This window comes from Collinsella aerofaciens (assembly GCF_015558785.1).
In the GTDB taxonomy this organism is placed as follows: Bacteria; Actinomycetota; Coriobacteriia; order Coriobacteriales; family Coriobacteriaceae; genus Collinsella; species Collinsella aerofaciens_P.
The window spans coordinates 1-57,671 of the sequence record NZ_JADMOP010000008.1 but is presented as its reverse complement, the minus strand read 5'-3'; the positions used below and the strand labels follow the sequence as shown (position 1 = coordinate 57,671).

Here is a 57,671-nt window from a genome sequence, read left to right as displayed (position 1 = left end):
CCAAGCCTACAGAGCTCTTGATGGTGCCCTGGAGCTTGGTCCCCGCCTCCGTCACGCCCAGGTGAAGCGGAACGTGGGGAATCTCACGCGACAGGGCTCGATAGGTATCAAGCGTCGTTTGCACGCTATGGGCCTTGGCCGAAAGCACAATGTTCGTAAAACCGCGGTCCTCAAAGTGCTTGACGAAGCGCTCGCTCGACATCACGAGCTTTTCGGGCTGCATGAGGTCGTCGCGCTCGGCGATATCCTGTTCGAGCGAACCGGCATTGACACCGATACGAATCGCGCACCCAGCGGCGCCCGCGGCATCGATCACGGCATCGACCTTAGCCCAATCGCCGATATTGCCGGGATTGATGCGAAGCTTGGCGGCACCAGCCTCGACGGCGCCGATGGCGAGCTTATGGTTAAAGTGAATATCGGCGACGATCGGCACCGGAGACTCGGCACAGATGGTGCGGAAACCCTCAAGCGCGGCCTCGGTGGGCACGCTCACACGCACGATATCGCAGCCAGCCTGCGCCAACGCGCACACTTGCGCAAGCGTTGCCTGGGCGTCAGCGGTATCGGTGCAGGTCATGGATTGGACCACCACCGGCGCGCCGCCACCGATCTGCACACCGCCCACATGCACGGGGCGCGTCAACTCGCGAGGCAAAGGATGGGATAAAGACAATCCAAACACTCCCCTACAGGATAAATCGAAGGACGTCGGAACGAAGCATATAGACAAACAGCAGCGCAAAGAGCGCGATGCCCACATAGCTCACAATCGTCTGGACCTTGAGCGGAAGCTCGCGGCCAGCAATCTTTTGAATGATCTCGATGACCAGCTTGCCGCCATCGAGTGGTGGGATGGGCAGCAGGTTCATAAAGCCAAGCGAGAACGAAATGAGGGCGGCAAACGAAAGGAACGTGGCAGGGCCGGCAGCAGCAGCCTGTGAGGACATAACGCTAATGCCCACGATCGAAGAAGACTGATCGAGGATCTCCATCGTATGCTGCGGCTGGAGCAGGCGCATCACGCCCTCCGCTGTCTGCACGACACAGGAGAACGAAAGGCGAGCCGACGTGATGGGGTCTAAACGGACCACCTGCGTAGAGGCATACACACCTAGGCGCTCGTCCTCTTTGAGCGCAACCGAGGTCGAATGCTGCTTGCCGTCGCGCTCATACTCAATGGCGATATCGTCCTTACCGGCGGCCTTGCCGATGGCATCGTAAACGTCCATCCAGGTAGAGCACGATACTCCGTCAACCGAAAGGATCGCGTCGCCGCCCTCGATACCCGCCTTGGCGGCAATAGACCCCTCGTCAACCTGACCGATCACGTTGGTATCCATCGGCACGGTGACACCCGCAATAGAGTAGATGCTCATAAGCAGCAAAAAGCCCGTCAGGATATTGACGAGAATGCCCGCGAGCAGCATAAAGGCGCGCTTGAGAAAACCCTGGCCCAGATAGGTATGCGAACGCTCTTGCGCAAGGAACTCGGCTTCGCCGCACGGCAGCTCCCACACATCGCCCTCGGTAGTCGCATGCTCTCGATCGAAACGGCGGCCGTCAAAGGTGGTGTAACCCGCCGCGTCTCGCGGCAGCGTCTGATACTTGGTGGGATAGTAGCTCGGCGAGGGCTTCTCCCCTTCCTCATACCAAGGCGCGATAGAGCCCCAACCCAAGAGCAAGGCGCATGCCTCGAGCACAACCTCCTCGGATAGCTCGAGCTCGACAGCAAGGTCGGCCACGGTCACGCGACCATGACGATAGATAGCCGCGAGCACGCGATCGGCACACGAGACGTCGGTCGGATCCATACCGCAGATGGCAGCGTAGCCACCCAGCAGCAGCGGGGTCACGCCAAACTTGGTTCCAATGCGACGCGACGTGTAATGGATGTCAAAGCGGCAAGGCAGGCCCAAAAAGAACTCGGTCACACGGACGCCGCAGGCACGAGCCGCCAAAAAGTGGCCGCCCTCGTGCAAAAACACGAGGACGGAAAGCATCAGCAGGCCCCAAAAGACCGATGAGAGAACGCTCAGAACAGTATCCATAAAACGAAAAAGCAATCCTTATGGGTTAGGAACGGGTTGCGGCGAGCACCTGCGCAGCCTTTTCACGCGCCCATGCATCGATGTCGTGAAGCTGCTCAAACGAATCGACCGCCTGCATATCGTGGGAATCCATGCAGGATTCCACAATGCGATCGATATCGGTAAAGCTGCAGCCATCGTGCAGGAAGGCATCGACGGCGACCTCGTTGGCGGCATTGAGCACGCACGGCATGGTGCCACCCGTCTTGCCGGCACGTTCGGCCAGTGCCAGACAGCGGAAGGTATCCATGTCGGCAGCATCAAACGTGAGCTGCCCCAGCTCGCGGAAATCGATACGAGGCGCCGGGGTATCCCAACGCTCGGGATACGAGAACGCGAACTGGATGGGAATACGCATGTCGGAAGCACCGAGATGCGCCATCACGGAGCCGTCGGCGAACTCGACCATAGAGTGAATCTTGGACTGACGCTGCACGACCACGTTAATGAAATCGAGGTCGCAGTTACACAGATGCATGGCCTCAATGCGCTCCAGGCCCTTGTTCATGAGGGTGGCGGAGTCGATGGTGATCTTGGCACCCATGGCCCACGTGGGATGTGCGAGGGCATCGGCACGCGTCACGCGGTCGAGCTCGTCGCGGGTGCGGCCAAAGAACGGACCGCCCGAGCAGGTGAGCCAAATACAATGAGCCTCGCGTGGGTTCTCCCCCAGATAGCACTGGTAGATGGCGGAGTGCTCAGAGTCGACTGGAATAAGCTGGCCCGGTTGCGCCAACGGCATAAGCAAGTCGCCGCCGACGACGAGGGACTCCTTGTTGGCAAGGGCAAGACGCTTATTTGAGGTCAAGGCCGCATGGCTCGCCTCGAGACCAGCGGCGCCCACAATAGCAACGAGCACGCAGTCGACATCGTCGCGACGCGCGAGCTCGCAAACCGCCTGCGCGCCAAGGCCAAGCTTCGTTCCCTCGGGCAACTCCTGCAGCACGGCGTCATCGCCATGAGCGACATCGGCCACGGCAACCGCCGGAACCGAGAACTCGCGGGCAGCGGCAACAAGCTCGGAGGTGCTGGAGTTAATGGACAGCGCCGTCACCTGCAGGCGATCGGCATGCTGGCGGCACACATCGAGCGCCTGGGTGCCGATGGAGCCGGTACAACCCAGGATGGCAACACGGAGGCGTCCATCGGGGCCATACGTCGTCTGGAATGACATTACAGCACGCCTCCGATCATCAGCATCAGCTGCGCGGTGATGCAGCCGAAGATAAGCGAATCGCTACGATCGAGCATGCCGCCGTGGCCCGGGATAAGGTTGCCGGAATCCTTGACGCCCACACCGCGCTTGATGCGCGACTCGATAAGGTCGCCGATAACGCCCAGAATGGACACGACCACGCCGCACAGCAGCGCATAGGGCAGGCTGAGCTTGAAGAAATGCGTCGCCCACAGGATGAGCCAAATCAAAACCGAGCCCAGGATGCCGCCAACAAACCCCTCCCAGCTCTTTTTGGGAGAGATCTTGGGAACCATCTTGTGTTTGCCGATACGGCTACCCACGATATAGGCAAACGAATCGGAGACCCAGAGAGACGCGCAAACACCCACCGAAAGCAGGGCGCCGGCAAAACCGGGCACGGCATCGCGCAGCAGCACGATAGCCGACAGCATAAAACCGGTGTAGATGGGACCCATGAGTGTCACGGCAACATCGGATATGCGGGTACGCGGCGACCAGACATACCAAATGCCCACAGCGAGCATCAGGGCAAAAAGCAGGGCATTCAGCAGCATCGAATCGCCCAACGCCGACAGTGGAAAGAGCACGGCGGCAGCGATACCCATGCGCTCGTTAGCCATCTTGCCATCGAGCCTTGTCATACGGAAAAACTCATAGCAGCACAGACCGCTCATGACGGAAACAAAGATGGCCGTGGGCACGATACCCAAAACCAGGCACAGGATAAAGACAACGGCGTAGACGATACCGGCGGCGGCACGGGTAATAAAGCCCGCCAGCCACGAACCGGAACCGCTCTTCGCTGCAGGCGCTCCCGCAGTGGCAGCTTTACGCGCAGGCGTCTTGGGAGCAGATGCCTTGGGACGATCGGACACGATTAAGCCTCCTCGGTCTTGCTCAGTCCACCAAACCTACGGTCACGGCCCTGATAGGCCAAAATGGCGTCGACAAGGCCCCAACGATCAAAGTCGGGCCAATAGGTATCGGTGACGTAGAACTCGGAATAAGCTACCTGCCACAGCAGATAGTTCGAAAGGCGCAGCTCACCAGAGGTGCGAATCACAAGCTCAGGATCGGGAAGACCGGCGGTATAGAGGTGGGAAGCCACCATGTCGTCATCAATTGCGGCAGGATCGATCTTACCGGCGGCAACGTCGAGTGCGATCTGACGGACAGCGCGGGTAATCTCGGCACGCGCGCCGTAGTTGACGGCAAGCGCCAGCGTCATACCGGTGTGATCGGCGCACTCGGCAAGACCGCGTTCAAAAACGTCGCGGGTCTTCTTGGGCAGCGCGGAAATATCACCCAAAAAGACAACGCGCACGTTTTCGCGCTTCAGAAGCGGCAACTCGTCGATGAACGTCTTGGCAAACAGGTGCATCAAGACGTTGACCTCATGCTGCGGGCGGTTCCAGTTTTCGGTAGAAAACGCATAGGCCGAAAGCACGTCGACGCCCAGGCGCACGCAGGCGGTAATGATCTCGCGCAGCGAGACGATACCCGCCTTGTGGCCCTCAGTGCGTGCAAGACCGCGCGACGTGGCCCAACGACCGTTGCCGTCCATGATGCACGAGATATGGTGCGGAATGTTATTGAGGTCAAGGTCGGAAAAACCGACGCCCGCAGGGGCGTCGGCAAAGTACTCGACCAGTTTATGCTCGTCGTATTGCACCTTAGATCTCCATGACCTCGGCTTCTTTTTCCTTCAGAAGCTCCTCGACCTTGGCGACATACTCATCGGTGTGCTTCTGGACCTTAGCCTGCTCGCGACGGACATCGTCCTCGGTGAGCTCCTCATCGCGCTCGAGCTTGTTGTTGAAGTCGCGACGGATGTTACGGATAGACACCTTGGCCTGCTCGGCGTACTCGCGGCACTCCTTGACGAGCTCGCGACGGCGCTCCTCGGTGGGAGCCGGGAACGGCAGACGAACCACGGTGCCATCGGAGTTGGGGGTAATACCCAGATCGGAAGCGCCGATGGCCTTGACGATAGCGTTGATGAGTGCCTTGTCCCACGGCTCGATGAGCAGCATGTGGGCCTCGGGGGTCTTGACGGCGGCAACCTGCGTGACCGGCGTGGGAACACCGTAATAATCGACGGTGATGTCGGACAGAATGTTGGCATTGGCGCGGCCGGTACGGACCTTGGAGAAGTTATGCTTGAGGGACTCGAGCGACTTGTCCATGTGGGCGGTGATGTTCTCTGCCATGCTTAATCCTCCTGATAGACGAGCGTGCCGACGGGCTCACCCGAAAGCGCGCGCTTGACGGTGTCCTCGCCATCGATGTTGAGGACCAAAATCGGCATACGGTTGTCCTGGCACAGTGCCGTAGCCGTGGAATCCATAACCTGCAGACCGCGGACGAGAACCTCGTGATAGGTAATCTTGTCAAAACGGACGGCATCAGCGCACTTGACGGGATCCTTATCGTAGATGCCGTCAACCTTGGTGGCTTTAATCAGAATCTCGGCGCCGATCTCGCACGCACGAAGAGCCGCGGCGGTGTCGGTCGTAAAGTACGGATTGCCCGAACCGGCGGCAAAAATAACGACGTTGCCCTTGGAAAGGTGGTTGATGGCGCGACGGCGAATATAGGGCTCGCAGATCTCGTTCATCTGGATAGCGCTCATCACGCGGCAGGGAACATCGTTATGCTCGAAGGCATCCTGCAGGGCGAGCGCGTTCATAACGGTAGCCAGCATGCCCATGTAGTCGGCCTGAGCACGCTCCATGCCACCGGCAGCGCCGGCCATGCCGCGGAAAATATTGCCGCCGCCGACAACGACGCCGACCTCATGGCCAACGGCTAGCAGCTCCTTGACCTGCTTGGCAAGATGGTCGGTAACCTTGGGGTCGATGCCATATTGGCCGTCGCCCATCAGCGCTTCGCCGGAAAGCTTAAGAAGCACGCGTTTATATCGGATGTCGGACAAAGCGATCCTCCTTTAATTAGACTCTCAATATGATATCAAAGGCTCTGATAAGAGCCATGAAAAAGCAGGCTGTGAGTAAAACCCACAGCCTGCTCATTACCAGCTACAAGAGCTTATTTACTCGCCACGGACCAGACGGTCAAAGGCAACGACGGTAATGGTGTCGCTGAGCTCCTTGGAGACCTGCTCAGCGTACTTCTTGATGGTGAGGGAGCTGTCCTTGATGAACTCCTGCTCGGTGAGCACGGACTGCTTGTAGAACTTCTCCAGACGGCCGACAGCCATCTTCTCCTGAATAGCCTCGGGCTTGCCGGACTCGGCAGCCTGGGCCATGTAGATCTGCTTCTCGTGCTCGACGGTCTCGGCCGGAACCTGATCGCGGGTAGCGCAGATCGGGGCGACGGCGGCAACCTGAAGGGCAACGTCGTGAGCGAAGGTCTTGAAGGACTCAGCCTGAGCGGTCTCGGCCTTCTCGAAGGCGAACTCGACGAGGACGCCGATCTTACCACCCATGTGGATGTAAGAAGCGAGCGCGCCGTTCTCGGCCTTGCGGGCAGCGAAGCGGGAGATCTTCATGTTCTCGCCCATGATGTGAATCATCTCGGTGAGCTCGGAGGAAACGGTCTCCTCACCCATCGGCTTCTCGAGCAGAGCGTCGACGTCAGCAGGCTCGGTGGTAGCGACAACCTCAGCGACCTTGGAAGCAAAGCCAGTGAACTTGGCGTTGGAGCCAACGAAGTCGGTCTCGCAGGAGAGCTCGAGCAGAGCGCCGGTCTTGCCATCCTCGGAGACGAACGCGGCGACAGCGCCCTCGTTGGTCTCACGGCCAGCCTTCTTGGCAGCCTTGGCAAGGCCGTTCTTACGCAGAACGTCGACAGCGGCGTCCATGTCGCCGTCAGCCTCGACGAGAGCCTTCTTGCACTCCATCATCGGGGAGTCGGTCATCTCGCGGAGCTGCTTGACCATAGCGGCGGTAATCTGGGCCATTGTGGTTCCTTTCAAAGAGATGAAAAAGAATTAACTAAGACTGATTTACTCGGCCTTGGGCTCAGCGGCCATCTCGGCCTCGGAGACCTGCTCCTTGCCGGAGCCAGCGAGGCAGGCGTCAGCCATGAGCTCGCACATAAGGGTGACAGCGGAGATAGCGTCATCGTTGCAGGGGATGCCGTACTCGACCTCGTCGGGATCGGAGTTGGTGTCGATCAGAGCGACGACGGGGATGTTCAGGCGCTGGGCCTCCTTGATGGCGTTCTCCTCGCGCTTGGTGTCGATGACGAAGAGAGCCTGGGGCAGACCCTTCATGTCGCGGGCGCCACCGAGGTTGGTCTGGAGCTTGGTGAGCTCCTTGCCGAGAACAGCCTGCTCCTTCTTGGGCAGAACAGCCATGCGTCCGTCCTCGACCATGGCCTCGAGCTCCTCCATGCGGTTGATGCGGGAGCGGATGGTGACGAAGTTGGTCAGCATGCCGCCGAGCCAACGCTGGTTGATGTAAGGCATGTTGGCGCGCTCAGCAGCGTTCTTGACGGCCTCCTGAGCCTGCTTCTTGGTGCCGACGAACAGCACGTTGCCGCCCTTGGCGACGTTCTTGACGAAGGTGTAGGCCTGGTCGGCGTCGAGGATGGTCTGCTTGAGGTCGAGGATGTAGATGCCGTTGCGCTCACCGAAGATGAACGGCTTCATCTTGGGGTTCCAGCGACGGGTCTGGTGACCGAAGTGGCAGCCGGCCTCGAGCAGGGTGCGGATATTAATCTTGGTAGCCATGTTAAACCTCCTGTGGTTTGCCTCCGCGCGGGGTCATCCTCCAAAACCAACCCGGACATGTGCTACCAAAGCCCGGGCACCACGGTATGAAGTAGCCGCGCGTGCGTGATAAAAACATGTTGCCGTGAAGCAACCCGATGAATGATAGCAGGAATGCATCTTCCTGCCAACCCGCAATCAAAACCACACACCTGAGTGCGGCGCGGGACGTCCCAGCCACTATTCGCCGCGGGGATGGGCTTGAGCCACGGCACGTTTGAGCCGATCGGGCGTGAGATGCGTGTAGATCTGCGTCGTGGACAGGCTCGCATGACCTAGCAGCTCTTGAACCGAGCGCAGGTCCGCACCGCCCTCGAGCAAATCGGTCGCAAAGGTATGGCGCATCGCATGCGGGGCAATGTCGGCCGGAATGCCGGCGAGCGTCGCCAGCGTATGGAACCGCCGCCTGAGCATGGCGGCACTCATGCGATTGCCGCGCGCCGATATAAGCAGCGGATGCGGCCCGGTAGCGGGGTCACGGCGCTTTGCCTGAGCGAGCAACTCCGGCCTCCCCTCCTCAATATAGAGACGCGTCGCCTCGAGTGCGCGACGATACAGAGGGACGATACGCTCCTTGCTCCCCTTGCCCCAAAGTCGCAGCGTTCGCTCGGACCAACCAATAGACTCCACGTTGAGCGCCGCGAGCTCCGAGATTCGCGCGCCGGAGGCATAGAGCAACTCAAGCATCGCCGCATCGCGCAGTCCCGCGGGCGTCGAGGTATCAGGCGTCTTGAGCAGCGCCTCAACCTGCTGGGTCGTAAGGACGCCCGGCAGGTCACGTGGCAGCTTGGGCGATGCGATCGCCGAGACCGCATCGCCCTCGACAATCCCCTCGGCAGCCATCCAGCGATAGAGAGATCGAATAGCCGACAGGTGCGCCGCAAGCGTTCGGGGAGCCACCTGCTCACGCGAAAGCTCGGCAAGATAGCGACGAATGGTGCGCACGTCGGCAGCGAAAGCATCAATATTCTCGCGCTCGCACCAGACAGCAAAGCGCTCTAGCCTCGAGCCATAGGCCGTCACCGTGTTGGGAGAAAGTCCCTCAACACGTGCGATATAGGCGATAAACGAGTCGACGGTGTCGTACAGGTCAAAGGCTATGACCGGTCGCCTCCAAACAAGTCGGAGCGCGTGGCCAAGTAGGCATCAAGGGCCTCGAGGGCGCGATCCGCATAAGCCTGATAGCGGTCGCGTTTGCTGCGGCGCTTACCATCCTCGAGTGGCGGCACCAGGCCAAAGTTGACATGCATAGGCTGATAGCCCACGGTGGCAGGATCGGTCGCATAGCCCACGAGCGCACCCAGGGCGCCCACACGCGGCAACTCGACGCCCGCGGCACCGATAGCCTCGGCATAGGTGTTGAGCGCCGCGAGCAGACCTGTCGCCACGGCTTCCATGTACCCCTCGGTGCCGGTGATCTGACCGGCCAGGCGCACGCCGGTACCGGGCACGGCAAAGGTGCTATCGAGCACGTGAGGGGCGTCGACAAAGGTATTGCGGTGCATGACACCGTAGCGGAAGAACTCAGCGTTCTCCAGGCCCGGCACCATATGGAAGACGCGCTTCTGCTCGCCAAAGGTCAAGTTGGTCTGGAAGCCCACCAGGTTATAGGCGGTCTTCTCCTTGTTCTCGGCACGCAGCTGAATCGCCGCCCAGGGGCGACGTCCGGTACGCGGGTCGGTGAGGCCGACGGGCTTCATGGCGCCAAAGCGAATGGCGTCCTTGCCGGTGCGCGCAACTTCCTCGGCAGGCTGGCAGGCTTGGAACAGATCGCCGCCCTCAAAGTCTTTGAGCACCACGCGGTCGGCCGTGGTAAGCGCCTCGATAAAGGCCTCGTACTCCTCCTTGTTGAGCGGAGCGTTGAGATAGTCGCCGCTCCCCTGCTCCTCGTAGCGCGACTGCGAGAACAGCACGTCCATATCGAGCGTGGAGGCATCGACGATCGGCGCCGCCGCATCAAAGAATGCCAGGGCATCGCCACCGACGAGCTTCATAACCTCTTCGCTCAGCGCCGGTGAACACAGCGGGCCCGCGGCAATGACCACGTGACCCTCGGGAATCTGTGTGACCTCACCGTGCACGACCTCGATATTGGGACGAGCGGCAACCTCGGCCTCGACAAGCTCGGAAAACTTGACGCGGTCGACCGCCAAGGCGCCACCGGCGGGAACAGCCGCGCGATGGGCGCAATCGAGCAGGACTGAACCCATGCGCTCAAGCTCGGCCTTCAGCAAACCAGCCGCGGAATCCGGACGGGTCGACTTAAACGAATTCGAGCAGACGAGCTCTGCCAGGTGATCGGTATGGTGAGCCGGGGAGCTCACCTGGGGGCGCATCTCGCACAGCTTTACGGCAAAACCGCGATCTGCCAGCTGGATCGCGCACTCCGAACCCGCCAGACCGCCACCGATAACTGTCACCTGATCGAACTGCATCTGCAAACACCTTTCTAATTGACACGTTTTCCATTGTGACCGAAGGGTGTCTGGGCGTGAAGGGCAAACTTGGAGGGCGCATACCTTCCATCCATCATGCGCTCGATAAGACCCTCGAGTTCAAGCGAACCCAAGAGTTTGAGTACGCCGACAGCATCGAGCGAGACGAGCGCCGCGATGTCGTCGACCTTGAGCGGAGAGGCGATGAGCGCATGCATCACGGTCTGCTGCGTTGGATCCAGGTCGGCAATGCCGGGAGCATCGGGGCGCGAGTAGCGCAGGGTTCCGTAGATGCGTGAGATAGCCATCTCGATAGATTCCTCGTCGACGATGCAGCAGGCACCGTTCGCAATGAGGTAATTCGTGCCACGCGACTCGGGCGATAGGATCGACCCCGGCACGGCAAGAAGTTCGCGCCCCAAATCCATAGCAGCCTCGGCTGTGGAAAACGTCCCAGAAGGCATACCCGCCTCGGATACAAAGAGGGCTTGCGACAGGGCCGCGATTACGCGATTGCGGCGCGGAAAGGCGAACTTGCGCGGACCCATGCCCCACGGAGAGATCGACACGACCGCGCCACCCGTATCAAGCGTGCGCGTAATCAGCCCCGCGCTCGAACGCGGGTAGACCACGTCGGCGCCCGTCCCCAGCACCACAACGTGTTTGCCGCCGGCGTTGACCGCAGCCCAACCCGAGGCCTGGTCACAACCGACCGCACCGCCCGAAACTACCGTCACTCCCGCCTCAACCGCCACCTTCGCCGCAAGCTCTGCCACGGCAAGACCATACGGCGAGGCCTTTCGCGCACCGATGATGGAGAGCGCGGGCGTCGAAAGCGCCTCGGGGTTGCCGCGCACATAGAGCGTCTGAGGTACATCAGAAAGCTCCAAAACGGTCTCGGGATACAACGCGTCACCTGGATGCAGCTCGAAGGTCCCCTCAGCCATCATTGGTCCCTCCTTCCCTGGTACATCGCCGCCTCGAGCACGTGGTCCTGCGTCACCTGCTCGCTCTCGGCGACATCTGCGATCGTGCGCGCAATGCGAACAAGGCGCACGATGCCACGCCCTGTGAGATGCGTGCGCTTCGACAGGCCGAGCACACACTTCTCCGCCGCATCATCGAGCTCAAAGGTCGAAACGACGCCGTCAATGGACCGTGTCTCGTCATCCTCGGCCTCGGCATCCGCATCGTCCATGCGGGATTCGCGCCAAGCGCGAAAGGCGCGACAGCGCACAACGTAGTCACGTAACTCGGCCGACGACATGCCCTCCGCACCCTCGATAATCACTTGAGGGTCGGGACGGGTCACATCGATCATCATGTCGATACGGTCGGCCAAAGGACCGCGCAGTTTAGACCGATAGCGCTCGACCATCGCCGCCGAGCAGCGACACGGCACCTCGCGATCGCCCAAAAAGCCGCAGGGGCAGGGATTGCTCGCAGCCAGCAGCTGAAAGCGCGACGGGAAGGTAAAAGCCCCGTCGACGCGTACGATCCTCACGTAGCCGCGCTCGATGGGCTGACGCAGCGTCTGCAGCACGCCAGTGGGAAACTCGGCAAGCTCGTCCAAAAAGAGCACGCCGCCATGAGCAAGGCTGATCTCACCCGGGTGCACCGGGCGCCCGCCGCCGATAAGGCCTGCGGTCGAAATACTGTGGTGGGGACTGCGGAAGGGGCGGTGCCCCGCCAACAAGCCATCAATGTTCTCACCCAAAACCGAATGGATGCACAGTGCCTCCTGCTGATCCTCAACGGAAAGCTCGGGCAGGATGCCGGTCATACGGCGTGCGAGCATCGTCTTGCCCGATCCCGGAGACCCGATCATGAGCAAGCCGAGTTCTCCTGCCGCCGCAAGCGCCATGCCGCGTTTAGCGACTTCCTGCCCCAGCACGTCGGCATAGTCGAGCTCAGGCTCAAAGGTCGCCTCGACGCCCTCGGAATCCAAGTAGTGCCGCGCGGCATCGCCCATACCATGAGCAAGCTGAGACAAATGATCGATGAATCCGCAATCCACGCCCGCGAGTGGCACATGCTGGTCTGACCTGCCGGCGATAAAGGACAGCCCCAAATCACGCGCCAATAACTGAAACGCCACCTCGCCCTTGACAGGAAGCACCGTACCGTCCAAGCCAAGCTCACCAGCGATAAGACAACGATCGAGGTTGTCGCGGGGAATCTGCCCATCGGCCGCCAATACCGCGATGGCGATGGGCAGATCAAAGCCGCTACCGGTCTTGCGGATATCGCCGGGCGCCAGATTGACCGTAATGCCCGAGCGCGGGATCTCGAACCCGGCGGAGCGCATCGCGCAGCGAATACGACCGCGCGACTCCATCACCTCCATACTCGGTATGCCGAGCATCTGGATGCCCGGAACGCCGCCGGCAAGCGAGACCTCGACCGTGACGGGAATCGCCTCGACGCCGCGGATGCAGGCCGCGTGAACGGCAAACGTCTCGAACGCCATCACGACACCTGCCAATCGAACGCGTTGTACTGGTGCTCGATCTCGGCGATATGCCCGCCGCGAATGGTAACGCCCACGGCATCGAAGCGAATCGCCTTGAGCGGATAATGCTCCATGAGATAGCAACTTGCGATGCGGCGGTAGCGACGTTGCTTTTGGGCGTCCACGGCCTCCTCGGGAAAGACCCGCGTGCTGCAATCCAGCGCAACGCGTCTGGTCTTGACCTCGGCCATCACCACGACATCGTCGAGCTCATCGAGCAGCACCAGGTCGGCCTCGCCCTCGGTGCAACGATAACCCTGCTCCAGCAAGGTGTAGCCGCGCTCGTTAAAGTAGTCGATGGTGATCAGCTCGCCCAGCATGCCCAGCTCGCGAGGACTGAGTCCCTTGATAAACTCGGGCGTCATCGCCCCGCAGTCGAGCTTGCCGTTTTCCCAACACTCCTTGAGCTGCTGCGTCTTACTCTTTTTGCTTGCGGCACTCATGGGGTCTCCTTTCCCGCACACTGCATTGCCCCGATGATGAGAGCACCTTTCATGCGGGTAAGTACCGGAAGCAAACCAAAAGCTGACCAAATGCCGTCAAAAAACGGGCCGTACGCAGCAATGGTGTTGCATACGGCCCGCTACCAGCAGGTTTATAAAACCCCAGAGGTCCCTGTCTCCACAATTGACCTAGAAAAGGCGCTCAGTCTGCAGAAAGTTTCCGCAAAAGCTCACGCGGTGCAGCGGACAAAGTCCATGTTTGCGAATGGCCTCGATGTGCTCGGGGCTCGCATAGCCCTTCGACTCGGCCAGATGGTACTCGGGGTACTCGGCGTCGTACTCGACCATCATCTCGTCACGCGTGACCTTGGCCATGATGGACGCCGCGGCGATACAGGCGATCTTGGCATCGCCCTTCACCACGTCGCGCTCATTGGGAACGGCGCCCAAGGGGTTGCCATCCATGAGGACGCAGTCGGGTTCAAGTCCCGTATCGGCCACGGCGCCCGCGACGGCAACGCGGATGGCGCGGGCCATACCCATCTCATCGATATCCTTAGGCGCGATATGGCAAAAACCAATCGCCGTCGCCACCTCGGCAATCTTCACAGAGAGCAGCTCGCGGCGCGCCGGCGTGAGCTTTTTGGAATCGTTGATGCCCCAGACGCGCGGCTCCATGGGAAGGCACACGGCACACACGGTTAAGGGACCCGCTACCGAGCCACGGCCCACCTCGTCGACACCAACGACCACCCCATCGCCGCCAAGCTCATGCATAAGCTCGTACATGCCATTGACGCGCTCGCGCTCGGCAACCTCTTTGGAATGGCGTTTGAGGGCGCGTTCACAAGCCTTGATCACCTGCTGGCGCGGGTCCTCGCGATAATGCTCCACGAGGGCGGGGATCTCCTCAAACGTTGCGCTCGCCAGCTCTCCGGCAACCTGCGATGCCGAAACCGAGCTCGTCATATTGGCCATACCAGGCCCTCCTTGCATGCAAATCAGATAAAAAGAAGGGCCACCCGAAGGTGACCCTTACGTCCAAACGAGTGGACAGACGCTGCGATCTTCTTAGCGCTTCTCGGGGATGCGAGCAGCCTTGCCCACCTTGTCGCGGAGGTAGTACAGCTTGGCGCGACGGACGCGACCATGACGAACGACCTCGAGCTTGGCGATCTTGGGGCTGTGAAGCGGGAAGGTACGCTCAACACCGACACCGAAGGACATCTTGCGGACGGTGAAGGTCTCGCGGGCACCGGCGCCGGCCATGCGGATGACGTCGCCCTGGAAGACCTGGATGCGCTCGCGGTCGCCTTCCTTAATGCGGTAGTGAACCTTGACGTTGTCGGCGACGCGAACCTGAGGAATGTCCTCGCGGATCTGCTGACGCTCGATTGCGCGGATGTAATCCATGTGCAATTCCTTACTCTTCTAGAGGTGCCGTACCACTCTGGCCGGCACGTAGTTGAACAAACGTATTCGAGTATACACGCGCGGGTTTCTGCTGCAAGAACAATTTTTTACGCAGACAAAAAGACAAAACCCGCACATGATAACCGTCCGCCTCACGAATGAGACGGACGGCATGAAGGGGGGCTACGTTAGGCGTCTGAACCCAAAACGTTAGGCGGAGCGCTTCGCCTCGAGCTTGGCCTGGGCGGCAGCCAGGCGTGCGAGGGGCACGCGGTAAGGCGAGCAGGACACGTAGTCCACGTCGGCCACATTAAACAGACCCTTGATGGACTTGGGGTCGCCGCCGTGCTCGCCGCACACGCCAAAGTGCATGTCGGGGTTGGTGGCGCGGCCCTTCTCGACGGCCATGCGCACCAGCTCGAGCACCGCCGTGTCAATGGTCTCGAAGGGGTTGTCCTTCAAGATCTTCTTGTGCATGTACAGCGGGATGAACTTAGCCTCGGCATCGTCACGAGAGAAGCCGAAGGTGGTCTGGGTGAGGTCGTTGGTGCCAAAGCAGAAGAAGTCGGCATGATGCGCGATCTCGTCAGCGACCATGCAGGCGCGTGGCAGCTCGAGCATCGTGCCCACGGGAATATTGAGCTCGACGCCCTCCTCGGCAGAAACCTCGGCGATTACCCGCTCGATGACCTCGCGGGTCTGGACATGCTCCGCCGTGATGGAGACGAGCGGAACCATGATCTCGGGTCGCGGGTCGACGCCCTCCTTGATAAGGCGGGCAGCAGCCGTGGCGACGGCGCGAACCTGCATGAGTGGCAGATCGCTAAAGACGACGGACAGGCGAACGCCGCGCAGGCCGAGCATGGGGTTCGACTCGACCATGCCGTCGATACGACGCAGGCGGGCGCGCAGGGCTGCAAGCTCTTCCTCGCTGGCGCCGGCGGCTTCCTTCTTGGTGATGGCGACCTCGAGCTCGCGAGGATTATCCAGGAACTCATGAAGCGGCGGATCGAGCAGGCGGACGACCACATCGCGACCGGACATGGTCTTGAACATCGCCAGGAAGTCCTCGGTCTGAACCTTGAGCAGGTCGGTCAGGGCCTGCTGCTTCACGGCCTCATCGTCAGACAGGATAAAGCTCTGGATGATGTTCTTGCGGTCGCCCAGGAACATGTGCTCGGTGCGGCACAGGCCGATGGCCTCGGCGCCAAACTCGAGCGCAAGCTCGGCATCCTCGGGATTGTCGGCGTTGACGCGCACATGGTTGGCATGGCCACAGGTCTCGTCCAGGCGAATCTCGTCGGCCCAGGACAGGATGGTGTCCAGATCGCCGGTAAGCTCGGCGGAGACCAGGTCGACGGCGCCGTCGACGACGATGCCCTGGGTGCCGTCGATGGAGATGACATCGCCCTCGCGCAGCACGCGGTCGCTGCCCTCGATGCGCACGACCTTCTCGGCGGCGTCGATATGGAAGCGCTCAACGCCACAGACGCAGGGCGTACCCATGCCGCGGGCGATAACGGCGGCATGACTCGTCTTGCCACCGTGGCTGGTCAGGATGCCCTCGGCGGCGACCATGCCCTTCAGGTCGTCGGGGTTGGTCTCCCAACGAACCAGAATGACCTTGTGGCCCTCGGCGGAACGCGTGACGGCGTCGTCGCTCGAGAACACGACCTCGCCCACGGCGGCACCGGGGCTGGCGTTAAGACCGCTGGCCAGCGCCTCGTACTTCTTGGAGGCGTCAAACTGCGGGTGCAGGAGTTGGTCGAGCTGCGCGGGATCGATGCGGCTCACGGCCTCCTCGCGGGTGATCAGGCCCTCCTCGACCATTTCGATAGCGATGCGCAGGGCGGCGGTGGCGGTGCGCTTGCCCACGCGGGTCTGGAGCATCCAGAGCTTGCCCTGCTCGATGGTGAACTCGATATCGCACATATCGCGATAATGATCCTCGAGCGTCAGGAACACGCGCTCAAGCTCCTCACCTGCGGACTCGAGGCCCGGGGTGGTCTTGAGGTCGGCAATGGGCTCGGTGTTGCGGATGCCGGCGACGACGTCCTCGCCCTGGGCGTTAACCAGAAAATCGCCGTAGAACTCCTTGGTGCCGTCGGCCGGATTACGCGTAAAGGCGACGCCCGTCGCAGAGGTCTCGCCCTTGTTGCCAAAGGCCATGGCCTGCACGTTGACGGCGGTGCCGAGGTCGTCGGAAATGCCATGCTGCTTGCGGTAGATGCAGGCACGCTCGTTCATCCAGCTGCCAAAGACGGCCTGGATGGCAAGGCGTAGCTGAAGCTCCGGGTCGTGCGGGAAGACGGGCTTGCCGTCAGCGACCTCGAGCTCGGGATACAGGGAGGCATCGACGTTCTCGGAGAAGATGCCCTTAAAGGTCTCGACGAGTTCCTGCAGGTCCTCAGCCGAAAGCTCGGAATCGACGCGAACGCCGGCGACCAGACGGGCCTGGGTCAGGGCGTTCTCGAACAGGTCGGCGTCAACGCCCATAACGACGTTGGAGAACATCTGAATAAAGCGGCGGTAGCTATCCCAAGCAAAACGCGGATTTTGCGTCTGGGCGATGAGCCCCTGAACGGAGTCGTCGTTGAGGCCTAAGTTGAGGACCGTGTCCATCATGCCGGGCATGGAGAACGGAGCGCCCGAACGAACCGACACGAGCAGCGGATCGGAGGCGTCGCCGAGCTTCTTGCCGCAGCGGGCCTCGAGGTCCGCCTCGGCAGCAACGATCTCATCGAGTGCGCCCTCGGGCCACACGTTGCCGGCACCGGAGTACTCGACGCAAGTCTGGCAGGTAATGGTAAAGCCACCGGGAACCGGCAGGCCGATGCGGCTCATCTCGGCAAGGTTTGCGCCCTTGCCGCCAAGCACGAAGTTCATGGACTTGTCGCCCTCAGTGACACAGGTGCCCTGGGCGTCGGTTCCAAAACGGTAAACCCTCTTGCAATCGCTCACGATACTTCCCCTTTCATGCACTTACGCGCACGACCGTGGTAACGAATCGACCCGCCAAATGCGGGCCGTGAGGGAACTATACGGCGGGTTTTGAGCGGGCTTAAGCAGAGGATGCGCGGTTTGGTAAACGTGCTAAAACTGGCGGTAAACGGTAGGTAAAGGTGGTTACCTTATGAATATACCACTGTAAGAAAGTGCAGGTCAGATGCGATATTTTTGCTAAATCGCTTTATCAAAATGCTGCTACTATTAGGCTCGACGGGCGGCGCGGCGGGCACGGGCTTCTTGGATTTCCTCCAAGTGGCTAATGATCTCGGCTGCGCTTTCCTCGATGGCCTTGCCGTCGGTACGCACCACAAAGCAGCCTAGGCGCTTCATGAGCGCACGGGCTTCCTCGAGCTCGCTGTGCACGCTCTCAGGCTCGGCATAGGAGCCGGCAACGGCACGAGCGTAGTCATCGCACAAGCGGCTATCGCGAATTTCGGAAATCACATCGACGGTCGAAATCAGGCCGAACAGGCGCATCGGGTCGACCTCGTAAATCGACTTGGGCGGCTCCATGCCATGCGCCAGTGGGACATTGGCGACCTTGTAGCCCTGATAGGCCAAATACATCGACAGCGGCGTCTTGGACGTACGCGATACGCCCAGCAGCACGATATCGGCACCCGACAGATCGTCGCAGCCGCGCCCGTCATCGTGCTCAACGAAATACTCCATGGCCTCGATACGATGGAAATAGCGGTCATCGGTCTTGTGAATCACGCCCGCAACGCCCTTGGGCGGCACACCGATGAGCGACGACAGCACGGCGAGCGTCGGGCCGATCAGGTCGACCGAACGGATATGCAGCATGCCCAGGTAATCGAGCACACGGGCGCGAAGCGCCGGATCGACAATGGTGTGGAACACGGCAATATCGCGATGATCGGCATCGACGCGCGGACCCACAAACGACTTGACCTGCTCCACCGAGTTCACCTTGGGCAGGCGCAAGAGACGAAAAGCCCCTTCATCAAATTGCCCGGACGCCGCAAGCACCACCTCACAAGCGGTATCACCGAGCGAGTCGGAGATAACGATAACGGTGGGACGAGCGGTGACCGGGCAATCCATGCGGGGCTCCTTTTGCGCTTATGCGCAGGCTGGCTTACTTTTTGCGAGCAAGCTCACCGATGTTTGCGATGCCGGAGAAAACGGCCTCGAAGCGGTTGAGCAGCTTAAGGCGATTATCGCGAAGCTGCTCGTCCTTATCCATGACCATGACCTCGTCGAAGAAGCGGTCGATGGGGGCGCGCAGGGCGGCAAGGGCGGCAAATGCGGCCGGGTAATCCTCGGCAGCAAGGGCGGCGTCGACAGCGGTCTGAGCAGCCTCGGAGGCATCGGCAAGCGCGAGCTCGACCTCGCCCATCAGGGCGCGGTCGTACTCCGCGCCCAGCTCGGGCTTGGAGATGTGCGCGGCGCGGGCATAGGCGGTCGCCAGGTTATCGAACGTCTCAGCGTCGTTCTTGCGGGCCTCGTCGAGGGCGGCGCAGCGGGCGAAGAAGACGGACGGGGCGATGATGTGCACCGCGGAGACGGCGGCAACGGTATCGGCCGGGATCTTTTCGTCGCGGGCCATGCTCACCAGACGGCCGTGGAAGAAGTCGCGAACCTGCTGAGCGACCTCGGCGGCGTCGAACTCGATACCCTGCTCGCTATAGAGCTCAAGGGCAAAGTCGATAAGCGACGTGGGATCGATCGGCAGACGGTCGCGCAGGATGTTGATGATGCCGATAGCGGCACGACGCAGCGCGTAGGGATCGGAGGAGCCGGTCGGGAGCTCGCCAATGGCAAAGATACCGGCGATGGTATCGAGCTTGTCGGCGCAGGCCACGATGCAGCCAGCGGTGCCCTCGGGCAGCTCGTCACCGGCAAAGCGGGGACGATAATGATCGCGAATGGCGTGGGCGACCTCATCGTTCTCCCCCATCGCGGTGGCGTAGTAACCGCCCATCACGCCCTGCTGGCTCGTGAACTCGACGACGGCGTTGGATACCAAGTCGGCCTTGCACAGGTGCGCGGCGCGAGCGGCATCGGCTGCCAGGTGAGCACCCAGGTGTGCCTCACGGGCAATAGCGAGCGCGAGCTGCTCGATGCGCTCGGACTTGGCGAGCACGCTACCGAGCTTCTCCTGGAAGGCGACCTTGGCCAGACGCTCGCGGAACTCGTCGAGGGAGATCTTCAGGTCCTCCTCGTAGAAGAACTTGGCATCGTCCAGACGGGCACGCACAACGCGCTCGTTGCCGTCGATCACGCGCTCGGCGTTCTCGGGCTTGCTGTTGGAGACGACCACGAACTCACGCGTGAGCTTGCCCTCGCCGTCATAGATCGGGAAGTAGCGCTGGTTGGTGAGCATGGACTCGCAGATGATCTCGTGCGGGACCTTGAGGAACTCCTCATCGAAGGTCCCGACGAGCACCGTCGGCCACTCGCAGAGGTTGATGACCTCCTCAAAGACCTTCTTGGGCGTATCGACATGGCAGCCGGGACGGGCAGCCTCGACCTCGGCGATACCGGCAAGGATGGCCTCGCGACGGCGCTCGGCAGAAAGCACGCCGGCGTCCTCGAGCACCTGCTCGTAGACGGCGGGGCTGGCGACCACATGGTCACCGGGGCCAAGCACGCGATGACCACGCGTGGTGTTGCCACTCGTCACGTCGGCAAACGACACGGGCACAACGTCCTCGCCCAGAAGGCAGCAGATCCAGCGGACCGGACGAACAAAGGTCGCATGCTCGTGACCCCAGCGCTGAGAGCGGTAGTTGGGCCACTGCAGGCCAGCGATAGTCTTCTCGCACAGGGCCGTCAGGATCGGGGTGGCCGGGGCGGAAGGGATGTTCTTCTCGGCAAAGACGTACTCACGGCCGTCGGTGTCCTCGCGACGAACCAGATCCTCGGCAGCCACACCGCACTTGCGGGCGAAGCCCTGGGCGGCCTTGGTGGCGTTACCATCGGCATCGAAGGCGATGTTGGCCGCGGGGCCGCGCTTGACCTCGTGAACCTCGTCGGTCGCGGTGGCGACGTCGGCAACGAGCGCAGCCAGGCGGCGCGGGCTCGAGATCACACGGACCTCGCCGTGGGCCAGACCGGCCTCGTCGAGACCCTTGGCGATCATGGTGCCAAGCTGCTTGACGGCATTGTTCAGCGGTGCGGAGGGCATTTCTTCCGTACCGATCTCAAACAGGAAATCCTTAGCGTCTGCCATGGCTTACGCCACCTCGCCTTCCTGATCGGCATTCTCGTTGACTCCGGCGACCTCGGCCATGTAGGCCTCGCAGCACGCCTTGGCGACGGCGCGGACGCGCAGGATGTAGTTGGCACGCTCGACCGCGGACAGGGCGCCGCGAGCATCGAGCAGGTTGAAAGCGTGGCTGCACTTCATGACGCAGTCATATGCCGGCAGCGGCAGCTTGCGCTCCAGGCAGGAATGGCACTCGGCCTCGTAGTCGTCAAACTTCTGACGCATCATCTCGACGTTTGCGACCTCAAAGTTATAGGCACTGAACTCGCGCTCGTTCTCGAGGAACACGTCGCCATAGGTCATGGGCGTGCCGTCGGGCAGGTAGCTCCACACCAAGTCGTAGACCGAGTTAACGCCCTGCGCATACATGGCAATGCGCTCTAGGCCATAGGTGATCTCGACGGGCACGGGGTCGACCTCGATGCCGCCTACCTGCTGGAAGTACGTAAACTGCGTGACCTCCATGCCGTTGAGCCAGACCTCCCAGCCAAGGCCCCAGGCGCCGAGCGTCGGGCTCTCCCAGTCGTCCTCGACAAAGCGGACGTCATGGTCGTTGGGGTCCAGACCGATAGCGGCAAGAGACCCCAGGTAAAGCTCCTGGGCGTTGACCGGTGAGGGCTTGATGAGCACCTGGAACTGATAGTAGTGCTGCATGCGGTTGGGGTTCTCGCCGTAGCGGCCGTCGGCGGGACGGCGGCAAGGCTGCGCATAGCAGGTGCGCCACTCGGCGGGACCGAGCGAGCGCAGCGTGGTCGCGGTATGGAAGGTACCGGCACCGACCTCGGAGTCATAGGGCTGCATGATGACGCAGCCCTGCTCGCCCCAGTACTGCCGGAGGCGCAGGATGATGTCTTGGAAGGAAAGCGATGAAGCGTTCATGCCTCTAATATCCCCTCGTCGAAACGATTACACGGTTAGGTACTGTACTATAGCGGTTTTTAGTCGATAGCGCCCAGACGGTTGAGCGGCCAGTAACGCACGAGCGCCACGGCGATCAATTCGGAGCGGTCGACCGGGCCAAAGTAGCGGGAGTCAGCAGAGTTCTCGCGGTTGTCGCCCATCACCCACACGCACCCGTCGGGAACGGTGTAGGGATAGCTTACCTGAGCGCCGGGCGCTTGGACCGAAAGTGGCCAGCTCATGCCCGTCGTATAGTCCTCGTCGAGCGCTTGGCCGTCAACGACCACCTTGCCATCCTGCAGGTCGACCGTCTGCCCGGCCGTGGCAATAACACGCTTGACAAGAACATCATGCTCGGAGGTGCCATCGGGGTTGTGAAACACCACGATATCGCCCTGCTTGACGGGCTGACCGAGCTCGAGGCTCACCTTTTGTGCCAGGATCTGGTCGCCAATCTCGATCGTGGACTCCATGGAACCGGTGGGTACCACAAAGGGTTCGACCACAAACGAGCGAATCAAGAAGGTAGCGACCAGTGCGATCGCGACGACCACGATCCACTCAAACGCACCCTTTAGCACGGAATGCTGCGATGGAACCATCCTCACTCCTCGCTCTGCGAATACGAAGCGTCCAGAATCTCCTGCGCGTAAGCGCGCTCCTCGGGCGTGAGCCGCGCCGTCTCAATCAGATCGGGACGCCAACGACAGGTGCGCTCGATGGCGTTCTTACGACGCCACGCATCGACCTTAGCATGATCGCCGCTCACAAGCACCGGAGGCACGCCCTCGCCGTTGAACTCGGCAGGACGGGTGTACTGCGCGTACTCGAGCAGGCCTCCATCCTCGGCGGTCGAGAACGACTCGTCCACGTTGCTCATCTCGTCGCCCAGGGCGCCGGGAATCAGGCGTACGACGGCATCGGCAACGACCATAGCGGGAAGCTCGCCGCCCGTAAGCACGTAGTCGCCGATCGACAGACGCTCATCGGCATACGCATACGCGCGCTCGTCGACGCCCTCGTAGCGACTGCACACAAACAGCAGGCGCTCACTTTTGAGCAGGCGCTCGGCCACATGCTGCGTAAAGGGCTCGCCACAGGGGGTGAAGAACACAACCGTGGGCTTGGGACCCTCTGCGCTAATGGCCTCGATGGCCTCTGCGATAGGCTCGACCTTCATGAGCATGCCCTGCCCGCCGCCGTACGGCTCGTCATCGACGGTACGATGGCGGTCGTGCGTCCAGTCGCGCAGGTTATACGCCTTAAAATCAAAAAGGCCGGCCTTGCGGGCGCGGCCCAAAATCGATGTGGACATGACGGGCTCAAACATCTCGGGAAAGACCGAAAGGGTCTCGATCAGCATGTTGTCCTCCCTACTTGTCCATATCGATCAGGCCGTCCATAACATGGACGGAAATTGTTCCTGTGTCGGGAAGATCGAGCACGACCTGCTCGATCACGGGAATCAGTACCTCGCCGTACCGATCGCCCTCGACAACCCAAACATCGTTAGCGGGCGTCGACATGATCTCGACGATCGTGCCGAGCGAACCGAAGCGCTCGTCGACCACCTCGCGACCCATCAGGTCGGTATAGGCAGCGTCGAGCGAATCGAGCTCAAAGTCGTCACGATTTGCCAGCACGTAGCATCCCGTGATGCCCTCGGCGGCCGTCAAGTCGTCAATGCCCTCAAACGAGACCAGATCGCCATCGCCCGTATCGGTGACGGACACGACCGTGCAAAAGCGGTCGCGCTTGAGCGCCGGCGGCGTCAGGGCGACGCGCATACCCGGCTCTAATACAGAAGGAAGCCCCCGCAGCGGCTGCGCGAGGACCTCCCCCTTCCTTCCGTGCGGCTTGACCACACGGGCGATGTTTTTGTACTGGGACCTCAAGGTCCTAGCCCAGAACCTCTACCTCGACAGCAGTGTCGAGGCGAGCAGCCAGTGCACGGGCGAGCGTGCGAATGGCCTTGATGGTACGGCCACGACGGCCGATGACCTTAGCGACGTCATCCTCGGCGACCGAAACCTCAATCGTAGAGGCGTCATCACCATCGATGACCTCAAGGCTCACGGAATCCGGGTCGTCGACGATCTGAACAACGAGATATTCGACGAGATCGGCGATGCGATCTGAGAGCATTGCCTCACCCTCGAGCTGTGCAGCGTCAACCTCAGGCACGATTTACTCCTCGGCGCCCTCAGCGGCCTCAGCGGCAGCCTTAGCGGCCTCGGCCTCTTTGGCGAGCTGCTTCTTGGACTTCTTGACGACGGTCTCGGTCTTCTCGCCCTCGTTGGCGGCCTTGACCAGAGCGGCGACGGCGTCGGTGAGCTGAGCGCCCTTGGACTGCCAGTCGGCGATCTTCTCGAGGTCAAGGTTGATGGTCTTGGGGGCGGTCATCGGGTTGTAGCGGCCAACCTCCTCGATGATACGACCGTCACGCGGGGCGCGGGAATCGGCGACGACGACACGGTAGTACGGACGCTTCTTAGCGCCGTGACGAGCAAGGCGAATCTTGACTGCCAAAGGAAACTCCTCCAACCAAGCAGCTTTAGGCTGCAACTACAAACAAACAGTTGAACATAATACGCCATCGACGCGGGCAGGTGAAGTCCGTGAGACCAACTTCTTCGGTGTAGTCGAGGGCAAATCCATATCTTAGACAAGAATTCGGGATTTGCAAGCACATACACGCACCCCACATGAGCTGCGCGGTATACTCATGACATGGAAAGACGCGAACATACATACGGTTATGAGGATGCCATGGGCGTCACGCCGCCTCCCTGGACGGGTCCGGCGGTGGGTCTGATGGACCTTGATGCGTTTTTTGCGAGCGTGGAGATGCTCGATCATCCCGAATGGCGCGGAAAGCCGCTCATCGTGGGCGGAGACGCCGATTCGCGTGGCGTCGTGTCCACGTGTTCGTATGAGGCACGTCGCTTTGGCGTGCACTCCGCCATGCCCTCAGCCGAGGCGCGGCGCTTGTGCCCGCAAGCCATTTGGACGCACGGGCACTTTGATCGCTACCGCGAGGTGAGCGCGCACGTTATGGCAATTCTCGCCGACGAGACCCCGCGCGTTGAGCGCGTATCCATCGACGAAGCCTTCATCGATATCACACCGGGTCGCTTTGCGCCCGAAGACCCGCTGCTGGTTGCGCGGCGTATAAGCGGTCGCGTGGCAGAGCTGGGAGTGACGTGCTCCATTGGCGTGGGCTGCAACAAGACGGTCGCAAAAATCGCAAGCGAGCGGGATAAGCCGTTTGGGCTGACCATCGTGCGCCCCGGAACCGAGCAGCGCTTTTTGGCCGCGCTGCCGGTATCTGCCATGAGCGGCATCGGGCGCTCGGCCGAGGAGCGACTGCGCCGCATGCGCATCTACACCCTCGGCGAGCTATCACGTGCACCGGAATCCACCTTGGCCTCTATTTTTGGCGTCAACGGCGAACGCATGCGCCAGCGTGCGCAAGGACTCGAAATCTCCGAAGTCACGAGTCTCGATGAAGAGCGCGAGGTCAAATCGGTCAGCAATGAACGCACCTTTGCGAAAGATTTGACTGAGCGTGGGGATATTGAGGCGGCGATTGCGCTGTTGGGAGAGTCAGTGGGACGCCGCCTGCGCCGTCAGGGGCTGACGGGTGCCACGGTAACGCTCAAGCTTAAGTATTCGTATGGCAGCGGGCGTACGGCACAGCGCCGGCTGCCTCATCCGACCGACGATGAGAACATCTTCGTGGCGGTTGCACTCGAACTGCTCGACAACATCTGGCAGGATGGCATGCATGTTCGCTTAGCGGGCATCGGCATGAGCGACTTCGACCACCAAGGCGGCATCCAGACTGACCTGTTCTGCGAGATCGATGACCGCGGAGCCCAATCCAGCGACCGCCGCGACCTCTCCGTCGCCATCGACGCCGTCCGAGACAAATTCGGCGACACCGCCCTTTCCTTCGGCCGCCAATCCCGCTTCAACGATTAACCGCCTTTGGGCAAAAAGAAAGCCGGGCAGGTGCGGAAACCGCACCTGCCCGGCGATATGCGTGAGGGTAGCTAAACCCCGTCTCAAATGAGCTACTAGAGGAGGTTGAGGGGGAGCTGGGGGGCGTCACCCCAGAGCTTTTCGAGACGGTAGAAGTCGCGCGCCTCGGGAGTGAAGACGTGGACGACAACCGAACCGTAGTCCATGAGCATCCAGGTCTTCTGCTCGCGGCCCTCGATGGAGAACGGATGCTCGCCGCAAGCCTCGGCGACCTTCTCCTCGATCTCGTCGACGATCGAATCGACCTGGCGGTTGTTGGTACCGGTGGCGAGCACAAAGTAGTCGCACACATCGGAAAGCTCGGTCAGGTCGAGCACCTGAACGTCCTCGCCCTTCTTGTCGTAGGCGGCCTGCGCGGCGGCGCGGGCGACATCCTCGGCGGCGACACCGCTCGCGGACAGCGAGGCGGCAGTGCGGTCGGACGTGGCGGCGAAGCTCTTGTGCTCCACACCTTCAAGAATCTGCTCGTCGGTCATGGTCTCGTCGGCCATGGAATACCTCTTTCTAGTCAGCCCGAGCTAGCGCAGCTGGGCGTAATGGTTGTAAATCGAAATAGCCGTGGGATAAAGATAGCGCCCGGACTGGATCACATAGACCAGACCCTGCGCAAAACAGGAGAAGAACAACTCGTCGAGTGAGGACTTCCCCACCATCTTGCGCAGCGCATGGGCATAATCGCCGTGGCGGTTGGGTTCGATGGCATCGGCCACAAAGACCACCATATCGAGCGGGGTCATGTCGCAGTCACCCACGGTGTGACGGTCGACAGCCTGGAAAACGGCCGGCGACAGTTCGGGAAAAAGCTGCGGAAGTTCATAGGCGGCAACAGGGCCATGCAAAAGCGGCGTCGCGGCGGAAGGAGAGCCGGCAATCTTAATGCCGTAATGCAGAGCGCGCGTGACCAGCTCGTCGTCGGAGAGCACTTTGTCCCAGTCATGGATCAGGCCGGCGGCAGCGGCATCAAAGCGGTCAACGCCGTAGACCTCGGCCAGATGAAGTGCGGTCTCGGCAACACCCAGCGAATGCACATAGCGCTTGCGCTTATCCTTCATGCGAACATCGAGCAGCTCTTGAATGCGCTTGAGCAGCGCGCGCTCATCGCCCTCAAACTGATCCTCTACCGACAACGTAGACCCCCATCACTCAAAATCTTCTTGGCCCAAATCGGCATATAGCCTGCGTTTGCGAATGTAGCCGAGCACGGACTCGCTCGTAAGATAGCGCACGCTCATACCGCGGGCAACACGCTTGCGAATGTTCGTCGAGCTGATCGCCAGCGCCGGAATCTGAATATAGCGCACGTCGAACGGCAGCCCCGACTCTTTGATTCGGGCACGCGCCGTATCGATATCAAAGCCCGGTCGCGTCGCCGCAATAAAGGTAGCAAGCTCAGCGATTCGTTCGGCATCATGCCAAGTCACAATATCGATAATCGCGTCGGCGCCCGTAATAAAGTAGAGCTTTACCTGCGACGGGTAAAAGTCGCGAAGGGCATGAAGCGTATCGGCCGTATAGGTTACACCCGGACGGTCGATCTCGAACCGGCTCGCCAAAAAGGCCGGGTTCGCGGCGGTGGCGAGGACCGTCATGGCATAACGGTCCTCGGCAGGCGTCACCGGCTTGTCAAGCTTAAAGGCAGGAGAGCCCGCCGGCATAAAGAGCACAGCGTCCAAGTCGAGCGACTCGCGCGCCTGCTCGGCGGTCACCAGGTGCCCGTAATGGATGGGATCAAAGGTGCCACCCATAATGCCGAGCCTAAACTCCTGCCCGTCCTCTAGAGGAAGCTCGGGCAGACCGATTCCACCGCGCAGCGACATGGCTTACTCGCCCTCCGAGGTCTCGGCATCGCCCGCGGCATCCGCCGCATCGACAACCTCGACTCCCTCATCCGCAGCATCGGCCACGTCAATGGCTTCAACGGCAACGTCCTCGCCAGCATCCTCGAGCTCCTCGTACTCCGAGAAGTCCTCGGCGCCCTCAAAGTCAAAGGCGCGCTGGCAAATGCGGACCTCGTCGCCCGCACGGCAACCGGCCTTCTCGAGCGCGTCGTCAACACCCATACGCGCAAACTTATGCTGCAGGTAAATGACGGCTTCCTCGTTTTCCCAGTCGGTCTGGATGACCATGCGCTCGATGGCACGACCGACCACGCGGAAGGCACCGGGCTCTTCCTGAACAATGCGGAAACGCTTCTCACGCTGCAGGCGACGGCGCTCCCACTCATCGTCGCGCAGAACGACCGGCTCATCCGAGACAGCCAACTCGGCGCGCAGCTTAGCCACCTGCTCGCCCACGGCAAGCATCAGCGTGTTGAGGCCGGCGCCCGTCACGGCAGACACGGCAAAGAACATATGTCCATCGTCGAGCGCTGCGCGCTTGAGGTCGGCAATCTTGTCGGCCGTGCCCGGCGCATCGCACTTGTTGGCAACGACGATCTGCGGACGCTCCGAAAGCTCGGCGCCATACTGCTCGAGCTCGCGGTTGATGATGTGGTAATCCTCGACCGGATCGCGATCCTCAAAACCACCCGTCATGTCGACGACGTGCATGATCAGGGCCGTACGCTCAATGTGGCGCAGGAACTGGTGACCCAGGCCCTTACCCTCGCTCGCGCCTTCGATAAGACCGGGGACGTCGGCAACGACGTAAGAATATTCACCGGCACGCACCATGCCGAGGTTCGGCACGAGCGTGGTAAACGGGTAGTCAGCAATCTTGGGACGGGCGGCACTCATGCGCGCGATGAGCGATGACTTACCCACGGAGGGAAAGCCCACGAGCGCGGCATCGGCCATAAGCTTCATCTCGAGCTCGATCCAGTGCTCCTCGGCCGGTTCGCCCAACTGGGCAAAGGCCGGAGCGCGACGCACCGACGTCACAAAGTGCGTGTTGCCCAGACCGCCGGCACCGCCGGGCGCCACGACGACGCGCTCGCCGTCGTGCACCAGGTCGGCAATCTCAAACATCGGGGTCTGCGTCTCGGGATCGAGCTCGCGCACCACGGTACCCATAGGGACCTTGAGAATCAGGTCCTCGCCGCTCTTGCCGTTACGACGGGCACCCTGCCCGTGCGTGCCGCGCTCGGCGCGAAAGTGATGCTTAAAGCGGTAATCGATCAGCGAAGACAGCTGAGCATCGGCCTGGATGACGACATTGCCGCCACGACCGCCGTCGCCGCCATCGGGGCCGCCCTTGGGGACAAATGCCTCGCGCCTAAACGACATGCATCCGGCTCCGCCGTCGCCGCCGCACACGTTAATGCGGCTGATATCGGTGAACTGTGACAACAGAATCGCCTCCTACAAAAAAGAGGGAGACCCTTGAATCCTAAAACTCAAGTGCCTCCCACATATGTGCTCTATGAAGGGTGAATTACACGTTCGCGAGCGGGCGTACGCTGACCCTGTGCTTGATACCCTTGTGGAACTCAACGGTACCGTCGACAAGCGCGAACAGCGTGTCGTCCTTACCACGGCCAACGTTCTCACCCGGGTGGATGTGCGTGCCGTGCTGACGGACGAGAATCGTGCCCGTGGTTACCGTCTGGCCGGCATAGCGCTTCGTGCCAAGGCGCTGACCGCGGGAGTCACGGCCATTACGGGAGGAACCGAGTCCTTTTTTGTGTGCCATTGTGTATACCTACTCTTTCGTTACGAGTGTAATCTACTCGGCGACGGGAGCCTCGGCAACAGCCTCAGCCTCTGCCTTGACAGCCTTCTTGGCGCGGGAGGTAGCCTGAACCTTCACGATCTTCAGCTTGGTGAGCTGCTGACGGTGACCCTTCAGACGACGATAGCGCTTGCGCTTGTGGAACTTGAAGACCAGCTGCTTCTCGCCCTTGAACTGCTCAACGATCTGAGCGGTAACCTTGGCCTTGGCCAGCTTGTCGGGATCGGTGACGATCTTCTTACCATCGTTGAGGAAGATAACCGGCAGGGTGACCTTGTCGCCCTCATTGCCCTCGATCTTCTCGACGGTGATGACATCGTCGGTGGCGACCTTGTACTGCTTGCCGCCCGTGTTAACGATTGCGTACATGTTTACTTGCCCTTCATGCATCAGTTAGTGCAACAGCCGAATATAGTAGCAGGCGAAAATACCCCCGTCAACGAGTATGTGGAGCAAATCCACAAGTTCGCACAGGTATGGGGCTGACGAGTCGGCCCTCGTCGTCCTCGCATGCTTGATTCTGACGCTCGACATCGTAGGAGCAGATGGTCACGAGGTCTTGCATACCGGTGGAAACAATAGGTGCATCCACGCCCGGGGTCAAGCCCTGCAACAAAACATCAGCAGCAGAAAGCAAAATTTCCGGACGCATGGAGCCCTCGTTGTCGGCATGGGTGTCGAGCATGAGCACCAAATGGTCCGGGCGCTCCCCCGCCGTGAGCTCATAGCCCACGAGCGTGTGATCCAAATCCAAGCGCTTGCTCTTTTTGCCGCGCGCGTAGTCGATGCCGTGGCCCGCGCGCAGCGTGTCGATCGCACGACGCACCTCGTCGGCGCTTACGGGCGCCTCGGGATCCAAGTGCAGGTCGATGCGATACGACAGGCGCGTGAGCTGCGCCGTCAACGCCGGCGTGCGCACGTCGATGTACGCCGCCTCGATGGGCGCCAGATCGGCCGGAGACGCCGCAGCCAGGCGCCCAAACGCCTCGTCGAGCGCCACGAACTCGGTCATAAACAGGTCATACCACTCGCAGGTCGACGACGTACCCACCGGCAGCGCCGAAGAGAAGCCCACGCGCATGTGCGGAGAGAAGCCCTGCGTGACGGCATAGGGAAGTCCCGCACGGCGCACGATGCGCTCAATGGTATGGATTACTTCGAGATGGCCCAGGTACTTAAGGCGATCGCGCTTGCCATAGCGAACACGAAGTCTAAAGAGCGAGGGGTTGTCGGTCAGGCGCTCACTCATGCGCGATCACCCATCAATACATTCTTGGCGTGGAGCGTGGGGCAGATCCCGCAGCCGGTGCACGACGTGCGGGTACAGTCGGGAGTCGTGACGCCCTCGAGCGAGCGACGGTACTCGCGCTCGAGGAAGCCGCGCGTGCAGCCGGGGCTCACGTGCTCCCACGGCAGGCGCCAGTCCAACTCGTAGGGCAGGTGCACGAGCTCATTGAGGTCGATGCCGTTTTTGGCAGCAGCTTCCTTCCAGTTATCGAGCGAGAAATGCTCTACCCAGGCGTCAAAGCGAGAGCCCGAGCGCCAAGCATCGATGATGACGGGCGTCATGTCACGACCGGCGCGGGAAAGCGCGGCCTCGATGAGCGAGGTCTCGGCATCGTGGTAATGCACGCGGACGGCACGGTTGCGAACGCTCGTGATAAGCAGCTTCTGGCGACGCTTGACGTCGTCGTAGTCGAGCTGCGGGCACCACTGGAACGGCGTGGCAGCCTTGGGGATAAAGACCGAAACCGAGATCGACACCGAAATCGAGCCGCGACGAGCCTTGGGCACCACGGAACGACCGAGCTCCAGCACGTGATCGGCCAGATTGGCGATGGCCACGATGTCCTCATCGCGCTCGCCGGGAAGGCCCATCATAAAGTAGAGCTTCATGCGGTTCCAACCGGCCTCGAAGGCCGCCTTGGCCGCACGGTCCAGGTCCTCCTCGGTCACGTTCTTGTTAATGATGTCGCGCATGCGCTGGCTGCCGGCCTCGGGCGCGAACGTTAGTCCGCCCTTCTTTTCGCCGGCGACCGACTCGGCCATATCCACGCCAAACGAATCCAGGCGCTGCGACGGAATAGACACGCGAATACCCGTATCCTCCAGGCGACGGTTGAGCCTGCCGAGCACGTCGCGAATGCAGGAGTGGTCGGTCGTGGAGAGCGAGGTCAGCGACACCTCGTCATAGCCAGTCTTTTCCAGGCCCTGAATCACCGACGAGACGATCTGGTCGGCCGAGCGCTCGCGCACCGGGCGATACGTCATGCCGGCCTGGCAAAAACGACAGCCGCGGGCGCAGCCGCGCAGGATCTCGATAGACAGGCGGTCGTGAACCAGCTGCGCATAGGGCACGCACGACTGCGACAGCGGATTCGTGGCGCCGAAATCCTCGACGACGCGCTTGTAGACCACGGTCGGCGCATCCTTGCCCTCACGTGGCACGGTGTAGCCATGCGGCGAGCAGGGCTCGTCATGACGAACCTCATAGAGTGACGGCACGTAGTTGCCGGCAATGGATGCAAGCTGCTCAACAATCTGCGCGCGCGGGACTCCTTCGTCACGCAGGCGGCGATGCAGCTGGCAGGTCTCAAGCAGCGATTCCTCGCCCTCACCGATGAGGATGGCATCGAAGAAGGCCGCGTACGGCTCGGGGTTGTACACCGAGGGGCCGCCGGCGATGATGATGGGGTCGTCTTCACCTCGGTCGGCCGCTAACAGCGGAATGCCAGCGAGGTCGAGAGCCTCGAGGAAGTTCGTCACCGCCATCTCGTGCGGCACATGCAGGCCGACGATATCAAACGAAGCGACCGGCGCTGCACCCTCGAGCGACAGCAGCGGAATGCCCGCCTCGCGCATGGCGTCACCCATATCGGGCCACGGCACATAGCCGCGCTCGCAGGAGATGCCCTCGGCCTGGTTAAGGATGTTGTAGAGGATGGCGATGCCCTGGTTGGGCAGACCAACCTCGTACACATCCGGGTAGATCAGGCAGCAACGGTAGTCGGCATCGGCCTTGGAAAGCGTGCCCCACTCGTGATCGATATAGCGGCTCGGCTTCTCGACCTTGGCGAGCAACGGCTCAATTAAATGAAAACAATCTTGGTACGGAACGCGCAACGGAAAACCCCTAAGCAGCGAGATCTGATGCGTCCTGGTAGGACGCCATAGGACGGGTAGCGCCCGCGACCGTGGTCACAAGATCGCGAACGCGGGAAAACGTGGCAGTGACCACCTCATTGGCACGGCTGTAGTCGACATCGCGCTCGTAGAGCGAAACGAGCGCACGGCCCATGCCATAGGTGCCCGCGGCAGCAGTGAGCGCCTTGACGGCAAACCCAATATGCGGCGTCTGCTTGACGAGCGCGCGGGTGACCGCGCGGATCACAAGACCGCCGGCAAGCACGCCCGCGACCTCGTAGCCACGCTCGGGTTTAATGCCGCGTCCAAAGACGGCAGCGAGCTCAAAGAGCATGCCCACCTGCGCCAGCGCCATAACGGGATAATCGGCGCCCGGCAAAAACACCAGTGCACCGGTCGCCATATTGGTGAGCGCGCACGAGGTGATGATACGGTTGGCCGCCGCGATGCGCATGAAGGCAAAGTTCGCCGCAAAAGCCGTTTCCTTGTCGGTGCGATCGAGAATCCAGCGGGCAAGCGTCTCGAGCAGATACGTCTTATCGATTGCCGCTACCACGCCGAGCATGGGCGTGGACTCCTCGATAAACGGCACCTCCACAGCAGACTCGGCAAGCACGCACACGGGCGCGCCGGCGATCACGAGCTCCTGCACGGCACTCTCCAAGCGGTCGGAACCACACGAGAGCACCAGCACCACATCGGTATCGGTCTTTGGAGCAATTCGCTCCTCCCCCAGACGCTCGACGCGCACAATGCCCGAGGTCGTCTGCGGCACAAAGGCGTCACGCACCGTCTCGGCCAGAAAGCGCGAGGCGGACGAATCCAGATAGACCGAGACGCGCACCGGCGTATCGGAATCCTTCTTAACGGACGCGCCCATCTTAAAAGCGCGGGTCAGCTTATCTACGGGAATTTTCATAGCAAACCCCTCCAGCGGTTACGCGGCGCCCGAACGATGCCGCCATATGGATTGTACGATACCCACCGTCAGCAGCTGAATCATCATCGAAGACGAACCGAAGCTAATAAACGGTAGCGGAATACCGGTAATCGGCATCATGCCGATGCACATGCCGATGTTTTCGAAAGTCTGGAACGCCCACATGCCAACGATGCCCACACACGAAAGACGCAAAAACAGCGACTCGCACTTAAAGGCGACGCGAATCGTCGAAAAGATCAGCAGCACGTAGAGGCACAGGAGCAAAAAGGAACCGCAAAAGCCAAAGGTCTCGGACAGGAAGGCGAAGACGAAGTCGGTGTGGAACTCAGGCAGAAAGCCGCCGGCCGACTGCGTCGCATGCCCCAGGCCCTTACCAAAGAAGCCGCCCGAGCCAACGGCGATAAGCGACTGCTGCAGGTTGTAGGCATCGTCCGAATCGGCATTATCGGGGTCGATAAAGACCGTCAGACGGTTCATCTGATACTGCTTGATGAGCACATCGTGGCCGAGCAACGAATCAAAGACCGAATCAAGCGCCAGGACGAGGGCCACCAGGCCCACGAGCAGGGCCAGGGTCGACAGCACCCATTCGCGGCGTGCACCGCTCATGCAGATGACGATGGCGCCCGAAACCAGCACGACCAGGCCCGAGCCCAGGTCACCCATGGCAACGACGGCCAAAAACGGAATGGACAGCATGCCGCAGAGCTTGACGTAGTCGCGAACGGTATCGATGCGACCGTTATACTGCGAGCCAAGCGTAGCAATAAAGAAGATGGTGATGAGCTTGGCAAGCTCAACCGGCTGGAACGTCAAGCCGATACCGGGAATCTTGATCCAGCCCGTCATGCCCAGACCGCCCGTATAGGACAGACCCGGAATCTTGGGCGAGAAGATCACGATCAGGTCGATGACGAGCAACGCCGTCGAGAAATTGGAAATACCGCGCAGGTCGGTTCGCCAGACGAGCACCGCCAGCACCGCTCCGATGCCAATTCCCAGCAAATGGCGCGAGAACGAAGCATCGGCCTTAAACTGCGAAGCCGACCAGATAATGATGGCACCGTAGGCGACGAGCGCCACAGTAGCCACGAGCACACCGATATGCACCTTTTGGCGAAACGTGCCGCGCGAGGCCGAAAGTTGCTTGTTGACGCGGTCCAGGCTGCTGCGAGAGCCGGTCTTGGTTGAACGGAACAGATCCGCCGGAGAAAAATCCATCGCAACCTCCTATCGAACCGAAGAATCGCCCGAGGCCGAAGAGGTATCGGGCTCGTCATAAATCACGCCGAGCACGTCGCGCACGACATGCATCGCGGTATCTGAGCCACCGCCGCCCTGCTCCAGGACGGTAGCGATGACATACTTGGGATCATCGGCCGGTGCATAGGCGCAGAACCACGCGTATTCGTCCTCGCCACTTTTCTCGCCCGTGCCCGACTTGCCGTATACCTGCGGCGTCAGGGTGCCAAAGTGCGCCGCCAGGGACGTCGATGCCGTGTAAATCACGTCGTGCATGCCGTTGCGAACAAGAGCCAAATCCGAATCGCTGTTGATCTTGGCCTCCAGGCGCTTCTTCTTGCCCTTGCCATTGTACTTATAGGCATCGCCGTCGCCATCGCGCGACACGGCAGACAAAAATACGTGAGGCACGTACTGTTTGCCGCCGTTGGCAAGACCCATATAGGCGCACGCCATCTGCAGGGGCGTCACCAGGATGTCGCCCTGGCCGATAGCAATGTTGGTCATATCGCCGGCATTCCACTTGCGGTCCTCGGCAGAGGCGTCGGTGAAGTATGACTCTTTCCACTCGGCATCGGGAATACGACCCGCGCCCTCACTCGGCAGATCGATACCGCAGGTCTTGCCTAGGCCCCAGCGACGAAAGACCTCCTGCAGGCCCTCGGGATGTTGCTCGTCATAAAAGAACGCCTTACCCATGTCGTAGAAGACGGGGTCGCACGAGTTGGCGATACCCGACTGCAGCGTCATGGTGCCGTGGCCAGACGTCAGCCAGCAGCGCTTGCCCCAAGCCTTGCCCAGACCCGTCCAATAACCCGTGCAGTTGGTTGTCTGCGTTGAAGTGTAGGTTCCAAACTCAAGACCGGCCAGTGCCGAGAGCGGCTTGATGGTCGAGGCCGACATGTACTGTCCGCTAATGGCGCGGTTGAGCAGCGGGTGCGAACCCTTGTCATCATTGAGCTCGGTCCACACGTCATTTGAGACGCCGCCGATAAAGACGGACGGATCGAACTTGGGCTGGCTCGCCATGCCCAGGATCTCGCCATTGTTGGGATCGAGACACACCACAGCGCCGTTGCCGGCATTGCTGTAGCCAGTGGTCTTGGCAAGCTCGATAGCGCTCGCCAGCGCCGTCTCACAGGCCTGTTGGATCTTAAGGTCGAGCGTGAGCTTAATGTCGGAGCCGGCCTTCGCGGGCACGGCGCCGGCCTGACCGGTCACATTGCCCGAGGCATCGACCTTGACGGTCTGCTCGCCACGAATACCCTGTAGCAGGTTTTCGTAGTAGCTCTCAACGCCCGCCTGGCCCACGATATCGCCCGACTGGTACGTAATCTTGCCAGCAGAAGCATCATCATCGCCAGAGGTTTTCTTATTCTGGGCCTCGAGCTGCTCGGAGGTAATGGTGCCGGTATAGCCCAAGATATGGCATGCCGTCTCGCCGTATGGATACTGGCGCTCGGTACGCTCGGCAATCTTGACGCCCGGGAACTCGCCGGCGTGTTCCTTGATATAGGCAACCGTGGAGCGACGGACGTCCGTCGCGATGGTATGCAGGCTCTGAGCGCCCTCTGTATTGTCCTGAATATTGCGAAGGACCGCCACATAAGGCATTCCAAGCACGTTGGCAAGATGGCGAACCAGAACCTCATCCTCGGCAAGGTCGCGGTAGGCCACGACAGCAAGTGAGGGACGGTTCTGGACAAGCGCCACGCCATTGCGGTCGAGGATGCGGCCGCGCACAGCGGGTGTGGTAACGGTGCGAGTCTGATTACTATTGGCCTGCTTCTCGTAATAGTCCGACGAGACCATCTGCATGCCCCACAGCTTGACGGCAAGTGCCGCAAACATCGCGCCCACACCCGTGGTGAGGATGGAAAAGCGGCCCTTAAAGGCGGTCGCCGCGGTATTGCCCTCGCCCTCGGTGGCGCGCGGGGCCGTTCCATGCTGTGTATCGTAGGTAAAACGGGAATCGCCTCGACGCATGATGACCAGCGCGACCACGATGGCCACAACCAGCACGATACCGGCGATAATAACCGTCATCTGGGAAGACATCTACGGGCCTCCCCTATTTGAGCTTGCGGGTCTTGGGCTTAAAGCGCATACCCGTCTGGCGTCCGCCACGTGCGGAGAATCCATAGCCGGACTGCGGCACGACGCCGGACATCAAAAACGGAATGGCAACCAGACCCGTCAGGATCGAGGACGGCAGCGCATGGCCGAAGATCGCCACGACAAAGCTCGTCTCCAAACCCATAAACAGCAAGATGATGCTGTAGATCACATTAATGACGAGCGCAAAGGCGCCCACGGTGACGCCGCGCGCACTCGGGGTACCGCCCGTCTGACCGACGGCGCTGTGCACCAGGGCAAAAGAACCCACGGTCAGCAGGAGCGACATAACGCCCACCGGCACGGCAGCGGACAGGTCATAAAACAAGCCGCTGCAAAAACCGCACACGACGGCACGGGTCGGGTCGCCCGAGAACACGCTTAGGCACACCAGGATAATCATGAAGTTGACGCGACCTCCCGCAATGGAGATCTGCGGTGCCAGGCCTGCCTGCAGCAGCACACACACAATGGCGGCGATTACAAACGTGCGGGAGCTCATCCCCTGCTCGTGTAGATCCATGGACATGCCCCCTATTCGCTCGAGCCAGAATCGGTCGTCTCGGACGTGTCGGAACTGTCATCCGAGCTCTCGTCCTTCGTCTTGGTCGCAGCATCGCGCGACGTTCCCTGCGGCGTGCTGTTGGCCGTGCTCACGTCCTCATCCGAGGCCGACTGTTCGTCGGTCAGCGAGGTGATGACCAGCACTTCCTCGTTGTTCTCGGCCGTGGTCTGAGCGCGCACCACAATGGTGTAGTACACGTCGTTTGCCGATTTCTCAACCGACGAGACGGTGCCAAGCGGAAGGCCCTTGGGGAACACGCCACCGATGCCAGAGGTCACGATGATATCGCCAACCTTAACATCGGAGTCGACGCTCACGTACTCAAGACGCAGCGTGCCGTCAGCCTGACCCTGCAGCATACCCTGGGCGCGCGTGTCCTGCACCATGGCGGACACGCCCGAGTTCTCGTCGCCAATCAGGCGCACGGTAGAGGTCTTGGCCGATACCTCGATAATCTGGCCGATAACACCGGCAGAACTCGTCACGGGCATGTTGATGGTAAGGCCGTCGGCAGAGCCCTTGTCGATGGTAACGGTCGAGGTCCAGGCATCGCCGGAGGCACCAACGATACGAGCTGCGGTCGATTTGAGGTTGTAGGTCGATTGCAGCCCGACCAGGCCCTCCAGGCGCTCGGCAGTCTTTTGAGCCTCAGAAAGCTCGGCGACCTTAGAGGTCAGCTCCTCATTTTGCTTCTTGAGCTCGTCGAGCGTGTCCTGCGACGCCGTTAGGTTAGAGAACACGTTGCCAATCGCATTGAAGGGAGCCGCCACAGCCGAGCCCACAAAGCGCACCGGAGAGGTAATCGTCGTTACGCCCGAACGCACGGCATGAATCGGCCCTGCCTCGCCCTCGCGGATGTAAAACGTGAGCAGCAACACCGAAATTAGGCTGAAAACAATCAACGGGCGCATACCCGTTGATTGTCGCTTGGTATTCAGATTTGTGGAGAAACCCGAAGATCGTGCCAAATGGAATCCACCTTTTGGAAATTAAGCATTGGTCTGGACGAAGCCGCCATCAAACGCATTGGCCTCGAGCACGCGGGCACAGCCGTTAACGACGTTATCGAGCGCCGTGGGGCTGACGTTGACCGAAACACCGGTCTCATCGCGCAGGCGCACGTCGAGACCGCGCAGCAGCGCGCCGCCACCAGTCAGCAAAATGCCGTAGTACATAAGGTCCGAGGCAAGATCGGGAGGCGTAGCGTCGAGTGCGTCCTTGACGGCCTTGGCCATCTCGTCGAGCGGCTTGTTGAGCGCGCGACGAATCTCCTCGCTCTCGATGCGCACGGTCTTGGGCAGACCGGTGATCACGTCGCGGCCGTTGACCTCGACGTCGAGCTCGTCCTTGAGCGGCACGGCGGAACCGACCTTGATCTTGATGTCCTCTGCCGTACGCTCGCCGATGGCAAGGTTGTAGGCATCGCGAACGTGCGTGAGGATGGCCTGATCGAACTCGTCGCCGGCAATACGGATGGACTGCGAGACGACGATGCCGCCCATAGCGATAACGGCAACCTCGGTGGTACCGCCACCGATGTCGATGACCATGGAGCCGGTGGGCTCCTCGACAGGCAGGTCGGCGCCGATAGCAGCAGCCATGGGCTCCTCGATCAGGTAGGCCTGGCGAGCGCCGGCCTGGATCGTAGCCTCAAAGACGGCACGCTTCTCGACCGACGTGACGCCGGAGGGAACGCAAACGACAACGCGCGGACGCGGGGTCCACGGATAGCGCTTCTCGGAAGCCTTGTCGATAAAGTAGCGAAGCATGGCCTCGGTAACATCGAAGTCGGCGATGACGCCGTCCTTCAGGGGACGAACGGCCACGATGTTGCCGGGCGTACGGCCGAGCATGCGCTTTGCCTCGATACCGACCGCCAGGATGCGCTCGTCGTTCTTGTCGATGGCGACAACAGAGGGCTCGCGAATGACAATGCCCTTGCCGCGCACGGAGACAAGCGTATTTGCGGTGCCGAGGTCGATGGCAAGATCGCCCGCATAGCTACCGAAGAACATATCCATCAAAGAAAACAACGCAACTCCTGATGTGTTGGATGATTGCTGGAAAACTACTAGCTCATGATACTAGCGCAAGCCCGGCACCTCACTTGCGGTGAAGCGCCGGGCAAAGCTAAATCCCATAAGGTCACTACTGGTTGTCAGCAGCCGAGAAATCCATATCGAGCGAGGAAACGGCCCAGCCGATATGATTGTCGGAGCGCACGAATTTGACGGTGTACTCCTGCTCGCCGCCCTTGGACAGCGAAGCCTTGACCTTGGCAGTCGTCTCGGTCATGGACTGATCCATGCCCTCGACGGACACGGTGGCGCCCTGCGGAATCGAGGAGATGATCATCGACTTGGCGTCCTCGGACAGGCTCGAGGCCAGGCAAGACTCGGCCTTTGCCGTGTCACCGTCGCCGGCAGCCTGGAACAGATCGGAAACGACAGACTCCTGGGACGGGAAACCAAAGCCGCGCGTGTAGGCAAAGCCCAGACCGCCCACGGCGATCAAAATGAGCAGAAGCAGCACGATGAAGACTTTGAGACCCGTGTGGCGGTGGCGACGACGGACCTTGGCCTGCTTACGATCCTGACGGTCCTGCTGGACCATCTCGGACTCGGACAGCGTAAAGAAGCCGGTGTCCGAGGGATCGGGCATAAACTGACCGGTCGCGCCCGTAGGATCGAGCGGATCGACGGCAGGAGCGTCCATCGCGGGCGCCGGAGCCGTGGCCATAGCCGTCTGGGCAGACAGCGCGGCAAGCGAATCGTGCACGCGGGCAAGCTCATCGGCCTGCTCGGAGGTGAGCTGGTAGATACCATCGGCAGTAGCGGCGTTAAAGGCGTCGAGTGCGTCGGAGGGACGGCCGGCGGCAGAAAGCGCCTGACCCATGCCGGCGTTGAGCGCACGCGTGTCGTCGCGGGGGCCGGCAAAGTCGATAGCCGTACGGTAGGTCTCCACGGCATCCGCCGGACGGCCGAGCTTAATGAAGCAACGACCGAGCTCGCCGAGTGCGGCGGCAGGAGCCGGATTGGCGCCGTCGATGGCAGCCTGACGGAAAGCAGTACCCGCGTTGGCATAGTCGCCCGACTGGAACAGCGCGTTACCCAGGCCCAGATAGGCCTTGAACGGCGTGGCATAAGAAGCGTCCTGCGTAGCGGCAGAGAACGCCTGAGCGGCCGTCGTGTAGTCGCCCACGGCGGCGAGTGCCTTACCGCGGTTGGTGAGCAGCGCGCCGCGCTTGCCATAGGTGCCGTCGTTGAGGGCGGCGGCATAGGCCTCGGCGGCCTCGGCATACATGCCCAGGTGCATCAAGGCGTTGCCGCGAAGGTGATCGGCCTCGCCCATAATCTCATCGGGAGTTTTTGCCGCCCCAAGCATCTGGGCTGCAGCGGAAAAATCACCCGCGCGGTAAGCGGCACGGCCCTGTTGGATCAGCTGGCTATTCAAGGAAATCCCCTTTACTCGTGAACGATCTCGACATGGACGATCTCGTCGCCGGCACGCAGCTGCGAAATCACATCGAGACCCTCGACCGTGGTACCAAAGACGGTGTAACCGGAATCGAGGTTATGCTGGGCACCCAAGCAGAAGTAGAACTGCGAACCCGCGGAATCGGGATCCATGGAGCGTGCCATGGCAAGAGCGCCATCGACATGGCTGTTGCGCGGATTGGTGGCAAACTCGCCCTTGATGCAGTAGCCGGGGCCACCGGTACCGGGCATGCCGTCGGGGCCCTCAAGACCGGCAGCGACGTCGGCGCCGGACATATCGCGGGTATTGGGGTCGCCGCCCTGAATGACAAAGCCGGGCACATAGCGATGGAACTTAAGGCCATCATAGAAACCCATCGTGGAAAGCTCGCAGAAGTTCGCGACATGAATGGGAGCGCCCTCGCCGTCAAACTTGACCTTGATGGTACCCTTCGACGTCTCGATAACGGCGCACTCGTCGCCGGCAAGCTGATACTCAGGCGTGTAGAGCTCTTTCTTAAAACCAAACATGTGGTTCCTTCCTCGTGCGTTTAAAGCATATTTGTACGAATTGTAGCAATAAGCATGCGCTTACATCAATTGCGCACGTAGGTTATGCCGACTATGGTGAACTAATTATAGGAACGCTGCTGCGGCTTCCAGGAACCCACATTGGCGTCGTACTGGTTCAGCGCGCTGTTGCCACTCTGCGCGATGGGCGCCAGGATCTCGCTTTGGTGGGAACTCATCGACTCGCCATCGGGAATGGCCAGCGAGATGTCCCAGCTCTGGCAAATCACGTCGACGCGCTCATACATCCACTCGGCAAGCTGCTTTAAGTGGGCGATGTCGTCCGCATAGACCGTATCGTCCTGATACTTAAGGTTGTTGAGCTCATCTTGCGTCTTTTTAATCTGGTCGCGCAGGGCATAGGCACTCTGCGACAGCTCCTGACGGGTGGACAGCGGCGTTCGGAGATAACCGTTGTTAAAGGAATCGATGACCTCGCCGATCTGGTCCTCGTCACCGTAGGACACGATGGCCTGATACAGACCGTCGAGCCTGGTATAGAGCTGATCATCGGTGAGCACGGTTTCTTCCTGGACCACCTCGGCAGAATCGTCTTGCTTGGTATCGTCCTCAGTCGCCTCGCCCTTTTGGCGCGTAGGGAAGGTCGTCTGCGCGGCCTGGCCAAACTGGTCATAGAAGCCGGGCATAACGCCCATGGGATCGGCCGTCACGAACCAATAGGCACCGCCGCAAACGACGGCAAGAACCGCGATGACGACGAGCGGCTTGGGGATATGACGCTTGTGCTTGTGATAGGCGTCCTCGTCGGGGTGCACCTTGCGCTTGGGTTTTCGAGGATCGTCGTGCAGGGAAACCGGCGTGGGAATATCGACCTTGGGAATACCGAAATCCTTATCGAAAGCCGGCAGCACGCAGGTCTCGTTAGGATCGGCGGCGTCCGAAAGCACCGCAGCGGCAGAGGCCGGCGCATGAGGCACCTCGGTATCGATCTGCTCTTGCGTTAGGCGCGGAAAGCCCGCCGTGCGGCCCGCTGCCAGGTCGGGTGCGGCCGCGTCCTCAGAGAGGATACCCGGAGCGGGGCGTCCGCATTTGGGGCACGTACGATCATGCGGAGAAAGACGGGCACCGCAACCCTCACAGAACACGAACTCGGTGTGCTCGGGACCATCGCCCGGACCCACATAGGCGTTGCAGTAGGGGCAGAACGAGGCGCCGTCCTCGATAGTCTTAAGGCAATGCGGGCAGATCACGGCATCCTCTTTTCGAAGCAATTCAAACAATCGAGGTTAGAGCATAACATCGCCACGGCCCCACAGGAACAAGGCACCAATTCAACATCGCCAGGGCGCGTAGCTACTTCTTCTTTTTGCTTGGCATCGAGACTTTGATGCCTTGGGCGGACTTCGTCACGCGGGAGCGCTTGGCTCCGGCACTCCTCTTTTTCTTGGGCTGGGCCTGGGCCACGCCCTCGAGCGCGCGGGCCTCGGCCTCGCGAACGGTGCGATCTTCGCGGCGCTGCGCCATGTCGGCGGCGAAGCGCTTGGCAAAACGCTCGGCCGTCGAACCCGTCGAGCTCACCTTGCCGCCACCGCGACCCAGGCGGACGCGCACACCGCGGCCAAAACCAGTTGCGGCATGACGACGACGCGGCTTGAGCGAATCCATCATCGTGGCGAGCTTAAAGAACACCGAGCAGGTAAAGACCACGATGACAGCCAAGATAACCATCTGGCCCATCGACAGGTTGGCAATAGACAGCAGCTCCGGGAATCCGATAACGCCCACCAAGATGCCGGCGACTACAAACACAAAGAGCACCACTCGTAAGGGTGTGAGCGGCTGCGAGATGCGCCAGATCAGACTGACGCTCGCCGCGCACGACGTAAGCAGGCACATCGTAGACAGCGTGAGCTGGCTAAAGCCAAACACGCGCGCCACAAAGATATCGAGCGCCGCAGCCAAAATGACCGCAATCGACGCCGGCAGTGCACGCTTGAGTACTTTGGTCAAAAACGCACCCTTCACGCGAGCATTGTTGGGCTCAAGGCCCAACACAAAGCCCGGCGCGCCGATGCAGAAGAAGTTGATGAGCGTCATCTGGATGGGCTCGAAGGGGTACGGCGGCAGCGCGATACACAGCGCCGCCAGACCCATCGAGAACAGCGTCTTGGTCAGGAACAGCGAGGCCGAACGCTGCAGGTTGTTGATGGAGCGACGACCCTCGGCCACCACGGCGGGCATCGAGGCAAAGTCGTTGTCGACGAGTACGATCTCGGCCACGTTGCGCGCGGCATCGGAGCCGGCCGCCATGGCAACGGAGCAGTCGGCCTCCTTGAGCGCCAGCACGTCGTTGACGCCGTCGCCCGTCATGGCCACGGTGTGCTCGCGGCGCTTGAGCGCCTGCACGAGCTCGCGCTTCTGCTGCGGGGTCACACGACCAAAGACATGGTAGCGGTCCACTGCGGCATCGAGCTTGGCCGGCGTATCGAGCGTCGTGGCGTCCACATAAGCGTCCGCCCCCGGCACGCCCACCACGCGCGCGATCGACGACACCGTACGCGGGTCGTCGCCACTGATCACGTTGAGGGTCACGCCCTGCTCGTTAAAGTAGCCGATGGTCTCGGCCGCCGAGGTACGAATCTCGTCGCGGATGGTCACAAAGCCCACGGGCTCGGCCTCTCCCACCATATCGCCATCGGGCGTAAAGCCGTCCACGCGCGCCACCACGAGCACGCGGCAGGTATCGGCAAGCTCGGCGACACGGTTCTCGACCTGCGAAAACACACGCTCCGAAAGCACAAACTGCGCGGCGCCCATCACATAGGAGCCCTGCGCAAACGAAGCGCCACTCCATTTTTTTGACGACGAGAACGGAATGACCGACAGCGGTTCAGACACCTCGACCGGGCGATCGGCGTAATAGTTGAGCAGCGCCTGGCAGGTCTCGTTGGCATCGGCCGAAGTCGCACGTGCGACGTTAGCCAGCGCAAAATCGAGCACCGTGGTATCGACGGGAACGGCCGCCTCGTCCGGGCCGGCGCCTAGGCTCACGCCCTCAACCGGCAGCGAATACGTGCCCTCGACCTCCATGCGGCCCGACGTGATGGTGCCCGTCTTGTCCAGGCACAGCACGTCGACGCGAGCGAGCGTCTCGATGCAGCAGAGCTGCTGTGCCAGCACCTTGCGGCGGGCCAAGCGCACCGTAGCGATGGCGAGCACCGACGAGGTCAGCAGCACCAGGCCTTGCGGGATCATGCCCAGCAGGGCGCCCACCGTGGACAGCAGCGCCGACGAAGGCACATGACCAGCCAACAGCTCGGAGAAGCACCACGAAAGCGCGCTATCGCCCGGGGTTCCCGCGGCATCCCACAGCTCGCTCACACTCGAGGCAAACAACGCCAAACCGAGCGGGATCATGATGATGCTCGCAAAGCGCACGATGGCGTTAAACGCGTTCATGATCTCGGAATTGACCTTTTTGACGTACTTGGCCTCGTTATTAATTTTGGCCACGTAGTTGTCAGCGCCGACATGGATCACGCGGGCGCGCAGCAGACCCGAGTCGATAAAGCTGCCGCTCATGAGCTCGGAACCGGGCTGTTTCTTGATAAGGTCGCTCTCGCCCGTCAGCAAGCTCTCGTTCACGAGCGCCTCGCCCGAAACCACCACGGCATCAGCGGGAATCTGGTCGCCGCGCCCCAGGCGGATGATGTCGTCGAGCACGATCTGGTCCAGGTCGAGCTCCACCTCGGCGCCGTCGCGCACCGCGATGGCCTTCTTGGAGGTCAACAGCGTGAGCTTATCGACCATCTTCTTGGAACGCATGGACTGGATGACGCCAATAGCGGTATTGAGGAACACCACGAACAGGAACGTCAGATTCTTAAACGAACCGGTCAAAATGACCAGGAACGCCAAGATCACGTTGATCAAATTGAACAGCGTGCAGAGGTTCTCGATGATGAGCTCTTTGACCGACTTGGTCTTGAGCTCCATGTTGCGGTTGATCTTACCGGCGGCGATGCGCTCCTCGACCTCGGCGGTCGAGAGTCCGCGCTCGATATCCGTTGCTGCCATACCACGTCCCATCACGTCGCGTCGGTATAAGAAAAACCGCCCGGACCATGCGAGGTTCGGACGGTCTTACGTTCGATGGTGCCCCATGTTGGATTCGAACCAACGGCCTTCTGCTCCGGAGGCAGACGCTCTAATCCCCTGAGCTAATAGGGCCACCGTTTGGCATTATACCCAAGTGCACCACGGGCTATCAAAATAAAAGAAAAAGCTTTGCAATTCCGAGGAAGACGCGGCGCAACGGCCCACTTTAGAAGGCAAAAGCGAGTCAGATAGTATAAACTCTCATGCACCATATATACACGGCTCGCGATGCGGGCCGTTTTTGCAAAAGTTATCCATCGAGGTGAGAGGCACACCATGATTGCAATTTTAAAGCAGAGCGCCAGCGACGAGGCCGTCGGCCATATCGTCAGCTGGATTGAGAAAAAGGGCCTGAAGACCGATGTCTCGCGCGGCGAGAATGAGACGATTATCGGCCTGGTGGGCGATACGACCAAGATCGACCCGTTCCTGCTCGAGTCCATGGATGTCGTCGAGCGCGTGCAGCGCGTCTCCGAGCCGTTCAAGCGCGCCAACCGCAAGTTCCACCCCGAGGACTCCGTCATCGACTGCGGTCACGGCGTCAAGATCGGCGGCGACCAGTTCCAGGTCATCGCCGGTCCCTGCTCCGTCGAGGGCGAGAACCTCATCCGCATCGCACGCCGCGTGAAGGCCGCCGGCGCCACGATGCTACGCGGTGGCGCCTACAAGCCCCGCACCTCCCCCTACGCCTACCAGGGCATGGGTCCCGCCGGCCTCGATCTGCTGTGCGAGGCGTCTGCCGAGCTCGACATGCCGATCGTCACCGAGATCATGGACCCGCGCGACGTGCAGGTCTTCCTGGACAAGAAGATCGACGTCATGCAGATCGGCGCCCGCAACGCCCAGAACTTCCCCCTGCTCAAGGAGGTCGGCAAGACCAAGACCCCGATTCTGCTCAAGCGCGGTATGTCCGGCACCGTCGACGAGCTGCTTATGGCAGCCGAGTACATCATGAGCGAGGGCAACGACAACGTCATCCTGTGCGAGCGCGGCATCCGCACCTTCGAGACCCGCACCCGCAACACCTTCGACCTCAACGCCGTGCCGGTGCTGCACCACCTCTCGCACCTGCCCGTCGTCGCCGACCCCAGCCACGCCACCGGCTACACCCGCTATGTTGAGCCCATGGCGCTCGCCGCGACTGCATGCGGCGCCAACGGTCTGGAGATCGAGGTCCACGACGACCCGAGCCACGCTTGGTCCGACGGTGCTCAGGCCCTCACCCCCGACCAGTTCGACGATACCATGCGCCGCATCCGCGCCATCCGCGAGGTCGTCTGCCAAGAGACCGTTCAGGAGTAGCCCATGGGCACGGTGAGAAACGCACGCGTTAACCAGGGCGGCCCCAAGTGCGCCGGCATCGTGGGCCTGGGCCTCATCGGCGGCAGCTTTGCCCGCGGCTATGCGCAGGCGGGCGTCCGCGTGCTGGCCTGGGACCCCGATGACGATGTCATGACAGCCGCCAGCATGGGCACCGTCGCCGGCGAGCTCAACGACGAGACGCTCGGCGAATGCGACATCATCGTCCTGGCTTGCTACCCCGAGGCCTGCATCGAGTGGCTCGAGGCGCATGCCCAGGCACTCGCCGACGCCACCGACACCGAGGCCATCATGGGCCCCGTGGTGATCGACACGGTGGGCGTCAAGGGCATCGTGTGCGAGCGCGCCTTTGAGCTTGCCCGCGAGCACGGCTTTTACTTTGTGGGCGCGCACCCCATGGCGGGCACACAGTACTCGGGCTACGCACACTCCCGCGCCGACCTGTTCCAGGGCGCGCCGCTCGTGCTTGTACCGCCCGCGGTGGACGATGCGCTCAAGCTGGAGCTTTTGGGCCAGGTGCGCGAGATGGTGCGCCCCTTGGGCTTTGGCAAGTTCAGCGTGACCAGCGCCGCCGAGCACGACCGCGTCATCGCCTTCACGAGCCAGCTTGCGCACGTGGTATCCAACGCCTACGTCAAAAGCCCCACCGCCCAGGTTCACCACGGCTTTTCGGCCGGTAGCTACCGCGATCTCACCCGCGTGGCGCACCTCAACCCGCAAATGTGGTCCGAGCTCATGATCGACGACGCCGACGCACTCGCCTTCGAGATCGACCATCTGATCGAGTCGCTTGGCGCCTACAGCCGTGCGCTCAAGGACCGCGACCAGCGCTATCTGGAGAATCTCCTTGCCGAGGGCGACCGCATTAAGCGCGCGCTCGACGACGAGGCCTCACACTAGACCACCTATCACGCCAGGTCGGAAGGACCGAAGCTTATGGCGATTACCATCGATATCGACACCGCACGCCCCTACCAGGTGCATGTTGGCACGTTTTTGCTGGAGCAGGCGGGACCGCTCGTGCGCGCCACTGCCGGCGGCACCAAGGCCGTCATCGTGACGGACACCAACGTGGGCCCGCTCTACCAGATGCCCGTTAAGCAGAGCCTGGAGGCATCAGGCTACGAGGTGAGCATCTGCACCTTCGAGGCCGGCGAGGCCCATAAGCGCGCCGAAACCTATGTTGCCATTTTGGAGTTTGTGGCCGAGCACGAGCTTTCGCGCTCCGACGTGATCGTGGCACTCGGCGGCGGCGTCGTGGGCGACGTGGCGGGCTTTGTGGCCGCCACCTACATGCGCGGCTGCAAGTTTGTGCAGATCCCCACGAGTCTGCTCGCCATGGTGGATTCGTCGGTGGGCGGCAAGACGGCCATCGACCTGGCCGCAGGCAAAAATCTCGCCGGTGCCTTTTGGCAGCCGAGCGTGGTTATCGCCGACGTGGGATGCCTTGCCACCCTCACGCCCGAGCAGTTCGCCGACGGCTGCGGCGAGGTCATCAAACACGCCGTCATTGCCGATCCGGAGCTTTTCGCCGAGCTGGAGAAGACCCCGCTCACGCTGGAGCTGCTCAACCGCGATGTGGCGCGCGTAGCGCTCATCATCGCCCGCAATATCGACATCAAGCGCGCCGTGGTCGTTGCCGACGAGCGCGAGACCAACCAGCGCAAGCTCCTCAACTTTGGACACAGCGCCGGACACGCCGTCGAGGCCTGCGAGCACTTTGAGCTCGGACACGGCAACTGCGTGTCGATCGGCATGGGCATCATCACGCGCGCCGCGGCCCTGCACGGCGTCTGCGATGCCGCACTGCCCGGTCGTATTGAGGAGCTCTGCGCCCGCCATGGCCTCAAGACCCGCTGCGACCTCGATGCCGATGCCGTCTTCGCCGAGGCGCTCCACGACAAGAAGCGCGCCGGCGAAACCATCGACCTGGTGATTCCGCACGGCATTGGCCGTTGTAGCATCGACCGCACGCCGCTTTCCACATTCCACGAACTCATTGCCGAGGGCCTCGGCCAGAAGGAGGAGGCATCCGCATGCTAGCCCGCATCACCCCGTCCCCGCTCAAGGGCACCGTTCCCGCCATCGCGTCCAAGTCGATGGCGCATCGCCTCATCATCTGCGCTGCGCTTGCCAACGGCGAGACGCACGTTACCTGTAACACCACCTGCGCCGACATCGAGGCCACGGTGCGTTGTCTAACGGCCCTGGGTGCTCGCATCGAGACCGTCGAGGACGGCTTCCAGGTCCACCCCACCATGAAGAGTGTTGAGTTTGGCCTGCTTAAGGCCCTTGCCGGCGGCACGCTTGACTGCGGCGAAAGCGGCTCCACGCTCCGCTTTATGTTGCCCGTCGCCTGCGCGCTGGGCGCAGAAGCAACTTTTGTGGGTCAGGGCCGCCTGGGCGCACGCCCGCTGTCCCCGCTCTCGGACGAAATCATCGCGGCCGGCTGCGACCTACAGGGTCTGGGCGGTTTTCCGCTCAAGACGAGCGGACGTATGCGCCCGGGCACCTTTGTGCTGCCGGGCAACGTAAGCTCGCAGTACATCTCGGGCCTGCTGCTGGCAGCCCCGCTGCTGGCCCAGCCCTCCTGCGTACAGGTGACCGGCCTCATCGAGAGCCGCCCCTACATCAACCTGACGATCCAGGCCATGAAGGCCTTTGGCGTCGAGGTCAACGTCGAGCGTATTCCGGCCAAGGACGGCCAGCCCGAGGTCACGAACTTCCGCGTGAGCAGTGGGTCGTATCGCACGCCCGGCAGCGTAGCCGTCGAGGGTGACTGGTCCAACGCCGCCTTTTGGCTGTGCGCCGGCGCTATCGGCACCGACCCCATCACCGTCGAGGGTGTGTCCCTGAGCTCCGCACAGGGCGACCGCAACGTACTTGCCGCGCTTTCGCGCTTTGGCGCCCGCATCGTGCGCTCCACCAACGCCGCCACCGTGCAGTCCGACAAGCTCGCCGGCTTTGAGATGAGCGCCCACGACATTCCCGACCTGGTACCCGTTATCTCGGCCGTGGCCTCGCTGGCTCAGGGCCGCACGTTCATCCGTGACTGTGCGCGCCTGCGCATCAAGGAATCTGACCGTCTGGTCACCACCACCCGCGAGCTCACCGCGCTGGGCGCACAGGTGCGCATCGCCGGTGACGACCTCATCATCAAGGGCGTCGATGCCCTTACCGGCGGCGAGGTCGATTCGCACAACGACCACCGCATCGCCATGATGGCAGCCATCGCCGCAAGTCGCGCCACCGGCGAGGTCGTGATCCACGGCGCCGAGGCCGTCAACAAGTCCTATCCCGATTTCTTCGACCACTACCGCCTGTTGGGCGGCAAGGTCACACTCGAGGAGGAATAGCGTGTCCTCGACCTTTGGCAACGTATTGCACTTAAGCATCTTCGGTCAATCGCACTCCCCCGCTATCGGCTGCTCGCTCGATGGCATCCCGGCGGGCATCGCCGTGGACCAGGAGCAGCTGCAGGCCTTTTTAGACCGTCGCGCCCCCGGTCGCGACGAGACCGCGACCAAACGCCGCGAGGCCGACGCCGCCCACATCATCGCCGGTGTTGTCGATGGACATACCACCGGTGCGCCCATCGCCGCGATTATCGAGAACACTAACACGCGCTCCAAGGACTATTCCGAGCTGCGCCGCAAGCCCCGCCCCGGACATGCGGACTTCCCTGCGCGCGTGAAGTATCACAACATGCACGATGTCGCTGGTGGCGGGCATTTCTCCGGCCGCCTAACGGCACCCTTGTGCATCGCCGGCGGGATCGCGCTGCAGGCGCTCGAAGCCCGCGGCATTCAGGTCATGGCGCACGTCGCGCAGATCGGCGGTATCTCCGACTTACCCATGGACGATATGGTCTATCGCGAGGCCGACCGCAAGGCAATCCTTACGAACGATCTGCCGTGCATTGACGCCGCCGCAGCCGGCCGCATGCGCGAGGAGATTCTTGCCGCGCGCGACGAGCTCGACAGCATCGGCGGCATCGTGGAGTGCGGCATTTACGGGCTTCCCGCGGGCATCGGCGACCCCATGTTCGACGGCATCGAGAACCGCATCGCGCAAATCGCGTTTGGCATTCCCGCCGTAAAGGGCGTGGAGTTTGGCATGGGCTTTGCCGTGGCCGCCATGCGCGGCAGCGAGAACAACGATCCGTATCGCATCGACGCCGAGACCGGCGAGATCGAGGTTGAGTCCAACAACGCCGGCGGCATCCTGGGCGGTATTTCGACCGGCGCGCCCGTCATGTGGCGCATGGCCGTAAAGCCAACGCCCTCGATTGGCCGCGAGCAGCAGACCGTAGACATGGACGCCATGGAAAATGCCGAGCTCTCGATCCACGGCCGCCACGATCCCTGCATCGTCCCCCGAGCCGTCCCCGTAGCCGAAGCAGCCGCCGCCCTCGCCATCTGGGACGCTCTCCTCGAGGACGCCGCCCAGCTCTAACCCGACTCACCTGGGTTGCCTGCCAACTCAGCCGTTACGTGAAAGGGGCCTCCATGGACCTTGCTGACATCCGCCAGGCCATCGATGGCATCGACACCACGCTCCTCAACAGCTTTGTCGAGCGAATGGACATTGCCACCGAGGTAGCCAAGTCAAAAATCGAGATGGGCAAGGCCGTCTTCGACCCCGCCCGTGAGCGCTCCAAGCTCAACAACCTCGCCAGCCGCGCGCCCGAGCGCTACAAGGCGCAGACCATCACCCTGTTCCGTCTCCTCATGAGCATGAGCAAGGCCGAGCAGCAGCGCTACATCAACGAGCTCAAGGGCATCACGGTGTCGCAAAAGGCCCATGCCATGGCCGCAGCCTTTGACACACCCTTCCCCCAGACGGCAACCGTCGCCTGCCAGGGCGTCGAAGGTGCCTACAGCCAAATCGCCGCGTGCAAACTCTTCGACGTGCCCGACATCGCGTTTTTCGAGACCTTCGAAGGCGTTATGCGCGCTGTGCGCGACGGCTTCTGCGAGTTTGGCGTGCTGCCCATCGAGAACTCCACCGCCGGCTCGGTCAACGCCGTCTACGACCTGCTCGCCCAGTTCGACTTCCACATCGTGCGCTCGCTTCGCCTCAAGATCGACCACAACTTGCTCGTCAAGCCCGGCACTAAGCTCGCCGACGTGCGCGAGGTCTACAGCCACGGCCAAGCCATTGCCCAGTGTGCCGGCTTTATCGAGTCCCACGACCTGCACGCCACCAAGTACCCCAACACCGCCATGTCGGCCGAGATGGTCGCCAGCTCCGGGCGCACCGATGTTGCCGCCATCGCATCGCGCAGCTGCGCGACACTCTATGGCCTGGAGGTGCTGGAGTCCAACATCCAGGACTCGGACAACAACTACACACGCTTTGTCGTCATCAGCCGCGAGCCACGCGTCTATCCCGGTGCCAACCGTACCTCGCTCATGATCACCACGGCCAATGAGCCGGGTGCCCTCTATCGCGTGCTCGAGCGCTTCTACGCGCTCAACATCAACCTCATCAAACTCGAGAGCCGCCCCATCCCCGGCCACAACTTTGAGTTTATGTTCTACTTTGATCTGGACTGTCCCTTTGGCAGCAAGGCCCTCGACGACCTGCTCGATTCGATCGACGACGTATGCGAGAGCTTCACCTACTTTGGCAGCTACACGGAGGTGCTCTAGATGACCGATACCGCCGCAACCCGCCCCTACGGCGTGCTGGGCCGCGTGCTGGGCCACAGCTACACCCCGACCATCTACAAGGAGCTGGCGGGGCTTGAGTACGTGCGTTTTGAGCGCGAGCCCGAGGATCTTGAGGCTTTTATGACGGGCGACGAATGGGAGGGCACCAACGTGACCATCCCCTACAAGCGCGCCGTCATGGAATACCTGGACGAGCTGAGCCCGCTCGCCGAGCGCATGGGCAACGTCAACACCATCACGCGCCTGCCCGACGGCCGCCTGCACGGCGATAATACTGACTACTTCGGTTTCCAGTGCCTGGTCGAGGAGTTGGGCGTTGAGGTTGCCGGCAAGAAGGCCCTCGTGCTCGGTGCCACCGGCGGCGCCGGCACCACGGCAAGTATGGTGCTGGGAGACATGGGCGCCATCGTCGTACCCGTGGGTCGCACGAGCGAGGTCAACTACGACAATATCGCGCAGCAGTCCGACGCCTCCCTACTCGTCAACTGCACGCCCGCCGGCATGTTCCCCCATTGCCCCGACGCGCCTTGCACGCTCGAAGGCCTCGATGCGCTCGAGGGCGTCATCGACATTGTCTACAACCCCGCCCGCACGGGCCTGATGCTCGAGGCCGAGCGCCGCGGCATCCCCTGCATCGGCGGCCTGCTTATGCTTGTTGCCCAGGCGGCACAAGCTGTCGAGCGCTATACCGGCAAAGCCACCCCGCGCGAGAGGATCCTGGACGTAACGGAGCGCCTGTCACGCCGCGAACAGAACATCGCGCTGATCGGCATGCCGGGATCGGGCAAGACCCGCGTGGGCGAGCAGATCGCCCAGCTCACGGGCCGCGAGCACATCGATCTCGATCGCGCCCTCGAGGAGCGCCTGGGCATGCCCTGCGCCGACTTTATCATCAAGTGCGGCGAGGCGGCCTTCCGCGAGCAGGAGACGGCAGCGCTGGCCGACATCTCCAAGCGCAGCGGCTTGGTGCTCTCCACCGGCGGCGGCGTGGTTACGCGCGACGAGAACTACCCTCTGCTGCACCAAAACAGCCAAATCGTGATGCTCAACCGCAAGCTCGACGAGCTCGCCCACAAGGGCCGCCCCATCACCGCGCGCGACGGCATCGACAAGCTGGCCGAGCAGCGTATGCCGCGCTACCGCGCCTGGGCCGACTACATCATCGACTCACGCGACTGCGCCGCCAACACCGCCCATGCCCTCCTCGACACCCTCCCACCCGCTCTCTAACCAAAACCACCACAAAGGGGGCAGGCACCTTTGTGGTGGTTTTTCAACTGCAAAGGAAGCAACCATGAAAGCACTCGTCATTAACGGCCCCAACCTCAACATGCTCGGCATTCGCGAGCCAGGCATCTACGGCAGCGACAACTACGATCGCTTAGTGCAGATCTGCCAGGAAGCGGGTGCCGCACAGGGCTTCGACGAGGTCGAGGTCTTCCAGTCTAACCACGAGGGCAGCATCGTCGACAAGATCCAGGAGGCTTACGGAAAGGTCGACGGCATCGTCATCAACCCGGCCGCCTACACGCACACAAGCGTGGCCATCCTGGACGCGCTCAAAGCCGTCGCCATCCCGGCTGTGGAGGTCCACATTAGCGCAGTCGAGACCCGCGAAGACTTCCGCCAGGTGAGCTACGCCCGTCTGGCCTGCTTCGCCACCATCACCGGAGAGGGCCTGAAGGGCTACGCCCACGCGTTGGAGCTGCTGAAAGAGCATCTCGAAAAGTAAAATGCCAACCCCAACAAACAGCAGCGGCTTGCTCGCGCTCGGCTCCAGCAACACACAAGATGAAAAAAGCCCAGACCACCAAGCGGCCTGGGCTTAATAAACGATGGTGCTCCATGGCGGATTCGAACCGTCGACCTTGGGATTAGAAGTCCCCTGCTCTATCCAACTGAGCTAATGGAGCAAATAACCGCACGCCCAAGCAAGCACAAGCCTGTCAGGCGCAAGTAATTATAACCTAGTTGAACTGCTCGCGGTACGCCTTGCAGACCTCATCGACCGGGCCGTCCATGCGAAGGTCACCCTTCTCAATCCAAACGGCACGCTGGCAGATGCGCTCAACCTGCTCCATAGAGTGCGAAACGAACAGAACCGTCACGTCGCCGCTCTGGATAAAGTGCTGGATGCGGGCCTCACACTTTTGCTGGAAGAACACATCACCGACGGACAGCGTCTCGTCAACGATCAGAATATCGGGCTCGGTAATCGTCGCGATTGCAAAGGCGATACGCGCCACCATGCCCGAAGAGAAGTTCTTAAGCGGCATATCGACAAAGTTCTGCAGCTCAGCGAACTCGATAATGCCGTCAAAGTTGGCGTCGATGAACTCCTTGGTATAGCCGAGCAGGGCGCCGTTCAGATAGATGTTCTCGCGGGCGGTCAGCTCGGGGTCAAAGCCGGCGCCAAGCTCAATCAGCGGCGCGATGTTACCGTGCACCTTAACGCTGCCCTCGCTAGGCTCAAGAACGCCAGCGATAATCTTGAGCATCGTAGACTTGCCGGAGCCATTGGTGCCGACCAGACCCACAACCTCGCCGCGATGAATATCAAACGAGATGTGCTTAAGCGCCCTAAACTCCTCAAAGAACAGCTCGTGCTTGGCAAGCTTAATGAAGTACTCCTTGAGGTTGGTCAGCGACTCGGACGCCATGTTAAAGATCATGGTGACGTCGTCGACCTCGACAGCCAGAGGCTGCTCGCTGTAATCAACAACAGATTCAGTCATCACAGCACTCCTTAGATGTAGAGGATAAATTTGCGCTCGGACTTATGGAACACGGTATAGCCAATAATAAGCGCAAGAACCGCCCAAGCGACGCACATACCAAACGTCATAAGCGAGGGCGTAGTCTGGAACAGGAAGATATCGCGCATAAACTGCAGGTAGTTGAACATGGGGTTCGCATACATCAAGATACGCACGAGATGCGGCATTTGCGCAATATAGTCAGTCGTCCAGAAGATGGGCGTAATGTAAGTCCACGCCGTAATGACGACGCTCCACAGATGCATAACGTCGCGGAAGAAGACCGTAAGGGCAGAGAGCATCATGCCCAGGCCCATGCAGAAGCACATAAGCAGCAGCAGGCAAACCGGCAACAGAATCAGGTGCCAAGAAGGCATAACGCGGAACCACAGCATGACGATGGCGACGGCGACCAGCGAGAAGGCAAAGTTGACCAGCGAGAAGAGCACCTTCTGCACCGGGAAAACCCAGCGGTGCACCTTAACCTTCTTGAGCAGAGGGGCAGCGCCCACGATCGACGTCAGGGCCTGGTTAGTAGACTCAGACATGACGGCAAAGGTGATGTTACCCACGATCAAGTACAGCGGGTACATCTCGGGCGTAATTGAGCCATTGCGGCCCTGGGCGAAAATCGTCGAGAACACGATGGCCATGACGATCATCATCAGCAGCGGGTTGAGCACCGACCATGCGACGCCCAGAACGCTACGGCGATACTTGATCTTAAAATCCTTGGTAACCAGCTGACGAAGGATAAACGCGTCCTTCTCAAATTCGTTCTTAGCAAACGTCGCAGGCAGACTGCGAGTTTCTTGTTGCTTTGTCTGATCCGACACGGATGCAACTCCTTTACTCGTAATCGTTGACAAACGAACAGTATAGACCCGACGGCCATGCAAACGATTCGCGCAACAAAACTGGAGAACTAACCCACATCTTAGGATGCCAGGCCCAAACGGCTATACTTTCTAGGATTGAATGTATAAGGAGCATTAAGTGAATTCTGAATCCATCGCCGTCATCATCCCTTGCTACAACGAAGCGCTCACGATCGGCAAAGTCATCGACGACTTTCACCGCGAGCTTCCGCAGGCGACGGTCTATGTCTATGACAACAACTCGTCGGACGATACCTCACGCATTGCCACCGAGCACGGCGCCACAGTCCGCTTTGAGCCCCGTCAGGGAAAGGGCAACGTGTGCCGCCAGATGTTTCGCGATATCGACGCCGATTGCTACCTGATGGTCGACGGAGACGACACCTACCCCGCCGAGGCGGCCAAGGCCCTCTGCGAGCCCATCCTTAACGGCACGGCCGACATGACCGTAGGCGATCGCCTTTCCAACGGCACCTACGCCGAGGAGAACAAGCGTGCCTTCCACGGCTTTGGCAATAATCTGGTCCGCGCCATGATCAAGTGGATCTATGGCTACAGCTTCGATGACGTCATGACAGGCTACCGCGCCATGAGCCGCCCGTTCGTTAAAACCTTCCCAGTGCTTTCCGAGGGCTTTCAGATCGAAACCGAGCTCTCGATCCACGCCGTCGACCACCGCTGGCGCATCAAAGATGTGCCCATCGAGTACCGCGACCGTCCCGAGGGTTCCGAGTCCAAACTCAACACCGTGAGCGACGGCATTAAAGTCGTTGCGATGATCGGCACGCTGTTCAAGGACTACCGCCCGCTGAAGTTCTTCAGCCTCGTTGCGCTTCTGTTCGCGGTATTCGGCCTCGCCCTGGGCATGCCCATCGTTGTCGAATATTTCCAGACCGGCCTCGTCCCGCGCTTCCCCACCGCTGTGCTCGCCGCCTCGTTTATGTTCCTGTGCGGCCTGAGCCTTGCGACCGGCTTCATCCTAGATTCTGTAGCAAAGGTCGAAAAAAAGCAGTGGGAGGTCAACGTGTACAGCAAATACGCCTACGACGACCAGCCCGGCCACCCTACTTCCATGCCAAGCGAGAGGTAGATCTTCCGCAAAATACTAGGCTCTGTTAGACCAAAATTGACATATAGCTTTTTTCCGATTTAGGACGATAATGCCCGGGAGCAATTTGAATTTGC

The 57,671-nt window shown here is 61.3% G+C and carries 55 protein-coding genes and 2 tRNA genes (1 of these 57 running past the window's edge); 10 read left to right on the top strand and 47 right to left on the bottom strand.

The features are described 5' to 3' along the window. The 25 genes from ispG to rpsP all read right to left on the bottom strand — a co-directional run. On the bottom strand, positions 1–676 hold the 5' portion of the coding sequence (gene ispG, locus I2G40_RS05310) for a flavodoxin-dependent (E)-4-hydroxy-3-methylbut-2-enyl-diphosphate synthase (protein ID WP_082421791.1). It extends 407 nt beyond the left edge of the window; 676 of the gene's 1,083 nt are visible here — the first part of the coding sequence; its start codon is at positions 674–676; its stop codon lies beyond the left edge, outside the window. Between the two features lie 13 nt (positions 677–689). Beyond that, a complete protein-coding gene (locus I2G40_RS05305; protein ID WP_055285139.1) occupies positions 690–2,051 on the bottom strand; it encodes a M50 family metallopeptidase in 1,362 nt (453 codons plus the stop codon). A 25-nt stretch (positions 2,052–2,076) separates the two neighbouring features. Continuing rightward, positions 2,077–3,264 carry a 1-deoxy-D-xylulose-5-phosphate reductoisomerase gene (gene dxr / locus I2G40_RS05300; protein WP_195544411.1) on the bottom strand — a complete coding sequence of 396 codons (1,188 nt, stop codon included), beginning with the start codon at positions 3,262–3,264 and terminating at the stop codon, positions 2,077–2,079. Continuing rightward, complete coding sequence (locus tag I2G40_RS05295; RefSeq protein ID WP_253276017.1) at positions 3,264–4,163, bottom strand: phosphatidate cytidylyltransferase; 900 nt, start codon at positions 4,161–4,163, stop codon at positions 3,264–3,266. The genes dxr and I2G40_RS05295 overlap by 1 nt, the downstream gene beginning before the upstream one ends. Positions 4,164–4,165: 2 nt before the next feature. Beyond that, on the bottom strand, positions 4,166–4,960 hold the full coding sequence (locus I2G40_RS05290; protein ID WP_055285137.1) for an isoprenyl transferase: 795 nt from the start codon (positions 4,958–4,960) through the stop codon (positions 4,166–4,168). Between the two features lies 1 nt (position 4,961). Continuing rightward, positions 4,962–5,498, bottom strand: coding sequence for a ribosome recycling factor (gene frr, locus I2G40_RS05285; RefSeq protein ID WP_006236112.1), 537 nt, complete (start codon positions 5,496–5,498; stop codon positions 4,962–4,964). 2 nt (positions 5,499–5,500) lie between these two features. Continuing rightward, the gene (gene pyrH / locus I2G40_RS05280) at positions 5,501–6,223 is read right to left on the bottom strand and encodes a UMP kinase (protein ID WP_035138557.1); all 723 of its coding nucleotides are present in this window, start codon (positions 6,221–6,223) and stop codon (positions 5,501–5,503) included. Positions 6,224–6,340: 117 nt separating this feature from the next. Continuing rightward, positions 6,341–7,210, bottom strand: coding sequence for a translation elongation factor Ts (gene tsf, locus I2G40_RS05275; protein WP_195544410.1), 870 nt, complete (start codon positions 7,208–7,210; stop codon positions 6,341–6,343). Positions 7,211–7,255: 45 nt separating this feature from the next. Further along, positions 7,256–7,984, bottom strand: a complete 729-nt coding sequence (gene rpsB, locus I2G40_RS05270) for a 30S ribosomal protein S2 (RefSeq protein ID WP_006236109.1) — start codon at positions 7,982–7,984, stop codon at positions 7,256–7,258. A 219-nt stretch (positions 7,985–8,203) separates the two neighbouring features. Continuing rightward, positions 8,204–9,112, bottom strand: a complete 909-nt coding sequence (locus I2G40_RS05265; RefSeq protein ID WP_229065285.1) for a tyrosine recombinase XerC — start codon at positions 9,110–9,112, stop codon at positions 8,204–8,206. A gap of 8 nt (positions 9,113–9,120) precedes the next feature. Continuing rightward, a complete protein-coding gene (gene trmFO / locus I2G40_RS05260) occupies positions 9,121–10,458 on the bottom strand; it encodes a methylenetetrahydrofolate--tRNA-(uracil(54)-C(5))-methyltransferase (FADH(2)-oxidizing) TrmFO (RefSeq protein ID WP_006236105.1) in 1,338 nt (445 codons plus the stop codon). 14 nt (positions 10,459–10,472) lie between these two features. Continuing rightward, positions 10,473–11,405 carry a DNA-processing protein DprA gene (locus I2G40_RS05255; protein WP_148331238.1) on the bottom strand — a complete coding sequence of 311 codons (933 nt, stop codon included), beginning with the start codon at positions 11,403–11,405 and terminating at the stop codon, positions 10,473–10,475. Continuing rightward, entirely contained in the window at positions 11,405–12,928 is a 1,524-nt protein-coding gene (locus I2G40_RS05250) for a YifB family Mg chelatase-like AAA ATPase (RefSeq protein WP_195544409.1), read from the bottom strand. The genes I2G40_RS05255 and I2G40_RS05250 overlap by 1 nt, the downstream gene beginning before the upstream one ends. Continuing rightward, a complete protein-coding gene (locus tag I2G40_RS05245; protein WP_055309872.1) occupies positions 12,928–13,413 on the bottom strand; it encodes a YraN family protein in 486 nt (161 codons plus the stop codon). Before I2G40_RS05245 ends, I2G40_RS05250 begins: the two co-directional genes overlap by 1 nt. Positions 13,414–13,602: 189 nt before the next feature. Continuing rightward, positions 13,603–14,391 (bottom strand): ribonuclease HII, encoded by a 789-nt coding sequence (locus tag I2G40_RS05240; protein ID WP_055309871.1) that lies wholly within the window; start codon positions 14,389–14,391, stop codon positions 13,603–13,605. Between the two features lie 93 nt (positions 14,392–14,484). Continuing rightward, positions 14,485–14,826, bottom strand: coding sequence for a 50S ribosomal protein L19 (rplS, locus tag I2G40_RS05235; protein WP_006236098.1), 342 nt, complete (start codon positions 14,824–14,826; stop codon positions 14,485–14,487). Between the two features lie 210 nt (positions 14,827–15,036). Beyond that, positions 15,037–17,787 (bottom strand): pyruvate, phosphate dikinase, encoded by a 2,751-nt coding sequence (gene ppdK, locus I2G40_RS05230; protein ID WP_195544408.1) that lies wholly within the window; start codon positions 17,785–17,787, stop codon positions 15,037–15,039. Between the two features lie 249 nt (positions 17,788–18,036). Further along, entirely contained in the window at positions 18,037–18,903 is an 867-nt protein-coding gene (locus tag I2G40_RS05225) for a pyruvate, water dikinase regulatory protein (protein WP_195544407.1), read from the bottom strand. 34 nt (positions 18,904–18,937) lie between these two features. After that, entirely contained in the window at positions 18,938–21,034 is a 2,097-nt protein-coding gene (gene glyS / locus I2G40_RS05220) for a glycine--tRNA ligase subunit beta (protein WP_195544406.1), read from the bottom strand. A gap of 3 nt (positions 21,035–21,037) precedes the next feature. Next, positions 21,038–21,949: a glycine--tRNA ligase subunit alpha gene (locus tag I2G40_RS05215; RefSeq protein WP_195544405.1), complete on the bottom strand. Its 912-nt coding sequence runs from the start codon at positions 21,947–21,949 to the stop codon at positions 21,038–21,040. Positions 21,950–22,008: 59 nt separating this feature from the next. Then, positions 22,009–22,572 (bottom strand): signal peptidase I, encoded by a 564-nt coding sequence (gene lepB, locus I2G40_RS05210; RefSeq protein WP_055309866.1) that lies wholly within the window; start codon positions 22,570–22,572, stop codon positions 22,009–22,011. Positions 22,573–22,574: 2 nt separating this feature from the next. Next, positions 22,575–23,333, bottom strand: a complete 759-nt coding sequence (trmD, locus tag I2G40_RS05205; protein ID WP_055285126.1) for a tRNA (guanosine(37)-N1)-methyltransferase TrmD — start codon at positions 23,331–23,333, stop codon at positions 22,575–22,577. 10 nt (positions 23,334–23,343) lie between these two features. Continuing rightward, the gene (gene rimM, locus I2G40_RS05200) at positions 23,344–23,835 is read right to left on the bottom strand and encodes a ribosome maturation factor RimM (RefSeq protein WP_226812527.1); all 492 of its coding nucleotides are present in this window, start codon (positions 23,833–23,835) and stop codon (positions 23,344–23,346) included. Between the two features lie 34 nt (positions 23,836–23,869). Next, on the bottom strand, positions 23,870–24,115 hold the full coding sequence (locus I2G40_RS05195; RefSeq protein ID WP_171021534.1) for a KH domain-containing protein: 246 nt from the start codon (positions 24,113–24,115) through the stop codon (positions 23,870–23,872). A 42-nt stretch (positions 24,116–24,157) separates the two neighbouring features. Then, positions 24,158–24,499: a 30S ribosomal protein S16 gene (gene rpsP, locus I2G40_RS05190; protein ID WP_022094749.1), complete on the bottom strand. Its 342-nt coding sequence runs from the start codon at positions 24,497–24,499 to the stop codon at positions 24,158–24,160. A gap of 201 nt (positions 24,500–24,700) precedes the next feature. Here rpsP and dinB point away from each other — a divergent pair, with 201 nt between their 5' ends. Then, positions 24,701–25,954, top strand: a complete 1,254-nt coding sequence (gene dinB / locus I2G40_RS05185; RefSeq protein ID WP_195544404.1) for a DNA polymerase IV — start codon at positions 24,701–24,703, stop codon at positions 25,952–25,954. 95 nt (positions 25,955–26,049) lie between these two features. Here the strand turns inward: dinB and rsfS are convergent, their stop codons facing one another. The 19 genes from rsfS to I2G40_RS05090 all read right to left on the bottom strand — a co-directional run bounded on the left by rsfS (position 26,050) and on the right by I2G40_RS05090 (position 45,929). After that, entirely contained in the window at positions 26,050–26,505 is a 456-nt protein-coding gene (gene rsfS / locus I2G40_RS05180; RefSeq protein WP_022094751.1) for a ribosome silencing factor, read from the bottom strand. Between the two features lie 27 nt (positions 26,506–26,532). Beyond that, positions 26,533–27,066, bottom strand: coding sequence for a bis(5'-nucleosyl)-tetraphosphatase (symmetrical) YqeK (yqeK, locus tag I2G40_RS05175; RefSeq protein WP_172677985.1), 534 nt, complete (start codon positions 27,064–27,066; stop codon positions 26,533–26,535). 87 nt (positions 27,067–27,153) lie between these two features. Further along, positions 27,154–27,831 (bottom strand): nicotinate-nucleotide adenylyltransferase, encoded by a 678-nt coding sequence (gene nadD, locus I2G40_RS05170; RefSeq protein WP_022094753.1) that lies wholly within the window; start codon positions 27,829–27,831, stop codon positions 27,154–27,156. A gap of 3 nt (positions 27,832–27,834) precedes the next feature. Then, positions 27,835–29,301: a GTPase ObgE gene (obgE, locus tag I2G40_RS05165; RefSeq protein WP_022094754.1), complete on the bottom strand. Its 1,467-nt coding sequence runs from the start codon at positions 29,299–29,301 to the stop codon at positions 27,835–27,837. Positions 29,302–29,386: 85 nt separating this feature from the next. Then, positions 29,387–29,644 carry a 50S ribosomal protein L27 gene (gene rpmA, locus I2G40_RS05160; protein ID WP_195544403.1) on the bottom strand — a complete coding sequence of 86 codons (258 nt, stop codon included), beginning with the start codon at positions 29,642–29,644 and terminating at the stop codon, positions 29,387–29,389. Between the two features lie 33 nt (positions 29,645–29,677). After that, positions 29,678–30,052, bottom strand: coding sequence for a 50S ribosomal protein L21 (gene rplU, locus I2G40_RS05155; protein ID WP_035138585.1), 375 nt, complete (start codon positions 30,050–30,052; stop codon positions 29,678–29,680). A 67-nt stretch (positions 30,053–30,119) separates the two neighbouring features. After that, on the bottom strand, positions 30,120–30,932 hold the full coding sequence (locus I2G40_RS05150) for a TIGR03936 family radical SAM-associated protein (protein WP_055285117.1): 813 nt from the start codon (positions 30,930–30,932) through the stop codon (positions 30,120–30,122). Beyond that, positions 30,929–32,806 carry a TIGR03960 family B12-binding radical SAM protein gene (locus I2G40_RS05145; protein WP_118094270.1) on the bottom strand — a complete coding sequence of 626 codons (1,878 nt, stop codon included), beginning with the start codon at positions 32,804–32,806 and terminating at the stop codon, positions 30,929–30,931. The genes I2G40_RS05150 and I2G40_RS05145 overlap by 4 nt, the downstream gene beginning before the upstream one ends. A 10-nt stretch (positions 32,807–32,816) precedes the next feature. Beyond that, on the bottom strand, positions 32,817–33,746 hold the full coding sequence (locus tag I2G40_RS05140; RefSeq protein WP_117745944.1) for a YcjF family protein: 930 nt from the start codon (positions 33,744–33,746) through the stop codon (positions 32,817–32,819). An 18-nt stretch (positions 33,747–33,764) separates the two neighbouring features. Continuing rightward, positions 33,765–34,991, bottom strand: a complete 1,227-nt coding sequence (locus I2G40_RS05135; RefSeq protein WP_022094759.1) for an FtsW/RodA/SpoVE family cell cycle protein — start codon at positions 34,989–34,991, stop codon at positions 33,765–33,767. 9 nt (positions 34,992–35,000) lie between these two features. Next, complete coding sequence (mrdA, locus tag I2G40_RS05130; RefSeq protein WP_138374980.1) at positions 35,001–37,070, bottom strand: penicillin-binding protein 2; 2,070 nt, start codon at positions 37,068–37,070, stop codon at positions 35,001–35,003. Positions 37,071–37,083: 13 nt separating this feature from the next. Then, entirely contained in the window at positions 37,084–37,650 is a 567-nt protein-coding gene (locus tag I2G40_RS05125; protein ID WP_022094761.1) for a rod shape-determining protein MreD, read from the bottom strand. 11 nt (positions 37,651–37,661) lie between these two features. Next, positions 37,662–38,603: a rod shape-determining protein MreC gene (mreC, locus tag I2G40_RS05120; RefSeq protein ID WP_082421788.1), complete on the bottom strand. Its 942-nt coding sequence runs from the start codon at positions 38,601–38,603 to the stop codon at positions 37,662–37,664. Positions 38,604–38,681: 78 nt separating this feature from the next. Further along, positions 38,682–39,713: a rod shape-determining protein gene (gene mreB, locus I2G40_RS05115; RefSeq protein WP_006236061.1), complete on the bottom strand. Its 1,032-nt coding sequence runs from the start codon at positions 39,711–39,713 to the stop codon at positions 38,682–38,684. A gap of 127 nt (positions 39,714–39,840) precedes the next feature. Next, positions 39,841–41,145 carry a tetratricopeptide repeat protein gene (locus I2G40_RS05110; RefSeq protein ID WP_229090668.1) on the bottom strand — a complete coding sequence of 435 codons (1,305 nt, stop codon included), beginning with the start codon at positions 41,143–41,145 and terminating at the stop codon, positions 39,841–39,843. A gap of 11 nt (positions 41,146–41,156) precedes the next feature. Then, complete coding sequence (locus I2G40_RS05105; protein ID WP_006236059.1) at positions 41,157–41,699, bottom strand: peptidylprolyl isomerase; 543 nt, start codon at positions 41,697–41,699, stop codon at positions 41,157–41,159. A gap of 101 nt (positions 41,700–41,800) precedes the next feature. Continuing rightward, a complete protein-coding gene (locus I2G40_RS05100; protein WP_195544402.1) occupies positions 41,801–42,949 on the bottom strand; it encodes a zinc ribbon domain-containing protein in 1,149 nt (382 codons plus the stop codon). 103 nt (positions 42,950–43,052) lie between these two features. Next, on the bottom strand, positions 43,053–45,776 hold the full coding sequence (locus tag I2G40_RS05095; RefSeq protein WP_195544401.1) for an HAD-IC family P-type ATPase: 2,724 nt from the start codon (positions 45,774–45,776) through the stop codon (positions 43,053–43,055). Between the two features lie 76 nt (positions 45,777–45,852). Continuing rightward, positions 45,853–45,929: transfer RNA gene (locus tag I2G40_RS05090), tRNA-Arg, on the bottom strand. A 204-nt stretch (positions 45,930–46,133) separates the two neighbouring features. Between I2G40_RS05090 and aroF the strand changes: the two genes are divergently transcribed. The 8 genes from aroF (at position 46,134) to aroQ (ending at position 54,584) form a co-directional block, all read left to right on the top strand. After that, positions 46,134–47,159, top strand: coding sequence for a 3-deoxy-7-phosphoheptulonate synthase (gene aroF / locus I2G40_RS05085; RefSeq protein WP_195544400.1), 1,026 nt, complete (start codon positions 46,134–46,136; stop codon positions 47,157–47,159). Positions 47,160–47,162: 3 nt separating this feature from the next. Beyond that, a complete protein-coding gene (locus I2G40_RS05080) occupies positions 47,163–48,077 on the top strand; it encodes a prephenate dehydrogenase (RefSeq protein WP_117583253.1) in 915 nt (304 codons plus the stop codon). Between the two features lie 36 nt (positions 48,078–48,113). Continuing rightward, on the top strand, positions 48,114–49,220 hold the full coding sequence (gene aroB, locus I2G40_RS05075) for a 3-dehydroquinate synthase (protein WP_195544399.1): 1,107 nt from the start codon (positions 48,114–48,116) through the stop codon (positions 49,218–49,220). Further along, positions 49,214–50,533, top strand: coding sequence for a 3-phosphoshikimate 1-carboxyvinyltransferase (gene aroA / locus I2G40_RS05070; protein ID WP_195544398.1), 1,320 nt, complete (start codon positions 49,214–49,216; stop codon positions 50,531–50,533). Before aroB ends, aroA begins: the two co-directional genes overlap by 7 nt. A 1-nt stretch (position 50,534) precedes the next feature. Then, positions 50,535–51,632 carry a chorismate synthase gene (aroC, locus tag I2G40_RS05065; protein WP_195544397.1) on the top strand — a complete coding sequence of 366 codons (1,098 nt, stop codon included), beginning with the start codon at positions 50,535–50,537 and terminating at the stop codon, positions 51,630–51,632. Positions 51,633–51,685: 53 nt separating this feature from the next. Beyond that, positions 51,686–52,831 (top strand): prephenate dehydratase, encoded by a 1,146-nt coding sequence (pheA, locus tag I2G40_RS05060; RefSeq protein ID WP_195544396.1) that lies wholly within the window; start codon positions 51,686–51,688, stop codon positions 52,829–52,831. Further along, positions 52,832–54,082 carry a shikimate kinase gene (locus I2G40_RS05055; RefSeq protein WP_138374971.1) on the top strand — a complete coding sequence of 417 codons (1,251 nt, stop codon included), beginning with the start codon at positions 52,832–52,834 and terminating at the stop codon, positions 54,080–54,082. A 64-nt stretch (positions 54,083–54,146) separates the two neighbouring features. Beyond that, positions 54,147–54,584, top strand: coding sequence for a type II 3-dehydroquinate dehydratase (gene aroQ / locus I2G40_RS05050; protein WP_099431841.1), 438 nt, complete (start codon positions 54,147–54,149; stop codon positions 54,582–54,584). A 104-nt stretch (positions 54,585–54,688) separates the two neighbouring features. Here the strand turns inward: aroQ and I2G40_RS05045 are convergent. From I2G40_RS05045 to I2G40_RS05035, 3 genes are all read right to left on the bottom strand, one after another. Next, a tRNA-Arg gene (locus tag I2G40_RS05045) sits at positions 54,689–54,765 on the bottom strand. A gap of 54 nt (positions 54,766–54,819) precedes the next feature. Then, positions 54,820–55,587, bottom strand: coding sequence for an ABC transporter ATP-binding protein (locus I2G40_RS05040; RefSeq protein WP_006236046.1), 768 nt, complete (start codon positions 55,585–55,587; stop codon positions 54,820–54,822). A gap of 11 nt (positions 55,588–55,598) precedes the next feature. Beyond that, the gene (locus I2G40_RS05035; protein WP_324252571.1) at positions 55,599–56,444 is read right to left on the bottom strand and encodes an ABC transporter permease; all 846 of its coding nucleotides are present in this window, start codon (positions 56,442–56,444) and stop codon (positions 55,599–55,601) included. Between the two features lie 160 nt (positions 56,445–56,604). Between I2G40_RS05035 and I2G40_RS05030 the strand changes: the two genes are divergently transcribed. Then, positions 56,605–57,576, top strand: coding sequence for a glycosyltransferase family 2 protein (locus I2G40_RS05030; protein ID WP_117654851.1), 972 nt, complete (start codon positions 56,605–56,607; stop codon positions 57,574–57,576). Positions 57,577–57,671: the final 95 nt, after the last annotated feature.

What these genes read in the sequence shown, in the direction of transcription:
- I2G40_RS05305 (WP_055285139.1), bottom strand. Translation starts at nt 2,051, where the DNA reads ATGGATACTGTTCTGAGCGTTCTCTCATCGGTCTTTTGGGGCCTGCTG.
- dxr (WP_195544411.1), bottom strand. Translation starts at nt 3,264, where the DNA reads ATGTCATTCCAGACGACGTATGGCCCCGATGGACGCCTCCGTGTTGCC.
- frr (WP_006236112.1), bottom strand. Translation starts at nt 5,498, where the DNA reads ATGGCAGAGAACATCACCGCCCACATGGACAAGTCGCTCGAGTCCCTC.
- tsf (WP_195544410.1), bottom strand. Translation starts at nt 7,210, where the DNA reads ATGGCCCAGATTACCGCCGCTATGGTCAAGCAGCTCCGCGAGATGACC.
- rpsB (WP_006236109.1), bottom strand. Translation starts at nt 7,984, where the DNA reads ATGGCTACCAAGATTAATATCCGCACCCTGCTCGAGGCCGGCTGCCAC.
- trmFO (WP_006236105.1), bottom strand. Translation starts at nt 10,458, where the DNA reads ATGCAGTTCGATCAGGTGACAGTTATCGGTGGCGGTCTGGCGGGTTCG.
- I2G40_RS05255 (WP_148331238.1), bottom strand. Translation starts at nt 11,405, where the DNA reads ATGGCTGAGGGGACCTTCGAGCTGCATCCAGGTGACGCGTTGTATCCC.
- I2G40_RS05250 (WP_195544409.1), bottom strand. Translation starts at nt 12,928, where the DNA reads ATGGCGTTCGAGACGTTTGCCGTTCACGCGGCCTGCATCCGCGGCGTC.
- I2G40_RS05245 (WP_055309872.1), bottom strand. Translation starts at nt 13,413, where the DNA reads ATGAGTGCCGCAAGCAAAAAGAGTAAGACGCAGCAGCTCAAGGAGTGT.
- I2G40_RS05240 (WP_055309871.1), bottom strand. Translation starts at nt 14,391, where the DNA reads ATGGCCAATATGACGAGCTCGGTTTCGGCATCGCAGGTTGCCGGAGAG.
- rplS (WP_006236098.1), bottom strand. Translation starts at nt 14,826, where the DNA reads ATGGATTACATCCGCGCAATCGAGCGTCAGCAGATCCGCGAGGACATT.
- I2G40_RS05225 (WP_195544407.1), bottom strand. Translation starts at nt 18,903, where the DNA reads ATGGATTGCCCGGTCACCGCTCGTCCCACCGTTATCGTTATCTCCGAC.
- glyS (WP_195544406.1), bottom strand. Translation starts at nt 21,034, where the DNA reads ATGGCAGACGCTAAGGATTTCCTGTTTGAGATCGGTACGGAAGAAATG.
- I2G40_RS05215 (WP_195544405.1), bottom strand. Translation starts at nt 21,949, where the DNA reads ATGAACGCTTCATCGCTTTCCTTCCAAGACATCATCCTGCGCCTCCGG.
- lepB (WP_055309866.1), bottom strand. Translation starts at nt 22,572, where the DNA reads ATGGTTCCATCGCAGCATTCCGTGCTAAAGGGTGCGTTTGAGTGGATC.
- trmD (WP_055285126.1), bottom strand. Translation starts at nt 23,333, where the DNA reads ATGCTGATCGAGACCCTTTCGGTCTTTCCCGAGATGTTTGAGCCCGTC.
- I2G40_RS05195 (WP_171021534.1), bottom strand. Translation starts at nt 24,115, where the DNA reads ATGCTCTCAGATCGCATCGCCGATCTCGTCGAATATCTCGTTGTTCAG.
- dinB (WP_195544404.1), top strand. Translation starts at nt 24,701, where the DNA reads ATGGAAAGACGCGAACATACATACGGTTATGAGGATGCCATGGGCGTC.
- rsfS (WP_022094751.1), bottom strand. Translation starts at nt 26,505, where the DNA reads ATGGCCGACGAGACCATGACCGACGAGCAGATTCTTGAAGGTGTGGAG.
- yqeK (WP_172677985.1), bottom strand. Translation starts at nt 27,066, where the DNA reads ATGAAGGATAAGCGCAAGCGCTATGTGCATTCGCTGGGTGTTGCCGAG.
- nadD (WP_022094753.1), bottom strand. Translation starts at nt 27,831, where the DNA reads ATGTCGCTGCGCGGTGGAATCGGTCTGCCCGAGCTTCCTCTAGAGGAC.
- rpmA (WP_195544403.1), bottom strand. Translation starts at nt 29,644, where the DNA reads ATGGCACACAAAAAAGGACTCGGTTCCTCCCGTAATGGCCGTGACTCC.
- rplU (WP_035138585.1), bottom strand. Translation starts at nt 30,052, where the DNA reads ATGTACGCAATCGTTAACACGGGCGGCAAGCAGTACAAGGTCGCCACC.
- I2G40_RS05150 (WP_055285117.1), bottom strand. Translation starts at nt 30,932, where the DNA reads ATGAGTGAGCGCCTGACCGACAACCCCTCGCTCTTTAGACTTCGTGTT.
- I2G40_RS05140 (WP_117745944.1), bottom strand. Translation starts at nt 33,746, where the DNA reads ATGAAAATTCCCGTAGATAAGCTGACCCGCGCTTTTAAGATGGGCGCG.
- I2G40_RS05135 (WP_022094759.1), bottom strand. Translation starts at nt 34,991, where the DNA reads ATGGATTTTTCTCCGGCGGATCTGTTCCGTTCAACCAAGACCGGCTCT.
- mrdA (WP_138374980.1), bottom strand. Translation starts at nt 37,070, where the DNA reads ATGTCTTCCCAGATGACGGTTATTATCGCCGGTATCGTGCTGGTTGTG.
- I2G40_RS05125 (WP_022094761.1), bottom strand. Translation starts at nt 37,650, where the DNA reads ATGGATCTACACGAGCAGGGGATGAGCTCCCGCACGTTTGTAATCGCC.
- mreC (WP_082421788.1), bottom strand. Translation starts at nt 38,603, where the DNA reads ATGCGCCCGTTGATTGTTTTCAGCCTAATTTCGGTGTTGCTGCTCACG.
- mreB (WP_006236061.1), bottom strand. Translation starts at nt 39,713, where the DNA reads ATGGATATGTTCTTCGGTAGCTATGCGGGCGATCTTGCCATCGACCTC.
- I2G40_RS05105 (WP_006236059.1), bottom strand. Translation starts at nt 41,699, where the DNA reads ATGTTTGGTTTTAAGAAAGAGCTCTACACGCCTGAGTATCAGCTTGCC.
- I2G40_RS05095 (WP_195544401.1), bottom strand. Translation starts at nt 45,776, where the DNA reads ATGGCAGCAACGGATATCGAGCGCGGACTCTCGACCGCCGAGGTCGAG.
- aroF (WP_195544400.1), top strand. Translation starts at nt 46,134, where the DNA reads ATGATTGCAATTTTAAAGCAGAGCGCCAGCGACGAGGCCGTCGGCCAT.
- I2G40_RS05080 (WP_117583253.1), top strand. Translation starts at nt 47,163, where the DNA reads ATGGGCACGGTGAGAAACGCACGCGTTAACCAGGGCGGCCCCAAGTGC.
- aroB (WP_195544399.1), top strand. Translation starts at nt 48,114, where the DNA reads ATGGCGATTACCATCGATATCGACACCGCACGCCCCTACCAGGTGCAT.
- aroA (WP_195544398.1), top strand. Translation starts at nt 49,214, where the DNA reads ATGCTAGCCCGCATCACCCCGTCCCCGCTCAAGGGCACCGTTCCCGCC.
- pheA (WP_195544396.1), top strand. Translation starts at nt 51,686, where the DNA reads ATGGACCTTGCTGACATCCGCCAGGCCATCGATGGCATCGACACCACG.
- I2G40_RS05055 (WP_138374971.1), top strand. Translation starts at nt 52,832, where the DNA reads ATGACCGATACCGCCGCAACCCGCCCCTACGGCGTGCTGGGCCGCGTG.
- aroQ (WP_099431841.1), top strand. Translation starts at nt 54,147, where the DNA reads ATGAAAGCACTCGTCATTAACGGCCCCAACCTCAACATGCTCGGCATT.
- I2G40_RS05040 (WP_006236046.1), bottom strand. Translation starts at nt 55,587, where the DNA reads ATGACTGAATCTGTTGTTGATTACAGCGAGCAGCCTCTGGCTGTCGAG.